The organism is Bradyrhizobium algeriense (assembly GCF_003062295.1).
GTDB lineage: Bacteria > Pseudomonadota > Alphaproteobacteria > Rhizobiales > Xanthobacteraceae > Bradyrhizobium > Bradyrhizobium algeriense.
The window spans coordinates 338,859-396,529 of record NZ_PYCN01000002.1 but is presented as its reverse complement, the minus strand read 5'-3'; the positions used below and the strand labels follow the sequence as shown (position 1 = coordinate 396,529).

Below are 57,671 nucleotides of genomic sequence, written 5' to 3'. Positions count from 1 at the left end.
TCTCGACCCAGGCTTTCTGAATAGCGTAGGCATCTTCGATCGTTATGCCGGGATATTCGAGCGAAAGCTGCCGGATCTGCTGGCGGCTCTTCTCGGCGCGATCGAGCCGCTCGGCGGCATTTCGGATTTCGTCGCTGGAAAGGGCCATCTGCGTCCGGCCTGGCGTTCGGTAAAAAGAGGGTGCTGAAATATGTTTAACATGTTAAGTTATATCCGGCAAACTGATTTGATGCTTGTTGCAGCGCAAAACTTTATCCTTCTCTCGATCAACGATTTCTGATGGCGGACGATTAGAGATGGCAGGCAAGAAATCGCCGAATGGATCGCGTTCGGACCCGGACGGAACGTCGGAGCCCCGCCGCGCGCCGATGCGTGAATTCTCTCGTTCGCTGCCGATGTCGTTGTTGCGCGCCCGTGAAGCGGTCATGCGCCAGTTCCGTCCCTCCTTGCGCAACCACGGTTTGACCGAACAGCAATGGCGCATCCTGCGCGCGCTGACGGCGGTCGACACCATCGAGGTGACCGAACTGGCGCGCGTCGCCTTTTTGCTGGGGCCGAGCCTGTCGCGAATCCTGCGCGACCTCGAGGCGCGCGACCTGATCGAGCGGCGGACCGCCAAGGCCGATCTGCGCCGCGGAGAGGTGTCGATCTCGTCCAAGGGGTTGAAGCTGATCGAGGCCGTCGCGCCGACGTCGGAAGCAATCTACGCCGAGATCACCAATCGCTATGGTGCGCGCAAGCTCGCTGAACTGCAGGACATGCTCGGCGAATTGGAGCGCAGCCTCGCCGCGATGGAAGTGGCCGGCGAGGGCGACGCCGGGCCCGACGAGTAAGCGCAAATTTGCATGATGCTAGTGGCCCGGTGCATAGCGGGCCGGCAAATGATTGCAATCATTTGGCTAATGGTAGACACGCGCGCGGTTTTTCGATCAAGTGCCGGCCAAGCCGGTCATGAAAACCGGTGCAGGAGTTCTCGGGTTTAGCCGCCGACATGCAGGCTTCCCGATGCAAGGACAGGGCTGAAATCCGGATATGGTCACAATAAAAGTCAACAATCTGATCGATTTCGTTGCAGAGGTTTTTTCCCATTCGGAATCCTCGCCCGAGGAAGCCAGGCGCATCGCGACCTACCTCACGACGGCCAATCTCACCGGACATGACAGCCACGGCGTGATCCGGGTTCCGGTCTACATTCGCTGGAAAAAGACCGGCAACGTCGTTCCCAACCAGACCCCCGAGATTGTCGTCGATACGCCGTCGCTCGCCGTGGTCGATGGCAAGTTCGGCTATGGCCAGACCGTGACGCCGTTCGCCGTGCGGACCGGGATCGAGAAGTGCAAGAAGGCGGGGCTGTCAGCGGTTGCGCTGCGCAATGCCGGGCATATCGGTCGCGTCGGCGACTGGGCCGAAATGGCCGCTGCCGAAGGGCTGGTGTCGGTTCATTTCGTCAACGCCGCGGGCTCGCTGCTGGTGGCGCCATTCGGCGGGGTCCAGAAGCGGCTATCGACTGCGCCCTATTGCGTCGGCATTCCGCGCCGGGGGCAGGACCCGATCGTGCTCGATTTCGCAACCTCCATCGTCGCCGAAGGCAAGGTGCTGGTGGCAAGCCGCGGCGGCAAGAAGCTGCCGACCGGCGCGCTGGTCGATTCCGACGGCACGCTGAGCGAGGACCCGTCCGTGCTCTATGGTCCCTACACCCCGGACGGGCCGCGCGACCATACCAAGGGGACGGGCGCGATCCGCGCGTTCGGCGAACACAAGGGCTCGGGTCTCGCCTTCATCTGCGAGCTGCTCGGCGGCGCTCTGACCGGCACCGGCGCCACCTCGGGCGGCCGCCAGTTCGCCAATGGCATGCTCGCCTTCTATGTCGACCCCAAAGTGATCGACACCAGCAATTACTTTGACGACGAAATCTCGCGCTATACCGACTTCATCCGGGAGACCAAGCCGATCGCAGGCGTCGATACCGTGCTGGTCCCGGGCGACCCCGAACGCAAGATGCGCGCCGAGCGCACCAGGAACGGCGTACCGCTGCCGGATGATACCTGGGCTGCGATCGTCAACACGGCCCGCGAGGTCGGCGTCAGCGAGGCCAGCATCCAGCGCGCCGCCAGCTAATCAACTCCGCGAACTCCAACTATCGTAACGATCACAAAGGGAAAGCGATCAATGGCAACCAACAACGTCAAGAAAGTATGGGCCTCGGGCAAAGCCGTGGTGAACGCGTGGCTCGCGATTCCGTCCGGCTTCTCGGCCGAAGTGATCGCGCAATGCGGCTTCGACAGCGTCACCGTCGACATGCAGCACGGCGTGCAGGATTACCTCTCGATGGTGCAATGCTTCCAGTCGATGCACGCCCATCCCGTAACCCCGATGGTCCGCGTGCCCTGGAACGAGCCCGGCATCATCGGCAAGGTGCTCGATGGCGGCGCCTATGGCGTGATCTGCCCGATGATCAACACTCCGCAGGAAGCCAGGAACCTCGTTCAGTACGCAAAATACCCGCCGAAGGGCACGCGCTCCAACGGCCCGATCCGCTCGGGCATGTACGGCTCGGCCGGCTCCTACCAGCAGACGGCCAACGACGAGATCGTGCTGCTGCCGATGATGGAGACCAGGACCGCGGTCGAGAACATGGAATCGATCCTCGACGTCGAGGGCATCGACGGCGTCTATATCGGCCCGTCCGACCTCGGCTTCTCCTATGGCCTGGTGCCGAAGCTCGACCGCGACGAGCCGGAGATCCTCAAGATCTACGAGAAGATCGCCAAGGAATGCGGCACGCGTGGCCTCAACCCCGGCATCCACTGCTCCGGCGCCGAAGGCGCGGTGCGCGCCATCAACATGGGCTTCAAGCTCGTGACGCTGTCGAACGAAGTTGGGCTGATGTCGACCTACGCCAGGATGCAGGTGAACCAGACTCGCAAGGATTCGGCCGGGAAGGCGTAAGCGGCGAAGGCACGAAATAGGGAGTGGCGAGGCGCGGATTGTTCAATTCGCCACTCGCTACTCGCCAACCCTGAGGAGGTACCCCAATGACCCCGGCACCCGTCATTCGCCTGCATCCTGACGACGGCGTCCTGATCGCGCGCTCGAGCCTGCCGCCCGGCATGGTGGTGGCCGATGGCGTCACCACGGTCGAGCGGATTCCGGCGGGCCACAAGGTGGCGATCAAGCCGATCGCCGTGGGCGAGCCGGTACGCCGCTACGGTCAGATCATCGGCTTTGCCACCGTGCCGATTGCACCGGGCCAGCATGTGCATACTCAAAACTGCGGCATGGGCGATTTCGCCAAGGACTATGCCTATGGCGTCGACGTCAAGCCGGTGCCGAACTTCGATCTGCCCGCGACCTTCGACGGCATTCGCCGCGCAGACGGACGGGTGGCAACGCGCAATTATATCGGCATTCTCACCTCGGTGAACTGCAGCGCCCATGTCGCCGGCATCGTCGCCGACATGTTCAAGAAGAATCCATTTACCGGCGATAACCCGCTGGCCGATTTCCCGAATGTCGACGGCGTGGTGGCGCTGACCCACAAGACCGGCTGCGGCATGACGCAGGACGAACCGCTGGCGCTGCTCCGCCGGACGCTGGGTGGCTACGCGCGGCATGTGAACTTTTCTGCCGTCGTGGTGCTGGGGCTGGGCTGCGAGGTCAACCAGATCGGCGGCCTGATGCAGGAACAGAAACTGGCCGGCCGGCTGCGCGCGATGGACATCCAGGAAGTCGGCGGCACCCGCAAGACGGTGGAAGCCGGCATCGCTTTCGTGAAGGAAGCGCTGACCGACGCCAATAAAGTGAAGCGCGAGCCGGTGCCGGCCAGCGAATTGACGGTAGCGCTGCAATGCGGCGGCTCCGATGGTTACTCCGGCGTGTCGGCCAATCCGGCACTGGGGGCGGCGAGCGATCTCCTGGTTGCCCACGGCGGCACGGTGATCCTGTCCGAGACGCCGGAAACCTACGGCGCCGAGCATCTCCTGACCCGCCGCGCGGTCAGCCGCGAAGTCGGCGAAAAGCTTGTCGGCCTGATGCGCTGGTGGGAGGAATACACCAAACGCGAAGGCGCCGAGATGAACGCCAATCCGAGCCCCGGCAACAAGACCGGCGGCCTCACCACGATCCTGGAAAAATCATTGGGCGCAATGGCGAAGGCCGGTAGCACCAATCTGGTCGACGTGCTGAACTACGCCGAGCCGATCACCAAGAAGGGCTTTGTCTTCATGGACACGCCCGGCTACGATCCGGTCGCCGCGACCGGGCAGGTGGCCGGCGGCGCCAACATGGTCTGCTTCACCACGGGGCGCGGCAGCGTGTTCGGCTGCAAGCCCGCCCCCTCGATCAAGCTCGCGACCAACACGCCGATGTACAAGCGGATGGAAGATGACATGGACGTCAATTGCGGCACCATCCTCGACGGCGAGGAAAGTGTGCAGCAATGCGGCCAGCGCATTTTCGAGCTGATGCTGAAAACGGCATCCGGCCAGCCGACCAAGAGCGAGAGCTTTGACTTCGGCGGTGCGGAGTTCGCGCCGTGGGTGCTTGGCGCGACGATGTGAGTGATTGATCCGTCGTTCCGGGGCGATGCGAAGCATCGAACCTCAGATGCGCAATTGCGCATCGGGGAACCTCGAGATTCCCCGATGCGCAATTGCGCATCTGAGGTCTGGTCCTTCGGACCATCCCGGAATGACAGCGTCAAATGTTCCGCACTTCCCGTAGGCACCACGTGCCCGTTGTTAATGCTTGATCCTACCCGGAACCAGTGTTCTGCTTAAAAAAGCCGCTGGAGTCTCCGGTCCGTGTCGATCTTCGTCGCACTACACCACGTCACGCACTACAAATACGACCGACCGATCGATCTCGGCCCGCAAACCGTTCGCCTGCGCCCGGCGCCGCATACGCGCACGCCGATCCTGAGCTATTCGCTCAAGGTCACGCCGACAAATCATTTCGTGAACTGGCAGCAGGATCCGCAAGGCAACTGGCTGGCGCGATTCGTGTTTCCGGAAAAGGCGTCCGAGCTGAAGATCGAAGTCGACTTCACCGCGCAGATGACGGTCGTCAATCCCTTCGACTTCTTTGTCGAGGGTTACGCCACCTCTTTTCCGTTTCAGTACACCAACGATCTGAAGACCGAGCTTGCGCCGTATCTCGCGACGTCAGAGCAGGGGCCGCTGTTCGCGGCGTACTTGAAGGAGATTCCGCGCGAGGCCGACAGCACCGTCAATTTCCTGGTCGAACTCAACGCGCAACTGCAGAAAAAGATCAGCTATGTCATCCGGATGGAGCCGGGCATTCAGACGCCGGAAGAGACGCTGGCTTCCGGCTCCGGGTCGTGCCGCGACTCGGCGTGGCTGTTGATCCATATCTTCCGCCATCTCGGCCTCGCGGCGCGCTTTGTCTCCGGCTATCTCATGCAGTTGCGTCCCGACATTGATCCGGTCGAGGGCCCGCGCGAGGTCGAAAGCGATTTTACCGATCTGCACGCCTGGGCCGAAGTCTATCTGCCGGGCGCCGGCTGGATCGGGTTCGACGTCACCTCCGGCATGCTGACGGGCGAGGGGCACATCCCCGTCGCCGCCACGCCGCACTACCGATCGGCAGCGCCGATCTCGGGCAGCGCCGGCTTTGCCAATGTCGATTTCGGCTTCGAGATGAGCGTCCGGCGCATCCGCGAGGCGCCGCGGATCACGCGCCCGTTCTCCGACGAATCCTGGGCCCGTCTCGATGCGCTCGGCGAGCAAGTCGACGCCGATCTCAACCGCGACGACGTGCGGCTGACCATGGGCGGCGAGCCGACCTTCGTTTCGGTCGACGATCTGGAATCACCGGAATGGAACATTGCCGCCATCGGCCCGACCAAGCAGGCGCTGGCGGACGAACTGATCCGCAAGCTGCAGGCCCGCTTTGCGCCGGGCGGGCTGCTGCATTACGGGCAGGGCAAATGGTATCCGGGCGAAAGCCTGCCGCGCTGGGCCTTCGGCCTCTATTGGCGCAAGGACGGCGTGCCGATCTGGAAGAACGCCGAGCTGATCGCGAAGATCGACAGCCCGCGCAAGGCCGGTATCGCGGACGCTCAAAAACTGATGGAAGGCATCGCCAGGCGGCTCGGCCTCGAACTTGATTACGTGATGCCGGCGTATGAGGACCCCGTGCATTGGCTGCAAAGCGAAGCGGCCTTGCCGGTGAATGTCGATCCCAGCGACTCCAAGCTGGCCGACGCGGAAGAGCGCTCGCGCATGGCGCGGGTGTTCGATGAGGGGCTCAACAAGCCCAAGGGCTTCGTGCTGCCGGTTCAGCACGCGGGCGCTGACGGTTCTGGCTGGATGAGCGAGTGCTGGCAGCTTCGGCGCGGCCATCTGTTTCTGATACCGGGCGACTCTCCGCTCGGTCTGCGGCTGCCGATGGCATCGTTGCCGCATGTCCCGCCGGAAGAATACCCTTATGTCGTCGAGCAGGATCCGATGGAGCCGCGGCTCGAATTGGCCGTCGAAGACAAGGACGCTGCGGCAGAAGACGTGCCGTCAAAATTGGCGCCGAAGCCGAAGCCGAAGCCGAAGCCGAAGCCGAAACCGAAGCCCAAGCCGGTGCGTACGGCGACGTCGGTCGAAGTCCGCGATGGCGTTTTGTGCGTATTCATGCCGCCGGTCGAAAAGGTTGAAGACTATTTCGAACTGATTACGGCGGTGGAAGCGACTGCCGAGGAACTGCAAATCCCGGTTCATGTCGAGGGCTATGGTCCGCCCTACGATCCGCGCGTCGAAGTAATCAAGGTGACGCCCGATCCCGGCGTCATCGAGATCAACGTCCAGCCGGCGCAAAACTGGCGCGAGGCGGTCGATATCACCTTCGGCCTGTATGATGACGCCGCAAAAGTCCGGCTCGGCGCCAACCGTTTTCTGGTCGATGGCCGCCACACCGGCACCGGCGGCGGCAATCACGTCGTGGTCGGCGGCTCGACGCCGCAGGATTCGCCGTTCCTGCGGCGCCCTGATTTGCTGAAGAGCCTCGTTCTGTACTGGCAGCGCCATCCGTCGCTGTCCTATCTGTTCTCCGGCATGTTCATCGGCCCGACCAGCCAGGCCCCGCGCATCGACGAGGCCCGGCACGACGGACTCTACGAACTGGAAGTCGCGCTGGCGCATGTGCCGCCGGCCGATATCGAGGCCCCGCTGTGGCTGGTCGACCGGCTGTTCCGGCACATCCTCGTCGACATAACAGGCAATACCCATCGCGCCGAAATCTGCATCGACAAGCTCTATTCGCCGGATGGGCCGACCGGCCGCCTCGGGCTGGTCGAATTCCGCGCGCTCGAAATGCCTCCCGATCCCAGGATGTCGCTGGCGCAGCAATTATTGATCCGCGCGCTGATCGCAAAGCTCTGGCGCGAACCCCAACAAGGCAAGTTCGTGCGCTGGGGTACGGCGCTGCACGATCGCTTCATGCTGCCGCATTTCCTCTGGGAGGATTTTCTCGGCGTGCTCGATGAGCTCCGGCAATCCGGCTACGAGTTCTCGCCGGAATGGTACTCCGCCCAGCTCGAGTTTCGTTTTCCGGCGTTCGGCCGCGTCCATCATGGCGGCGTCGCGCTCGAATTGCGGCAGGCGCTGGAGCCATGGCACGTGCTCGGCGAAGAGGGCTCGGCCGGCGGCACCGTGCGGTATGTCGATTCTTCCGTGGAGCGGCTGCAGGTCAAGGCGACCGGCTTCGTCGAAGGCCGCCATGTCGTGACCTGCAACGGCCGGCGGATGCCGATGACGCCGACGGGACGTTCCGGCGAGGCCGTTGCCGCCGTCCGTTTCAAGGCCTGGCAGCCGGCCTCGGGGCTGCATCCGACCATTCCGGTTCACGCCCCGCTGACATTTGACTTGATTGACACCTGGAACGGCCGCTCGCTCGGCGGCTGCGTCTACCACGTCGCCCATCCCGGCGGGCGCAGCTATGATACCAAGCCGGTCAATTCCTATGAGGCGGAAGCCCGGCGGTTGGCCCGGTTTCAGGATCACGGCCACACTCCGGGCAAGATCGACCCGCCGCCCGAGGAACGCACAAATGAATTCCCTTTGACGCTCGACTTGAGGACGCCGCTCCTGATCTAATCGGGAGCGACGCTCTCGGGGAATCGGAATGGCAGGCCAAGGCGGCAGTCAAGGCAGCAGTCAGGAAAGCAAGGTCCGTCCGGGCCAGCGCCGGATCGCGCAATGGACGCGCGACTATGCGCGGCTGCCCGGCATCCCCGACGAATATATCGGACCGGACGGCGCGCCCCGCGCGGCGTGGACCCGATTCTTCGATGCCTTCGCCGCATTGTCGCCAGCCGATATCGAGCGCCGCTTTGCCTCCGCCGACCGGCATCTGCGCGAGGCCGGCGTCACCTATCGCGCGCCCGGCGAGACCGCCGACCGGCTGTGGCCGCTCAGCCATCTGCCGCTCATCATCGACGAGGCCGATTGGCAGCAACTGACCGCGGGCATCGCCCAGCGGGCCCAATTGTTCGAAATGGTGCTGCGCGATCTCTATGGCGAGGGCCGGCTGGTCACCGATGGTGCGGTGCCCGCGGCCGCGATCGCCGGCAGCAACGAATATCTGCGCGCGGTTAGTGGCGTCAAACCGCCCGGTGGCCGCCATCTTCAGCTCTATGCGGCCGATGTCGGCCGCGGCCCCGATGGACGCTGGTGGGTGTTGAACGACCGCACGCAGGCGCCGTCCGGCGCCGGCTACGCGCTGGAAAATCGCCTGGTGCTGTCGCGCGCCTTTTCCAACCTCTACAAGTCGATGAATGTCGAGCGCGTGGCGCCGTTCTTCGAGGCATTCCGCGATTCGCTGCGCGCCAGTGCCGACCGCGACGAGCCGCGGATCGGGTTGCTGACGCCGGGCGCCTTCAGCGAAACCTATTTCGAACATGCGACGCTGGCGCGCTATCTCGGCTTCCTCCTGGTCGAGGGCGACGATCTCGCCGTCAGCGGCGACCGCATCTATATCCGCACCGTCGCCGGCCTGAAGCGCCTCGACGTGCTGCTGCGCCGGGTCGATTCGAATTTTCTCGATCCGCTCGAACTCGATGCGTCGTCACATCTCGGCGTGCCCGGCCTCATCGACGTGCTGCGCAAGAACGGCGTCGTCGTCGCCAACATGCCGGGCTCCGGCGTATTGGAGGCGAGGGCGCTGCTCGGGTTTCTGCCGAGCCTGTGCCGGCGGCTGCTTGGCGAGAATCCGATCATGCCGCACATCGCGACATGGTGGTGCGGGCAGAAAGCCGCACGCGAGGAAGTGCTGTCGCGGCTCGAGGATTTTGCGATCGAGGGCGCCTACGGCCGGGCCGTTCCCGGCTTTTCCAGCCATGGGCCGGTGCTTGCCGGCGAGCTGCCGCCTGCGGAGCGCGACCGGCTCCGGCAGGCGATCACCGATCGCGGCATCGATTATGTCGGCCAGGAACTGGTGCGGCTGTCGACGACGCCGGTGTGGGAGCAGGGCCGGATCACGCCGCGCCCGTTCGTATTGCGGGTGTTCGCCGCGGCAACGCCCCAGGGCTGGACCATTCTGCCTGGCGGTTTCTGCCGGATCGCCGAACAGGCGGATGCGCGCGCGGTGTCGATGGGTGACGGGGCCCGCTCGGCGGACGTCTGGGTGGTGTCCGACAAGGCGGTATCGGCTTCGACGCTGTTGCCGGGTGCCGACACCGTGCGCATCAGGCGGATCGCGGGCGTCGTGCCCAGCCGCGCCGCGGACAATCTGTTTTGGCTCGGCCGCTATCTCGAGCGCGCCGAGGCGACGCTGCGGCTGATCCGCGCGCTCGGCGCGCCGATGCGCGACCCCGTCAAGGGATCGTCGACCACGTCGCCCTCGGTCGAGCGCATCCAGCGGCTTCTGGTGACCTGGGGCGCGACCTCGCAGGCGACGCGGACCAACCCCGCGAGGGTCATCGCCGAAGCGCTGCAAAGCGAGGAGAAATTTGGCTCGGCGTTTTCGCTGGTGCGGTCGGTGCAACGAACTGCGACCTCCCTCCGCGAGCGGCTTTCGCCCGACGCCTGGCAGATCATCACCGAGATGGTCGACCGCCTCGCCTTGCAGGTCGACGACGACGACAGCATCGTCAGCGCCGCCGAACTGACGTTGCAGGAACTGGCAAGCCTTGCAGGTTTGGCGCAGGAAAACATGAATCGCGCCGCCGGCTGGCGCTTCCTCGACATGGGCCGCCGCGCCGAGCGCGCCATCAACACTGCGCGGTTCGCGCGGCAGTTCGCCTATGACGAAGCCGGCGAGGAAGACCTCGATGTGCTGCTGACGCTGGTGGATTGCCAGATCACCTATCGTTCGCGTTACCTGGTCGGCCCGGCGCTGGCGCCGGTGCGCGATCTCGCGGTGCTCGATCCGTATAACCCGCGCTCGGTCGCGTTTCAGGTGGCGACGCTGAATGATCACATCGCCGCACTCCCGAGCCTGAAGGAGCATGGCCTGATCGAGCGGCCGCAGCGGCTGGCGGTAGCCTTGCAGGCGACGCTGACGACGGCCGAGGCCGCAGCGCTTGACGTCAAAACCCTGTTCGCGCTGGAGCAGGATCTGCTCAATCTCGCCGACGCCATCGGCCTGCATTACTTTCCGCACGGGCCCAATGCGAGCCGGCCGGAGAAGCTGACGGGCCTCGCGTGATCTACGACATCCGTCACGTCACCACATACGCTTACGAAAGCCCGGTGAGTTTTGCGCGGTGCTCGCTGCGGCTGGAGCCGAAGTCGGGCGACGGGCAGCAATTGATTTCCCATTCGGTCGAGATCCGGCCGCGGCCTGCGGACCGCACCGTGCGGCGCGATTTTTTCGGCACCCATACCGAGAGCATCCTGATCGAAACCGCGCATCGCAATTTGCGGATCGATTCCCGCTCGCGCGTTTCGGTGTCGCGCAAGGCGCTCGACCGCGCCGCGGCGAGCCCGTCATGGGATGATATCCGCGACGTGGCGTTCGAGGCCTCCAGTCTCGGCCCCGTTTCGCCGGTCGGCTATGTCTTTGCCAGCGCGCTGGTGCCGGTGCTGGCGCCGGTCACTGCCTATGCCGTGGCGAGTTTCCCGCCGAGCGGTGGCATTCTTTCAGGTGCCGCCGACTTGATGCGCCGCATCCGCAACGATTTCAGGTACGACCCGAAGGCCACGGTGATCTCGACGCCGCTCCGGGAGGTGTTCGAGAAGCGGCACGGCGTGTGCCAGGATTTTGCCCATGTGATGATTGCGGGTTTGCGTGGGCTGGGCCTGCCCGCGGCCTATGTCAGCGGCTACTTGCGCACCATTCCGCCGCCCGGGAAGCCGCGCCTGCAGGGCGCTGACGCCACCCATGCCTGGGTGTCGGTGTGGTGCGGCGCCGAGCTCGGCTGGCTCGGGTTCGATCCGACCAACGACATCATGATCGAGAACGATCACATCGTTCTGGCAATAGGGCGCGACTTCTCCGACGTCTCGCCGGTCGACGGCATCATTGTCGGCTCGCGCAAGCAGAAGCTTGGCGTGGCCGTGGACGTGATCCCGGTGGAGTGAGGCGGATGCTGCCCGGTCTTGCCGGGTCCTTCTCACGAGGTGGCTGGCGCTCCGTCGCATGCGCGCCGCTCAAGCGATGGCGTTTTGCACGAGAGTACATGACCGCCTCAAACAAATCAGCAGGGACGTTGGTGGCGTCCCTGCCGACGGGAGTTTTAGTCACTGCGTTTTCTGTCGGGGGTCGTCTTTGGGATTTACGTAATTGATACCCCACGGCCCAGTGCTGTTGATCTGAACGACGGTTTCTTCATCCGTGAAGGCATAGTGCTCCATGCCAGGCGCGAACGCGAAGAAGCTTCCAGCCGGCAGCGGTTTGGCGCTGCTTTTATCCGCAACCTTGCCCATGCCGAGCGTAAACGTGCCAGAGATAACGGTCACGATTTCAGGCTTGGGGTGGGAGTGCGGGGGAACGGCATAACCCTTGGGGAGCTTGAGCCGAAGCACGAACAAGCCGTCTTTCCCGGGGTCGCCGTAGAGTACGCTCGCTTCAGCCCCCGGCGGAATAGATGGCGGCGCCTTCGACCATTTTACATCCTGCGGCCCAAGCATCGTATCATCCATGCCTTGGGCTGACGTGGGACCGGCCAAGGCGATCAAGCCAGAGACGATGGCAACTTGAAGCATTTTCATGCGATCCTCCCATGTCTGAGACCAAACCCAACTTATGAAAGTACTACCGAATTCTACCCCCAAAACTCGCGCCGCGCTCCCCCTCACAAATCGTCACGGCGTGCTCCAATGTCGCAGTCGGGCCACGGCTTTTCGGTCACACTCTGGCGCGAACCGGAGATGCTGTTCGCTTACGTGCCGGTCTTGCGCGGCTGCTCCGACGCATCGGCGCGCAGATTGCGGAAGAACTTCTCGACTTCGCGGGAGAGCGTCTCGGCGGTGGCCGTCAGTTCGCTGGATGCGGTGAGGACGGAGGCCGCCGCCGTGCTGGTCGTGCCGATGGCGTCGCTCAGCGAACCGATATTGACGACGAGCGTACCGTTACCCTGCGCCGCGAGCTGCGCGTTCTGCGATATTTCGCGGGTCGCCGCGTCCTGCTGCTCGATGGCGCCGGCGATGATCGATGTCACATCGTTGATCTCGCGCACGGCGTTGCCGATTTCGCGGACCGCTTCGACCGAATTCCTGGTCGACGTCTGGATCAGGCTGACGTTCTGGCTGATCTCCGCGGTCGCTTTGGCGGTCTGCTCGGCGAGTGCCTTGACCTCATGTGCGACGACCGCAAAACCGCGGCCGGCGTCGCCGGCGCGCGCGGCCTCGATCGTCGCGTTGAGCGCCAGAAGATTGGTTTGCTCGGCGATCGCCTGGATCAGGGTGAGCACGCCGTCGATGCGCTGGGTCGCAGCCGCGAGCCCCTCGATCTCGGAGACCGATTTCTCGGTGCGCTGGCCCGCCTGTTCGACGGCGCTGGCCGATTGGCGCACCTGGCGGCCGATTTCCTCGACCGAAGCCGAGAGCTCCTCGGCCGCGCTGGCGACGGCGGAAACGTTGCTGGAAGCCTGCTCGGTCGCGCCGGAAGCCGCCACGGCGCGTCCGTTGGCGTCCGACGAGACGCTGGCGATGGTCTGGGCGGTGCTGCGCATTGAGGCCGCATTGTCGGTGACCGCGCGCAGCACGCCACTGATTGCTTCGCGGAAGGCGTCGACCGAGGCTTCGATGTGACGGGTGCGCTCGTCGCGCGCTTTCGAATCGTCCAGCACCTGCGAATTGAGGTTGCGGTTTCCGTCCATCGCTTCCTGGAAGATCTTGATCGCCCGGGCCAGCGCGCCGATCTCGTCGGCGCGGCCGGTATGCGGCACCTCGACGCCCTCGGCGCCGTCGGCGACCTGCTTGATGGTTGCGGTGATGACCGAAAGCGGGCGGGCGATGGAACGGGCGATGATCAGCACGCCGATGACGACCACCACCAGCGCCATGACGCCGAGGCAGGTCAGCACAAAGGCCATCGTGTGGTTGGTATCGGTCTGTTGCGCCAGTCTCTTGCTGCGTTCGGCATAGACCTTGGACAGGGCTTCCAGATCCTTGTTCAGCGCCGTGCGCACTTGGCGGTTGGCGTCGTTGTCACCCCATTCGCGGCCTGCCGCCGCATTGATCTCGACACCGCGGCGAACCAGTTCCTTGCGGAAGTCGACAAACTGTTCGATGCGCTTCCTGAAGGTGGCGAACTGCTGGGCGTCATCAGCCTGGACCAGCGTCTCCCAATTCTTGACGACCTCAAGAATGCGTTCGTTGAACTTGAGCAAGCCGTCGCCGTATTTTTTCACCACCGCCGGATCAGTCGACATGTAGACGCCGCGCGATTCCATCACGACGGCATAGACCAGCGAATTGATGCGCTCGACGTTGAGCGCGGCACGGCTGGCGGTCGAGACCGCTTCGGTAAGTTGGGCATTCTGGCGCGTGTTGTAGTCGGACAAGGCGGTGATGGCGGCGACGAGCAACGCGAACAGCGCGAAGATCGAATACAACTTGGCTGCGAGCGAAAACCGGGATGCCATGGCGTCACCAAAACGAATATGGATTTGACAATTCAGCCGTGCCGGCAGGCCGGAATGGTTTCCAGCGTATGCCGTCGGCATAAGCAATTGTGCTGAATTTTGATGGAGATTGTCTTAACGCGCGAAAATCTCGCAACTGCAACCAAATAAAATAACCAAGTAATTTCAAATGATTAAGGCGCTCGGGCAAGCTGCATTATCGGGAAAATTCGGAAGCCCATGCGACTGTAACGGGTTCTGGTATCTCAGTGCAATTGGAGGTCGCCACTCTGGCGGCCGACGCGGGAGGCGGCGTGAGCCTTCTTCCGAAGGGCGGCCATGGTTGGCGAAACAATTGTGATCGAATCAAGCTAGACAGCGAGCACGAGGACGGAACGTGTCGATTTCGTCTTGCCGGGGCGGCAAGCGCGCAATCCTAAAGGCCATCGCCGGAATCGTCGCGGGGCGCCTGTTGAAGGCGCCACGATGCTTCGATGATGCCTGAGAATGGGGACTTAATGGCTCAAAGTGCTGCCTTTCCGGCCAACATCGATCTCTATCTTCACGTGCGAGTGCTGATCGGCATCATCCTCGGGCTTAGCGTCACGCGGTTGGTCAGCGGCATCGCGGCATTGGTCGCGCATCCCGGTCGCTACCGGATCTGGCCCGTTCATCTGGGTTGGGTCGCCTGGGCGCTCGTGAACGTGGTCACATTCTGGTGGTGGGAATTTCGGCTGAGCCTGATCCCACACTGGACGTTTGGCCTCTATTTCTTCGTTTGCGTGTACGCATCGATGTACTACTTCCTGAGCGTCCTGCTTTTCCCCCAGGATCTGGAGGAATATTCGGGTTATCAAGACTACTTTCTCTCGCGTCGCCGCTGGTTCTTTGGGTTTGCGGCTCTTACTGAAGCGCTCGATGTGGTCGACAGTTTGATAAAGGGCGAAGACCACCTGCGATCGCTGGGACTGGAGTATCTCCTGGCGAACGCCGCATTCATACTGGTATGCGGCGTAGCCGCGACAACGCGCAATTTGAGATTCCATATGCTGTTTGCGTTCGGCGCGGCCATCTATGAGATAAGTTTCTTCGCCCGCTATTACGCTACGCTGAACTAGCCCAATTGAAGCCGGGATTACCTCGATAATCTCGGCTGTGGCGTTGGCTATCCGCCCGGCATAAGGTAGCTCCGCAATGGAGCGCGGGTAGGGGCTGAAGGAAAGTCAGCATGGTCTATCGCCAGATCATCGGTGCCACCTCCTATGTCTTCGGCGATTTGCGCGAACTGCTCGCCAAGGCGACGCCGCCGCGGTCCGGCGATCGTCTTGCCGGCGTCGCGGCCGAAAGCGCGGAACAAATGATCGCGGCACGGATGGCACTCGCCGACGTGCCGCTCAAGCAATTCCTCAACGAGGCCGTGATCCCCTACGAGGACGACGAGGTCACCCGGCTGATCCTCGATAGCCATGCGGCGCAGGCTTTTGCGCCCATTTCCGCGCTGACAGTCGGCGGCTTCCGCGACTGGCTGTTGTCCGATGCCGCAACCAGCGAAACGCTGGCGAAGGTCTCGCGCGGGATCACGCCGGAAATGGCCGCGGGCGTCTCGAAGCTGATGCGTAACCAGGATCTGATCCTGGTCGCGAAGAAATGCGCCGTGACGTCGGCGTTCCGTAACACCATCGGCCTGAAGGGCCGGATGAGCGTGCGGCTGCAGCCCAACCATCCCTTCGACGACGCCAAGGGCATTACCGCTTCGATTCTCGACGGCATCCTCTTGGGGTCGGGCGATGCCTGCATCGGCATCAATCCGGCCAGCGACGATCCGGCCGTGATCGGCGAACTGCTGCGGCTGCTCGACGGCATCATCATGCGGCTGCAGATTCCGACGCAGGCCTGCGTGCTTACCCACGTGACCACGACGCTCGGATTGATCGGGCAGGGCGCGCCGGTCGATCTGGTGTTCCAGTCGATCGCGGGAACGGAGGCTGCCAACCGCAGCTTTGGCGTCGATCTGGCACTGTTACGCGAGGCGCGTGAGGCCGGGCTGTCGCTCCGCCGCGGCACGGTGGGCGACAACGTAATGTATTTCGAGACCGGGCAGGGCTCGGCGCTGTCGGCCAATGCCAATCACAACGTCGATCAGCAGACCTGCGAGGCGCGGGCCTATGCGGTGGCGCGCGCGTTCGATCCACTTCTCGTCAACAGCGTGGTCGGCTTCATCGGTCCGGAATATTTGTATGACGGCAAGGAAATCATCCGCGCCGGCCTCGAGGATCATTTCTGCGGCAAGCTGCTCGGCCTGCCGCTCGGCGTCGACGTCTGCTACACCAACCATGCCGAAGCCGACCAGGACGACATGGACAATCTCTTGACGCTGCTGGCCGCCGCCGGCGTCACCTTCATCATGGGCGTACCTGGCGCCGACGACGTCATGCTGAACTACCAGTCGACCTCGTTCCACGACGCGCTGTATATCCGCGACCTCTTCGGATTGAAGCGGGCGCCGGAGTTCGACGATTGGCTGGTTCGCTCAGGCCTCGCGGACGGCCATTTCCGGCTTGCGGGCGACACGGGTCTGCTGCCAGAATTTGCAGCGCGGCTGATCGCCTGAGCGCCAGCCCCAGCCCGCGGCTTGCAGATTTTCATGCAACCAATTGAACCCACAGCGAGTTAGGACCCACAACGAGTTAGGATTGACTGTCACAATGTTGAAGAATTTCTGGCCCAGCTTTCAATGTCGTGCTTAAATTCATGTCAGCCTTGAGGAATTTTGATGAGAGCTGAAGGCATCGGAACGGTACGGCGTATCCTGTGCGTCTTCCCGCGCTATACCTCCTCTTTTGGTACATTCGAATACGCCTATCCCCTGACCGATGGCGTCCAGGCGTTCATGCCACCGCAGGGCCTGTTGCTGATCGCGGCCTATCTCCCGGAGAACTGGCCGGTCCGCTTCATCGACGAGAACATTCGCCCCGCCACCCAAGAAGACTTCGAATGGGCCGAGGCGGTGTTCGTCAGCGGCATGCACATCCAGCGCCAGCAGATGAACGACATCTGCCGACGCGCGCATGCCTTCGATCTCGCGGTCGCGATCGGCGGGCCGTCGGTGAGCGCGTGCCCGGATTACTATTCCTCGTTCGACTATCTCCATGTCGGCGAACTCGGTGACGCCACCAATGAACTCATTGCCCGGCTGGCGCGCGACCCGTCGCGCCCCGCGCAGCAGGTGGTGTTGACGACCAAGGATCGCCTGGCGATGACCGAGTTTCCGATTCCGGCCTACGAGCTGGCGGAAGTGAAGAAATATCTGCTCGGCAGCATCCAGTATTCGAGCGGTTGCCCCTATCAGTGCGAATTCTGCGACATCCCCGGCCTTTACGGCCGCAACCCGCGCCTGAAAACGCCTCAGCAGATCATTGCCGAACTGGACAGGCTGCGCGAATGCGGCATGACCGACACGGTTTATTTCGTCGACGACAACTTCATCGGCAACCGCAAGGCCACGCTGGATCTGCTGCCGCATCTGATCGAATGGCAGAAGAGGACGGGCTATGTCGTACGGCTCGCCTGCGAGGCGACGCTGAACATCGCTAAGCGGCCCGAGATCCTGGAGAAGATGCGCGAAGCGATGTTCGTCACCGTATTCTGCGGCATCGAGACACCCGATCCCGACGCGCTGCACGCGATGCACAAGGACCACAACATGATGGTCCCGATCCAGGAAGGCATCCACACCATCAATTCCTACGGCATGGAAGTCGTTTCCGGTATCATCATGGGGCTTGATACCGACAAGCCCGGCACCGCCGATGCGCTGCTCAACTTCGTCGACGAATCGCGGATACCCTTGCTGACGATCAACCTGCTGCAGGCGCTGCCGAAGACGCCGTTGTGGGACCGGCTGGAGCGCGAAGGCCGACTCAATGACGACGACAGCCGCGACTCCAATGTCGAGTTCCTGATGCCCTACGATCAGGTGATCGATTCCTGGCGCAGGTGCATGGAAGTCGCCTACCAGCCGGAGAAGCTGTACGCGCGCTACCAGTATCAATGCGATTACACCTATGCGCAGCGCATCAAGGTGCCGGTGGCGCCCGAGCAGAAGAGCTGGGCCAATATCAGGCGCGCCCTGATTATGCTGCGGAACATCTTCTGGCAGGTCGGCGTACTCAGCGACTACAGAAAAGTGTTCTGGAAGTTCGCGCTGGGACGGCTCCGCTGCGGTGATATCGAGGGCTTGATTGGCTCGGCGACGATTGCGCATCACCTGATCGAATTTGCGCGCGCTGCCACCAGTGGCCGGCAGAACGCGTCGAATTATTCGGTCCGGCTGCGCGAGGCCTCGGTTCCTGCCGAGTAAAAGCCCATGAAAACGCCGGCGCCGCCGTCCCGCCCGCTCGAAGCCTTGCGGGAGCTGACGCCGGCGCGCGTCGGGCTTGGCCGCTCCGGCGCAAGCATGCCGACCGATGCACTGCTTGCCTTCACGCTCGACCACGCGCGTGCGCGCGATGCTGTTCACACAGCTTTCGATGCGCCGCATCTGGTGGCTGGATTGGCCGGCCTCGGCCTGCAGGTCGGCGAGGTTTCCAGCCAGGCGCGTAACCGGCGCGACTATCTGCGCCGTCCCGATCTCGGGCGCATGCTCGACCCCGATTCACGGCGCGCGCTGGAAAAGCAAAGCGGCAGCGCAAGCGAGATTGTGATCGTGATCGGCGACGGGCTGTCGCCGGCGGCCGTCAATGTCCACGCGGTCGAACTGGTTCGCCATCTCGCGGCGCGCCTGACCGAGGCGGGAATCTCGTTGGGCCATGTCGTGGTCGCGTCGGGCGCACGGGTGGCGCTAGGCGACGAGATCGGCGCCGTGCTCGGCGCGCGGATGGTGGTGATGCTGATCGGCGAGCGGCCCGGCCTGTCGGCGCCCGACAGCCTCGGCGCGTATCTCACCTTTGCCCCGCGCATCGGCCTCACCGATGAGAAGCGCAATTGCGTGTCCAACATCCACGGTGCAGGGCTGAGCTACGACGAGGCCGCGTTCAAGATCGCCTGGCTGGTACGTGAAGGAATCGCGCGGCAGGTCACCGGCGTGGCGCTGAAGGACGAAAGCGGAACCGGATCGCACCTCGGATTACCGGCAAGGGGTCCATGAGCCCCATTTAACGGGTGTGGCAAATCAGAGACTTAACGCGCATTTTCGTCATCTTCGTGCCGATTTGCCCCGCCGCGCGCGCTTGCCGGATGGGGTCCGGCCCTGTAAAACGGCGCCGGTTAATTTACCGCGTGATTTCAATGGCTAGCGCCGATCGGATGGGGGCTGGCAAAGCCGCATTCGCGCCACCAAGCTGCATAAAACCAAGCTGCACAAACAGGCCGACGTGAGAACTGGACAGGGTATGCTCGACAAGAACTCCGAAAGTCACGTCCACGTCGAAGCTATCGAGGAGCCGCCGCCGGGCAAGAGCATCGCCTTCGGGCTCGAGCGCATGGGGCTGATTGCGGTCAAGGCGCCGATCCTGTCGATGGTCATTCTCGCCGCGCTGATCGTGGCGGCGCTCTTCGGCATCCAGCGGATCAAGATCGACGACTCCCTGAGCCAGTTGTTCCGCTCCGATTCTAAGGACTACAAGCAATACGAGGCCGTGACCAAGCGCTTCCCGGCGACCGAATTCGACGTGCTGGTCGTGGTCGAGGGCAAGACGCTGATGGCCCGCGAGAACCTCGAAAAGATCCGCGACATGGTCACCGACCTGCAACTGGTCGAGGGCGTGCGCGGTCTGGTTTCGCTGTTTTCGGCGCGGCAGGCACCGGAGCGCGGCAAGCTGCCGGCCGCGCTGTTCCCGCCCGAACTGCCGCAGGGCGCCGCCTACGACAAGTTCGTCGAGACCGTCAAAGCCAACGAGATCATCCGCGGCAAGCTGTTGTCGGAGGACGGCACGCTGGCGCTGATCGTATTGTCGCTGGAGCCGAACGTCGTTTCCTCAAACGATCTCGGCAAGGTGGTCGGCGAAATGCGGAAGATCATGGCCGAAGATCTCGCCGGCAGCGGCCTCAACGCCCAGCTATCCGGCGTTCCCGTGATGCAGCTGGAGATCCGCAACGCTGTCAAGCGCGACGGGCTGACCTACAACATTCTCGGCATTCTGGCCGGCTGCATCATCGCGATCATCTTCTTCCGCAAGATATCGTTCATGGTGGTCGCGGCATTTCCGCCGATCATCGCGATCCTGCTCGCGCTCGGCAGCCTCGGCTGGGCCGGTTTCAATCTCAACATGTTTCTGAACGTGATGACGCCGCTCATCATGGTGATCAGTTTTTCCGACTCGATGCAGCTCACCTTCGCAGCGCGCGACCGCCTGATTGCGGGCCAGGACAAACTGACCGCCTTCACCAACGCCGTGCTGGTGGTGGGCCCGGCTTGCGTGCTGACCCACGGTACCGCCGGCATCTCGTTCATCGCCCTGCAATTCTCCGATTCCGAACTGATCCGAAAATTCGGCGAGGCCGGATTGGCCGCCACCATCATCGCGCTGATCGCGGTGCTTTCGCTGGTGCCGGTGTTCGGCATATTGTTCGTTCGTAACGAGAAGATTTTCGCGGTAAAATTCCAGAGCGCGGATGCCGGCGTGCAGGCGCTGCGCAATTTCTGCTACTGGATCGCGGTGCGCATGGTCGGCCGTCCCGGGCTGTTCAGCCTGCTCGCGTTGCTGCTCGTCGCCGGCCTCGGCTTCATCTACGCCACGCTGGAGCCGCGCTATCGCCTCGCCGATCAGGTGCCGGACAAGCGGCAGGCGGTGGCGGCTTCGAGCCGTCTTGACGCCAAGCTCACCGGCGCCAATCCGATCGACGTGCTGATCGAATTCCCCAAGGGCGCCTCGCTCTACGCGCCGGATACGTTGAAGACGATTTCCGAAGTTCACGCGATGGTCGAGAAATCGGCCGGCGTCGGCAACGTCTGGTCGCTCGAAACCCTGCGCCGCTGGCTCGCCGAAAAGGCTGGCAGCAGCGACGTCGCGACGCTAAAGGAATATGTCAGCGTTATTCCGGAACATCTGGTCCGTCGCTTCATCTCGGCCGATCAGGATGCGGTGGTGGTTTCGGGGCGGGTTCCCGACCTCGATTCCAGCGAAATCCTTCCCGTGATCGACAAGCTCGACAAGTCGCTCGACAAGGTGCGCGCCGAGCATCCCGGCTTCGAAATCGCGGTCACCGGCCTGTCGGCGATTGCAGCGCGCAACAGTGCCAACATGATCTCGAAACTCAATCACGGCCTGACGATCGAGTTCCTCATAGTTGCGATCTTCATCGGATTGGCGTTCCGATCGGTGGTGGTGATGTTCTCCTGCATCCTGCCCGGCATTTTCCCGGTCGTGGCATCGGGCACGGTGCTGTGGATCATGGGCGAGGGGCTGCAATTCGCCAGCGTGGTCGCCCTGACGGTGTCGTTTGGCCTGGGGCTTAGCGCCACTATTCACTTCCTCAACCGGCTGCGGCTGGAGAGCAAGCCCGGCGTCGGTTCGGCGCTGGCGGTCGAGCGCGCCACCGTGCTGGTCGGCCCGGCGCTGATCCTGACCACGGTGGTGCTGGCCTGCGGCCTCGTCGTCACGGTGTTTTCCGACCTGCCGTCGCTGCGGCTGTTCGGCTGGCTCAGCGCGTTCTCGATGATCGCAGCCCTGGTCGCGGATCTCTTCATCCTGCGGCCGACCTCGATGTTCCTGATCAATTTGTCGGAAAAGATTCGCGGCGTCAGTCACGCCAAGCCCACGGAATAGCGGCTTGCCGAACAACAGCCGCTGCTGAACGACAAAAGGCTGCCGGCTAACGGCAGCCGCGGAGAGGTTGAGGAATGACGTCTGCAGGATTAGCCGCGCGCCCTGCGGCCGATGCCGCCGCCTACCGCGCGGTCGAACACATCTATCATTCCTATCTCACCGGGCTGATCCTGATGCTGGCCTCGCGGGCGGGTGCACCGCGCGCGGCCGAGGTGGTGTTTCGAACCTTTCGGCGGCAGCAACTGGCGCGCTTCCTTCCCGGATTGAAGAAGCTCGGCCTCGACCAGCTTCCACATGCGGTGGCGTGCGCCCAATATCATTATCTGTCGAACCAGGTCGGCGGCGTGAAGGTCGAGTATGTCTACGAGAGCGACACCAAGGCCTGGGTGCGCTATCCGCCGCCGCGCTGGATCTGGTCCGGCACCGCGATCTGCGGCATCCCCTCGGAAGTGTCGCGGGCGATGCTGCGCGGATGGCACGCCAACAACGGCGTCGTGCTCGGCAATCCCAGGCTCGGCTTCGTCTGCACCGGGCAGACCGTCGATGGCCAGCCGGGGCTGGAGGGCTACTACAAGGAGTGGGATCACGAACTTGCGCCCGAGGAGCGGCTGCAGTTTTCGCCCGGCGAGCGCTGTCCGCCGTTCCGGGCCGATCTGGCGCCGCGCCTTCCTGCGAACACATGGCCGGAGGAGCGGCTGCAGAAGGTGCTTCGCAATTATGCGATGGAGTACGTCACCTCGATCGTGCCGGAGACGATCCGGGTGCTCGGCCCGGAAGAGGGCGGCCATCTCGCCGGCGCCGCGGCGCGGCTCGTCGGGATGCACACCTTCGACGAGGTAGCTCGGCTGTTGGGCGGCGTGGATTCCGGCGCGGCGGGTTTCGCCAAGGCCTTTGCCCGGCTTGCCCGCGGGCAGGACGACGACGCGGAATTGCAGGTGGAAGGCTCAGCCGCGACCGTGCGCCAGACGTCGTGGCGCCTGATGGCGGAACGTGAGGCGCTGTCGCCTCAAGTGTTCGATGCCTGGAACGAATTGTGGGTGGGGGCAGCGCTTGCGCATGACCGTTTCATGCGGGTCGAAGTGGCGGAACGTCGCGACCGCGGCGATGCGCACTGGAGCTGGAAATTCGGCTGATCAAAATGAAAAGGCAGCGCCGCGGCGCTGCCATTCACACTGTTTCAAAGGGCTGCGTCAGGTCCTCGTCATCGTGATCTTGACGCCGCGGATTTCGCCCTTGGAGTCGATCTGCACGGACTGCTTGTTGCCGGTGGTCTTCAAATTCAGGTTGGCTGCAAATCCGGAAGCCTCGACGAATACTTCGATCTGGCCGCCGCCTGCGGTGCCCTGCAGATTGCCGAAGATATTGCGGCTCTTCTCGCTCCAATTGCCCGAGATGCGCTCACCCTGGCTGGTGACGTCGCTCGACAGGTCGAACTTGTAGCTGTCGCTGGCGCAGTGCAGATTCTGCTTCAGGCCAAGCCCGCTGGCGTTGACCTTGTAGTCGGCCTTGCAGCGGATGTTCTCGGTGGTGCCGTTGGAGAGCGCGACGGTGCCGGTGCCGCTCCAGTTTCCGTCAAAACCGGCGAACGGGCCTCCCGCCTGGGCATGGCTTGCGGTGACCGACAACATGAGCGCGGCGCCGACCCCAGCAGCTGCGAGAGCCTGACCGAACAAGCTGGAACCAAACAGTTTCATCGTAGTTTTCCCATCAAATAGACGTTCTTTGCAAAGATACGTCTCGCCGCATCGAAGATTTAGTGTTCCCGCAGTATCTTAGGTTCAAATGACGGAGCGTTGTTTCCGGCGCTTTCGGCACGAAAAAGTGCGCAATCGGCCGAGTGGAATCCAAACATTCACACCGACTTCGTCAGCGCAGCATCTAGCTTTGCACCGCATTGTCTGCAACAACCAATTGCCGGGAAAGTGTGGCGGAAATACACTTTAGATATCAGTTGGTTATTAAAGGTGCTTAGGTCGCCGTCAAGGTCGCCGTAAATTTGTCCGCATTTACCATGCTTGTCACCTGTTCGTCGCTGCGTTACGCGGCGCGCCTGCCATCCAAACAAAATCCGTTCCGGCGATGCCTCATCGCGAATCGGGGAACAGGATTCTTGCTGCCGAAATGAAGGAATACGATGCGTAAATCTCTCCTAGCCCTCACCTTGTTGTCGATCTCGGTCTCATCGCATGCGGCATTCGCGCAGCAACAGCGCGGAACGGCGGAAGAACAGAAGGCCTGTACCCGCGACGCGCAGAAGTTCTGCCGTCCGGTACTCGATCAGGGCGATTTCACCGTCCTGGCGTGTCTGAAGGAACATCGTTCCAAGATCAGCGCCGCCTGCGACCAGGTCCTCAAGAGCAACGGCCAATAGGCCGCGTTCGCGCCCGTTAACCCTCGCGGAAAAGCCTCTTTCGGCTCTATGACGCGCGTCACGGGCGGGGCTAATCAGCCCATATAGCATTGGTTTTGGCGACGTATTCCCCTATATGGGGCACGCGATCTCCCGGCATGCGCCTGTTATCGGCGCATGCCGCCAATTCCGATTGATGTAGCCAGTTCTAGATGACCAGCGCGAGCGACCTGCGATCCGGAAAGACCCACCGCGACGAGAATTTTCCTGTCGCGTCGTGGATCATTCATCCGCGTCACCGGGCACTGATCCTCGCATTCTACAATTTCGTCAGGACGGCCGACGACATCGCCGATCACGCGACGCTCGGCGCCGATGAGAAGCTGCGCTATCTCGACCTGCTCGAAGCCGAGTTGCTGGGCAAGGGCGACACGCAACCGGAGGCGGTCAGCCTGCGCCGCGCTTTTGCAGAGCGTGCGATGGCGCCGCGCCACGCGCTCGACGTGCTGGTCGCGTTCCGGATGGACGTCACCAAGCTGCGCTACGAGAACTGGGACGACGTCATTCACTATTGCCGCTATTCCGCGATGCCGGTAGGGCGCTTCATGCTCGACGTTCATGGCGAGAGCACCTCGACCTGGGCCGCGTCGGACGCGCTGTGCGCGGGGTTGCAGATCAATAACCATCTGCAGGACTGCGCCAAGGACTACAAAAACCTCAACCGCGTCTACCTGCCGCGCGATGCGCTGGCCGCAAGCGGCGCCACCGTTGAGATGCTGGGCGAGGCGAAGTCGCAGCCGGCGCTGCTGCACTGCCTCCATGCGCTCGCGGTGCGGACCGAAGCCCTGCTCAATGAAAGCAGGTCGCTCAGCGCCGAGGTAAAGGATTTCCGGCTCGGGCTCGAAATTGCCGTGATCCAGGCCTTTGCCGACAGGATCGTCGGCATGCTGAAGGTGCGCGACCCGCTCAGCGAGCGCGTGCATTTGAGCAAGCCCGAATTGCTCGTGCAGAGCATCGGCGCCATCACGAGCGAAATGATCAGGCGCGCCGCGGGGCGTCGCCCCCAGACAAAACCGGTGGCCGGCGCATGACGTTGCAGACGGCGGCGGCCAACGCAGATTACGGCACCACTGCGTCGGGCAGTTCGTTCTATGCCGCGATGCGCATCCTGCCGCGCGACCAGCGCGAGGCGATGTTCCAGATCTACAGCTTCTGTCGGCAGGTCGACGACATCGCCGATTCCGATGGGCCGCGGCCCGAGCGGCTGGCAGCGCTGCAGCAATGGCGCGAGGACATCGATGCGCTATATCACAGTCATCCGCCGCCGCGCCTGCAAGATTACGCCGCCTCGGTGAAAACCTTCGGCCTCAAGCGCGAGGATTTTCTCGCTGTGGTCGACGGCATGGAGATGGACGTGCCACAGGACATTCGTGCGCCGGATCTTGCCACGCTCGATCTCTATTGCGATCGCGTTGCCAGCGCCGTCGGGCGTCTGTCGGTGCGGGTGTTCGGCCTGCCCGAGGATGACGGAATCCAGCTCGCCCATCATCTCGGCCGCGCGCTGCAATTGACCAACATCCTGCGCGACATCGATGAGGATGCGGGGCTCGGCCGGCTGTATCTGCCGCGCGAAAGCCTGCTGCTTGCCGGCATCACCACCGACGACCCCAATCGGGTGATCGTCGATCGCGCGCTGCCGAAAGTATGCCTGCCGCTGGCCGAGCGCGCGAAAAAGCATTTCGAGAAGGCCGACGAGATCATGAAACGCAATTCGCGCCGCGTGGTGCGCGCGCCGCGGATCATGTCGAAATATTACCGCGCGATCCTGGACCTGTTGCTGGCCCGGGGCTTTGCCGCGCCGCGCGAGCCGGTGCGCGTCCACAAATGGGCGAAGATTGCCATCCTTCTCCGTTACGCGATCATCTGATGCAGAAAAACGCTCATATCATCGGCGCCGGCGTTTCCGGCCTCTCGGCCGCCGTACGGCTCGCCAACGCCAATTACCGGGTGCATGTCCACGAGGCCACGCAGCAGGCCGGCGGCCGCTGCCGGTCCTATTTCGACGCGGCCACCAATCTCACCATCGACAACGGCAATCATCTCCTGCTGTCCGGCAACCGCCATGCGCTGGCCTACGCCAGATCGATCGGCACCGAGGCTGGGCTGGTCGGGCCGAAGCTTGCGCAGTTTCCCTTTGTCGACATCATGACCGGCCAGCGCTGGCAGCTCGACCTCGGCGACGGCAAATTGCCGCTATGGGTGTTCGACGAGGCACGCCGCGTCCCCGATACCAAGCTGTTCGATTATCTCGCATTGGCGCCGTTGATCTGGGCAGGCACTGGAAAGCTGGTCGGCGACACGATCCCCTGCAAAGGCACGCTGTACCAGCGGCTGGTGCAGCCGCTGCTGTTGGCCGCGCTCAATGTCGATCCGCCCGAGGGTTCGGCGGGGCTGGCCGGCGCGATCGTGCGGGAAACGCTGCTGGCGGGCGGACAGGCCTGCCGGCCGCTGATCGCACGCGATGGCCTGAGCGCGGTTCTGGTCGAGCCGGCGATCAAGCTGTTGCAGGACAAGGGCGCCTCGATCCAGTTCGGCCATGAGCTGCGCGAATTCGCGATGACGGGCGGCAATGTCAGCGAACTGAAATTCGGCAGCGACGCGATTGCGCTCGGCGCCGACGACGTCGTGGTGCTCGCGGTGCCGCCGCGCCCGGCGGCGGCGCTGCTGCCGGGCCTGAAGACGCCGTCGAAATTCCGCGCCATCGTCAATGCACATTTTCGCTTCGATCCGCCCCGCGATGCCGTGCCCATCCTCGGCGTCGTCAGTGGCCTCGTGGAGTGGCTGTTCGCATTCCCGCAGCGGCTGTCGGTCACCATCAGCAATGGCGACCGCCTCGTCGACATGCCGCGCGAAGAACTCGCGCTGGCGATCTGGCGGGATGTCTGCAAGGCTGCGGGGCTGCCGGGCGACCTGCCGTTGCCGCCCTGGCAGATCGTGCGCGAGCGTCGCGCGACTTTCGAGGCCACACCGGAGCAGAACGCGCTGCGGCCGGGGGCGGTGACATCATTCAAAAACCTGTTTCTCGCCGGCGACTGGACTGATACGGGATTGCCGGCAACCATCGAAGGATCGGTGCGGTCGGGCGACCGTGCCGCCGATCTGATCCTGGCGAGGCGTTAAAAGCCCGACGGACGTTGCGTGACCGGGTTCACAGAACCCGGTCACGAATAGAGGGATGTCTAGCGAATGCTTTCCGTAGACAAAAAAATTGCAGTCGATTCCGTCGCGACAGTCGACGTCGCGACCGTCGATCCGGTCGCGCTGGAGAAGAGCATCTCGTCAGCGACCGAAGCGCTGCTCGGCTATCGGCAATCCGACGGACATTTTGTGTTCGAGCTGGAAGCCGACAGCACCATTCCTTCCGAATATATCCTGCTGCGTCACTATCTCGCTGAGCCCGTCGACAGCGCGCTGGAAGCCAAGATCGCGAACTACCTGCGCCGCACGCAAGGCAGTCATGGCGGCTGGCCCTTGGTGCAGGACGGTCCGTTCGACATGAGCGCGAGCGTCAAATCCTATTTCGCGCTGAAGATGATCGGCGATTCCGTCGATGCGCCGCACATGGTGCGCGCGCGCGAGGCGATCCGCAGCCACGGCGGCGCGGCCCGCGTCAACGTCTTCACGCGGTTCCTGCTGGCTTTCTACGGCGTGCTGAGCTGGCGCGCGGTGCCGGTGTTGCCGATCGAGATCATGCTGCTGCCGATGTGGTCGCCGTTCCATATCAACAAGATTTCCTACTGGGCGCGCACCACGATCGTGCCGCTGATGGTGATGGCGGCGTTGAAGCCCTTGGCGAAAAATCCCAAGGGCGTCGGCGTCGACGAGTTGTTCCTGCAGGATCCCAAGTCGGTCGGAATGACGCCGAAGGCGCCGCATCAAAGCTGGGGCTGGTTCACGCTGTTCAGCACGCTCGACAAGATCCTGCGCGTCGTCGAACCGCTGTTTCCGAAGAAGCTGCGCCAGCGCGCGATCGATGCGGCGCTCGCTTTCATCGAGGAGCGGCTGAACGGCGAGGACGGCATGGGCGCGATCTATCCGCCGATGGCCAACATCGTCATGATGTATGAGGCGCTCGGCAAGGGACCGGATTTTCCGCCGCGCGCGGTCACCCGCAAGGGCATCGACAAGCTGCTCGTGATCGGTGAGCACGAGGCCTATTGCCAGCCCTGCGTCTCGCCGGTGTGGGACACCGCGCTGACCTGCCACGCGCTGGCGGAGGCGGGCGGCGAAGATACGATCAGAAAGATGGAGCAGGGCCTCGACTGGCTGAAGCCGAGGCAGGTGCTCGACCTCAAGGGCGACTGGGCGGCGAAGGCGCCTGATGTGCGTCCGGGCGGCTGGGCGTTCCAGTACAACAATGACTATTATCCCGATCTCGACGACACCGCTGTCGTCGTGATGGCGATGGACCGCGCGCGGCGGGCGTCGGGCAGCAAGGAATACGACGAAGCGATCTCGCGCGGCCGCGAGTGGATCGAGGGCCTGCAGAGTCGCGACGGCGGCTGGGCCGCCTTTGACGTCAACAACCTCGAATATTACCTCAACAACATCCCGTTCTCGGACCATGGCGCGCTGCTCGATCCGCCGACCGAGGACGTCACCGCGCGCTGCATCTCGATGCTGGCGCAGCTCGGCGAGACCGCGCAGACCAGCAAGGCGGTGGCGGACGGGATCGACTATCTGCGCCGCACGCAGCTCCCGGAGGGGTCGTGGTACGGCCGCTGGGGTCTGAATTATGTCTACGGAACCTGGTCGGTGCTGTGTGCGCTCAATGCCGCAGGGGTGAGCCACCAGGACCCGATGATTCGCAAGGCGGCGGATTGGCTGCTTTCGATCCAGAACAGCGACGGCGGCTGGGGCGAGGATGCGGTCAGCTACCGACTCGATTACAAGGGATTTGAGGGCGCGCCGTCGACCTCCTCGCAAACGGCATGGGCCTTGCTTGGACTGATGGCGGCCGGAGAGGTCGAAAATCCGGCCATCGTGCGGGGTGTGGAGTACCTAAAAGCCACACAGACCGAGAAAGGGCTGTGGGACGAGGCGCGTTACACGGCTACAGGCTTTCCGCGGGTGTTTTATTTGCGTTATCATGGCTACTCGAAGTTCTTTCCGCTCTGGGCGCTGGCGCGGTATCGGAATTTGAGAAGCACCAACAGCAGGGTGGTAGGGGTCGGGATGTGACTTTGGGGGTGGGGGCCGCCGCGATCGTGGACAATTCGGTTGATCGCAATTCGAATGATCCGCGGCCAGTTTTGATCGTAACAGGATTGGTGCAGGAGGCCCGCATCGCGGCCGGGCCCGGCATGATCGTCATCTGCAGTTCCAGCGACCCGCAGCAATTGCGCGCTTTGCTGGCAACGCTGGATTCCACCACTTTCAGGGGTGTCATCTCGTTCGGCGTCGCCGGCGGGTTGGATCCGTCGCTGAAATCGGGCGACGTGGTGGTGGCGACCGAGGTTCTGGCGGGCGATACCCGTTTTCTGGCAGGTCTGGCGCTAAACGAGGAAATGATCGCCAGTGCGGCATTGCGTCGCCGCCGCGTGGTCCGTGGTGGCCTGGCCGGCGTGGAACAGGTGATTGCGGCGACCGCCTGCAAGGCCGCGCTGCATTCGGAGACGGGCGCGGCAGCGGTCGATATGGAAAGCCATATTGCCGCAGCCTATGCGGCTAAGGCCGGCTTGCCGTTCGCGGCGCTGCGGGTCATCTCCGATCCCGCCAGCCGGGCGCTTCCAGCGCTCGCCATGAGCGCTATCAAGCCGAACGGCGACATCGACCTCCGCAAGGTGCTGCGCGGGGTGGCGCGCAATCCCACCTCGCTGCGCGCGCTGGTCTCCACGGGAATCGATTTCAACCGCGCGCTGCGCTCCCTGCGTGGTTGCCGCGGCTTCCTGCACGGCGAAGAGGGGCTCGCCACCGCGGCGGTCTGATCCACGTCGGGCGATAGCCAGCTTCAAGATTTTCCAGCTTCAAGATTTTCGAAGGGCGTCAACCGGGCCCGGTTCTCTGAACCGGGGCCCGGTCAATGCTTGACAAGCGCCGTCATTCGCTCAAGGATGAATTATGATCCTGTATTCATGAATTAAGGTTCATGATGGCAATTGCTGCAGTTCGCCTCAATCAACTCGTTGAAACCAAAGCGCGCATTCTGGATGCCGCACGCGATGCCGTGGCGCTGAGCGGGTGGAGGGATGCCCAGATCGCGCTGATCGCCGCACGGGCGGGGGTGGCTACCGGCAGCGTGTACCGCTACTTCGACTCGAAGGCGGACCTCTACGCGCAAGTGCTCGGGCTGGTTTCCGAGCGCGAGGTGGCCGTGGTCGCCGCGATCGTCGAGGCGGAGGGATCTGCGTCCCAGTGTCTGGTGGACGCGATTTACACCTTCTCGATACGCGCGATGCGCGGCCGCCGTCTGGCCTACGCGCTGATCGCCGAACCATGCGAGCCGGAGATCGACGCGGCGCGCCTGAAATACCGGGCGGCGCTGGCCGATCAGATCGCCAGGCTTGTCCGGCGCGGCATCGCCAGCGGCGAATTCATCCAGATCGACGCGAACGTCGCGGCATCGTGCGTGACCGGCGCTTTCATGGAGGCCCTGGTCGGTCCCCTGGCGCCGGAAGCGGCTCCCGATTCCGAAGCGGCAAAGTCGATCGCACAAGCCATCGCGGGGCTTTCCGCGCGCATGCTGTTTCGGCACGCCACGCCTGAATTGACCCTGGTATCGAAAGTCTCGGCATGAATGCGCGCGTCCAGCCGGTTGCCGTCGCGGAAGCGAAAACCAGTCCGTTTGCGACCCACGAAGTCCGCAATCAGGCGCGGCCAGCCCTCGGTTTCAACGCGTTCGATGACGATCGGGCGCTGAGCGGCCTGATCGCAAGGATCGTGCCGTGGGCAAGGGAAAAACTTTCTGCGCTCGGCGCCCATGCCGGCTGCGATTCCGTGCAGGAGGCCGCGCGACTTGCCAACGAGCACGAACCGAAACTGCTGACCCATGACCGGTATGGCAACCGGAATGACTGGGTCGAGTTTCATCCGGCCTGGCATCAATTGATGGCGCTGGCGTTCCAAAGCGAGGTCCATAGTCTGGCCTGGTCGACGAGCGAACCGAATGGACATTTGGCGCGTGCGGCGCTGAGTTACCTCTGGAATCAGATCGAGAACGGCGTCGGCTGCCCTACCGGGATGGCTTACGCCGCGATCGCAGGGTTTTCCGGCAAACCGCAATTTGCGACGTGGCGGGAGCGAACGCTGGTGGCGGACTACGACCCACGGCGGCTTCCCATCGAAGCCAAGCGTGCGGCGGTCATCGGCTATGCGATGACCGAGAAGCAGGGAGGCTCCGATCTGCGCGAAACCCAGACCACCGCACGATTCATCGAACGCGGTGCGCATGGCGAGATCTATTCGATCACTGGCCACAAATGGTTTTTCTCGGTGCCGGTGGCCGACGGGTTCTACACGCTGGCCCGGACCGAATCCGGCGTAAGTTGTCTGTTCGTGCCGCGCCTGCTGCCCGACGGCAGCGCCAACCGCATCTTCATTCAGCGTTTGAAGGACAAGTGCGGCAACCGTTCAAACGCTTCGAGCGAAATCGAATACCACGACACGTGGTCGATCCTTGTCGGCGAAGAAGGGCGCGGCATCAGGGAAATCCTTTCGCATGCTCATCTGACTCGACTGGATTTTGCGGCAGGATCCGCCGGGCTGATGCGGCAGGCCTTGAGCCTGGCATTGAACCACGCGCAAACGCGAACGGCGTTTGGCAAGCCCATGTCCGAGCTTCCCATGCAGCGCAATGTGCTCGCCGACCTCGCACTTGAGAGCGAGGCGGCGATGCTTGGCGCACTCCGGGTCGCGCGCGCGACCGACGGCCTGCAGACCAGCGAACACGAACGGCTGCTGGCGCGGGTTGCTACGCCCGTGGTGAAATTCTGGAATTGTCAGCGCGCCCCGGCCTTCAGCTACGAGTGCTTGCAGGTGCACGGCGGCAACGGCTTCATCATGGAGAATGCGATGGCGCGCCTTTACCGTGAGGCGCCGCTGAATTCGATCTGGGAGGGCACCTCGAACATGATGTGCATGGACGTGCTGCGGGCGATGCAACGCGATGCACGCTGCCGGGACGCCTTTGTCGACGAACTGCGTGCGAGCAGGGGCCTCAACCGGATCTACGACAGCAGCACGGAAGATCTCGCCGACCGATTGCGTGCACGATACCCGGATGACGGGCATGCGAGGGCCCTGGTCACCCGGATGGCGCATGGGTTGCAGGCTGCCGAGATGTTGCAGCATGGCGATGCCGATGCTGCCGATCTCTTCGTGAAATCCAGGCTGGGCATGGATGGGATGCACGTATTCGGCGCTCTTCCATCGTCGGAAGGCCTTGCCCGGATCGTGGAGCGTGCCTCCGTCATCCGCCACTAGAGCTTCGGTTCCGATTGAAGCAGAACCGAAGCTCTAGATTCTTGTTTTGACGCGTTTTCTTCACGCGAACCGGTATCCACTTCGCTCGAAAACGCTATTAAAGGGGACCGCGGTTGCGGGCCAGGTAACATGCGTCAAACCGAAGTTCGCTCTATCAACGATATCCGGGCCACCGTGGAGGAAGAGGAGTGGGCGGCGCGGGTTGATCTCGCGGCGTGCTATCGTCTGGTGGCGCTCTATGGAATGACCGACCTGATCTACAACCACATCAGTGCACAGGTCCCGGGGCACGACGACCAATATCTGATCAATCCGTACGGCATGCTGTACGAGGAAATCACCGCGTCGAGCCTCGTCAAGATCGATATCGAGGGGCAAACTCTGCTGCAGCCCGATCACGGCTACAACGTCAACGTCGCCGGATTCTATCTGCATGCCCCGATCCACCGGGCGCGGCCCGACGTGAAGTGCGTTCTCCATACCCACACCAGGGCCGGCACGGCGGTCAGCACGCTCGCCGAAGGGCTGCTTCCGCTGTCCCAGACAGCGATGCGGTTTCACGGGCGGATCGGCTATCACGACTTCGAGGGACCGGCGATCGATCGGGACGAATGCGACCGGGTCGTCGCCGATCTCGGCCGAAACAACGTACTGGTTCTGCGCAATCACGGACTGCTGGTTTGCGGCAATACGATTCCGCAGGCGTTCAATGCGATCTATTGGCTGGAGCAGGCTTGCCGGATACAAATAGACGCGCTCGGTTGCGGTCGGCCGCTTCACGCGCCGACAGAAATGGCGATCGGCAACACGGTGACCTGCTTCGCGGGCACCGAGATCACGCTGGACAATGAGCGCGACACCAATCCGGTACTGAATGAGGCGGCGCAAAATCTGCAAGCCGGTTACGGGCTGCTGGAATGGCCGGCGCTGCTGCGAAAGCTCGACCGCATCGACGGGAGCTACGCTCAATGAGCATTGAGCTCGCGGCGTTGCGAATCGGCTTCATCGGCGCCGGCCGTATTGCGCAAACGCTCGCGCCGGCGTTTGACCGCGCGAACCTGAACGTCGCGGCCTTCTACAACCGTGGCTCCGATGCGGCGCAGCGCCTGGGATTCCGGGTACCGTCAGCACGGCCGATGCCGCACGCGCAGCATGTCGTGGACGATTGTGATGTGCTCTTCCTGACGGTAAGCGACGACGCGATCCTGCCGGTCTGCCGCGCTTTGCGCTGGGAGCCACGTCACCGCGTCGTCCATTGCAGCGGAGCAACCGAATTGACCGCGCTGGATCATGCGAAATCCGGCGGTGCCGTAACCGGCGGATTTCATCCGATGCAGATGTTTGCAAATCCCGACGTCGCGCTCGAGGGACTGCGCGGATGTACGGTCGGCATCGAAGCAGACCCCGATTTCAGGCGTGACCTGGAACGGCTCGCCACCAGCATCGGGTGCGAACCGCTGGCGCTGCCGGCCGGCGTGCGGGCGCTTTATCACGCCTCGGCCTACTATGTCGGTCCTTTCCTGATCGCATTGCTCAAGGAAGGCGTCGAACTCTGGAAGAGTTTTGGCGCCAGCGAGGCCGACGCACTGCGTGCCATGATGCCGCTGCTGAGGGGAACGGTCGCGGCCGTTCTTGACGGCGGACTGGCCAACGGCATGGGCGGCTGCGTGGCGCGCGGGGACGTCGGAACGATCCTCAAGCACCTCGAAGCATTGGACGAGCGCTTTCCTTCCTCCGGCGCGTTGTACCGCGAACTGGCCCTCCGCAATGTACCGCTCGGGATCGAGCGTGGCACACTCAGTGCCGGGCGCGCGGCAGAGATCGAGAATCTGCTGCTGCGGACCCGGACGAAGTAGCGGTCGTTCCGTGACAGTCTGAGAGACACGCAAAAAGGAAAGCGCCCCGGTTCGCCTGAACCGGGGCCCAAAAATCTTTTGCTATCCCGCTCAGGCGGCGGTGGATGCCTTCTGTTGCTGCTTGGCGGCTGCCGCAGCGGCTTCGTCCTTGCGGATCTCGGACAGGCGCTTCTGCACCTCGGCCGAGAAGATGTATTGCGCCGGACGTTGGTTGGAGAGGTCGATCTCGGGCGCCATCGGGCCCGTGGTGCGGACGCCGCGCAGCGCGACCCACATCGCCTTCAGCGGATTGACCAGGGCTGCGTTGGCAGCCGTCGGCTCGTAGCCGCAATGCGCCATGCAGTCGGCGCACTTCTCGTACTTGCCGGTGCCGTAGGTGTCCCAGTCCGTCGTCTCCATCAGCTCCTTGAAGGTCTTGGTGTAGCCTTCGCCGAGCAAATAGCAGGGCTTCTGCCAGCCGAAGATGTTGCGGGCCGGCATGCCCCAGGGCGTGCATTCGTAGCTCTGGTTACCTGCGAGGAAGTCCAGGAACAGGCCGGAATGCATGAAGTTCCACTTCTTGCCCTTGCCGAGCGCGAACACGTCGCGGAACAGCTTCTTGGTTTTGGTGCGGTTGAGGAAGTGCTCCTGGTCCGGGGCGCGCTCATAGGCGTAGCCCGGCGACATCGAGACGCCGACGCCGAGTTCGGTCGTGAGGTCGAGGAATTTTGCGATTTCTTCCGCCGGATGGCCGTCGAAGATCGTGGCGTTGACGTTGACGGTAAAGCCGCGCGCCTTCGCGGCCTTGATCGCGGAAACCGCGCGGTCGAACACGCCCTTCTGCGACACCGCCTTGTCGTGGTGCTCCTTCAACCCGTCGAGATGCACCGAGAAGAACAAATAGGGCGAGGGCTCGAACAGATCGAGCTTCTTCTCCAGCAGCAGCGCGTTGGTGCACAGCGAGACGAACTTCTTGCGCGCCACGAGGCCGCGCACGATCTCGCCGATCTCCTTGTGGATCAGCGGTTCGCCGCCGGGGATCGCCACCATCGGCGCGCCGCATTCGTCGGCCGCATCCCAGCATTCCTGCGCCGACATGCGACGGTTGAGGATCGCGTCGGGATAGTCGATCTTGCCGCAGCCGACACAAGCGAGGTTGCAGCGGAACAACGGCTCCAGCATCAGCACGAGCGGATAGCGCTTCCGGCCAAGCAGCTTCTGCTTGATCAGATAGCCACCGATACGCATTTCCTTGAAAAACGGTATTGCCATTGAGAGATTTCTTTCTGGACTTGAGTCTGGGCCTGGAGCCCAGACTTGGAACTCTTGAAGTGGATCAACCCGCAGTCAGTTCGGCCGGAAGACGGAACTCGATATTTTCTTCCCGGCCGGGAAGTACCGACACCTTGACGGGTCCGATACGCCTCAAAGCCTCGATCACGTCGTCGACCAAAACTTCGGGCGCCGAGGCGCCCGCCGTAATGCCGACGGCTTTCGCATCCTTCAGCCAATCGGGGTTCAACTCGCTCCCGTCGGCAATGAGATAACTCGCGACCCCGACCTCGGTGCCGATTTCGCGAAGCCTGTTTGAGTTGGAGCTATTGGCGGCCCCCACCACCAAAATGACGTCCACCAGCTTACTTAGGTCCCTTACCGCAGATTGGCGGTTCTGTGTCGCATAGCAGATATCCCGGATGTCGGGGCCTTGAATATCTGTAAATTTGGCCTGAAGGGCGGCAATTATGTCCTTTGTGTCGTCCACGCTGAGGGTGGTCTGGGTGATATAGGCCAGCGGGGCGTCGGTCGGCAGCGTCAGCGCCGCCACCTCGTCGACGTTCTGGACCAGCAGAACCGGCCCCGGAACCTGACCCATGGTGCCCTCGACCTCGGGATGGCCGGCATGCCCGATCAGTACCAGGGTACGGCCCTTGGACATATACCGCTTGCCCTGATTATGGACCTTGGTGACCAGCGGGCAGGTGGCATTAAGGACGGGCAGGCCGCGGGCGGCGGCCTCCTCCTCAACGCTGCGGGCCACGCCGTGGGCGCTGAAGACGGTAACCGCCAGCGGCGGAACCTCCGACAGGTCCTCGACGAAGATCGCGCCCTTGGCTTTAAGGCTTTCGACCACGTATTTGTTATGCACGATCTCGTGCCGAACATAGACCGGCGGACCGTACTTCTCGAGCGCGCGCTCAACGATTTCGATGGCACGCACGACGCCCGCACAAAATCCGCGGGGCTGCGCTAGATACACTTCCATGGGATGTCCATTACGCTGTTGCACCAGGTACTGAATTCGCAAATTCACCCGAAGGTCTCCGTGCAGCCGGTCACATCCGGATCTGCAATATCCGCACCATGACCGGAACCCGCAGGTAATCGCCACCCAAGTAGATGGAAGCGCAGGACTATGTGTCAAAAATTGTGCGGCTGGAAAAGGTGCATCGCGCAATGGTTACCAAACTGTAGGTAATTAGATACCTAAAAGGGGTTTATGGGAACCGTTGTTCCTCACCGGTTCGTCACTTTATCGCCCTTTCGGACGGGCTATACCCGCCCCCCGAACACCCGTCCGGTCGGTTTTGGCGGCTTCGCTTGAACCCTCGGGCAAGTAACCAAAACAACATTAGATCGGCTTCGGGAACTCCGCTAGACAGCGGGCGTTTTCGCCCAGCTCTCCTTGAGATTTAGAAAGAAACGAAGTGCTGACCAGTATTGTCGTCGCCATTGTCAGAACCTGTACGCGGTTTGCCACTCTCGTCGTCATCGTCTCGCTGCTTCTGGCGGTCGGGGCGAGCTACTATGCGGCCCGGCATTTCGCCATCAACACCGACATCAACACGCTGATTTCGCCCGACCTCGACTGGCGCAAGCGCGACAACCAGTTCGAGCAGGCCTTCGACCGCGAAAAACTGATTCTCGCCGTGGTCGAGGCGCCGACGCCCGAGCTCGCCAGTGCCGCGAGCAAGGCGCTTTTCACAAAGCTCTCCGGGGACACCAAGCATTTCGAATCGGTGCAGCCGCTGGGGTCGGGCGAGTTCTTCGAAAAGAACGGGCTGTTGTTCCTGCCGGTGGAGGAGGTCGGCAAGGTCGCCGGCCAGCTCGAAGCCGCCGCGCCCCTGATCGAGATCATGGCCGGCGATCCCTCGATCCGCGGCCTGACCGGCGCGCTGGAGACCGGGCTTGCCGGCGTCAAGCGCGGACAGGTCAAGCTCGACAATACCGAACGGCCCTTCAACCTGATCAGCCAGACGGTCGAGGACATCCTGAACAAGGGGACGGCGACGTTCTCCTGGCGCGAACTTACCAGCGATAAGCCTTTAACCGATGCCGATCGCCGCGCCTTCATCGAGTTCAAGCCGAAGCTCGACTACAGCGAACTGGAACCCGGCAAGGATGCGACCGACGCGATCCGGCAGGCCGCGACCGATCTCAATTTTGCAGGCCAGTACAGCGCGCGGGTGCGGCTGACCGGCCCGGTTCCGATCGCGAATGAGGAATATTCGACCGTGCAGGACGGCGCGATCGTCAACGGTGTCGCAACCGTCCTCATCGTCCTCGTGATTCTCTGGATGGCGCTGCACTCCTCGAAGATCATCTTCGCGGTGTTCGTGAACCTGTTCATCGGCCTTTCGCTGACGACCGCGGTCGGCCTGATGATGGTGGGGTCGCTGAACCTGCTGTCGATCGCCTTTGCCGTGCTGTTCGTCGGCCTCGGCGTCGATTTCGGCATTCAGTTCAGCGTCCGTTATCGTTCCGAGCGTTTCAAGAACGAAGATCTGGCGCTGGCGCTGGAGAGCGCGGCGAGACGCTGCGCGGTGCCGCTTTCGCTCGCCGCGATGGCGACCGCCGCCGGCTTCCTGTGTTTCCTGCCGACCGACTACAAGGGCATTTCCGAACTCGGCAAGATTGCCGGCGCCGGCATGCTGATCGCGTTCATCACCAGCATCACGTCCCTGCCTGCCATGCTGAAGCTGCTTCACCCGCCCGGCGAAAGCGAGCCGGTCGGTTACGCGTTTCTGGCGCCGGTGGACGAATTCCTCGAAAGGCATCGCGTCATCATCGTCGTTGGTACGCTGCTCCTCGTCGTGGCCGGCCTGCCGCTGCTCTATTTCATGAAGTTCGACTTTAACCCGATCAACCTGCGCAATCCGAAGGCTGAATCGATCGCGACCTTCCTCGACCTGCGCAAGGACCCCAACACCGGCGCCAACGCCATCAACGTGCTGACCACCTCGGAAGCGGAAGCGAAGAAGATCGAGGCGCGGCTGGAAAAGCTGCCGGAAGTCCTGCGCGTGATGTCAATCGACAGTTTCGTGCCTGAGGATCAGCCGGCAAAGCTGCAGTTGATCGCGAAGGCGGCGAGGGTGGTGGGGCCCGCGCTCAATCCCGATTCTGTCGATGCGGCGCCCACCGATCAGGAGAACGTGGAGGCGCTAAAGAGTTCGGTCGACAGCCTGCGCAGGACCGCCGGCGACGGCAAGGGTCCGGGCGCGGTTGCCTCGCGGCGGCTGGCGGACGCGCTGTCGAAACTTGCCGGCAGCAATCAGGCGACGCGCGACAAGGCGCAGGGCATTTTCGTCACCCCGCTCAAGATCGTATTCGATCAGCTCAAGAACACGATGCAGGCCGGCCCCGTCTCGCTCAAGACGCTGCCGCCGGAACTGCTGAACAGCTGGAAATCCAAGGATGGGTTGATTCGCGTCGAGGCGTTGCCGAAGGGCGATCCCAACGACAACGACAATTTGCGCCGCTTTGCCGATTCGGTTTTGGCGGCCGAGCCGAATGCGATCGGCGGGCCGGTGTCAATCCTCAAATCCGGCGACACCATCGTGAAGGCGTTCATCCATGCCGGCATCTGGGCGCTGCTGGTGATCAGCCTGTTGCTTTACCTGGCGCTGCGGCGGATCACCGACGTGCTGATGACGATGGTGCCGCTGCTGGTGGCCGGCGCGGTGACGCTGGAGCTCTGTGTGCTGATCGAGCTGCCGCTCAACTTCGCCAACATCGTCGCATTGCCGCTGCTGCTCGGCGTCGGCGTCGCCTTCAAGATCTATTATGTCACGGCCTGGCGCGAGGGCAGAACGAACCTGCTGCAGTCGAGCCTCACGCGCGCGATCTTTTTCTCGGCGCTGACGACCGCGACTGCATTCGGAAGCCTGTGGCTATCCAGTCATCCCGGCACCGCCAGCATGGGCAAATTGCTGGCGCTGTCGTTCGTCATCACGCTGGCCGCGGTGCTGCTGTTCCAGCCGGCGCTAATGGGCAAACCGCGCGATGTCGGGGAGTAGGCAGATATCGCCGATATCGGCGGGCTGGGCGGCCGTGGCCGCCGCCTGCTTCTGAGCGGGCGCAGCCTTCGGCGCGGGCGCAGGATTCGCCGCAGCGGGTGCCGGATTTACCGCACCCGTGGTCTTCGGCGCCGTCGGCGCAGGTGCTGCGGTTTTGGGCGGAGCGCCGGCTGGTCCCTTCGGCGCACCCTTGGCCATGCTGTTGGCAGGGCTCGAGGGAATCGGCGGTCCGACACGGGTCCAGGTTTCACCGCCGCACAGGAAGCCGAGCACGCAGCCCTGAATCTCGAGCTGGTCGGTGCCGACAGGCTTGATCGTCGAGCTGTAGAGCTGTCCGTCCTTGGCGTTGTAGACTTGGCCTTCCCAGGCATCGACGCCGGGCTTCTTCTTCATCTCGATCAGGATCGGCATCCCCAAGGTCGGCCGGCTCTGCTTTGCGGTATCCGGATTATTACTGTCTTTGCCGCCCGGGGTCTTTTCCCAGGCGACGACGCCCCACATGTTGCCGCTACATTGGGCGACACGAATGTTGGCCACGCCATCGGCGACTTTCCAGTCACCGGTGGGATCGGCGGCTAGCGCAACGGTAAGACCTGTGGCCAAAAAAACTCCCGAATAAACTATTGTACGCACGATGGTTCTTGGGCAGTGCAACATGGTTCAGACCTGTGTTTAAGTAAGTTGATCCAATGCGGGGGTCAAAACGCCGCATTGAGTGTTTTCAGTTGACGAAACGGCCATCAACCGACGTATGTAGCGAATGCCAAGTTCATATCTAGACGTTTCCGGGCTGTTTGAAGAGCGGCAGGCGCAGCGCAGTTCCATGCATGCGCGCCACCTGAATGAGCAGCTCGTGCGGGTGCTGAAGACCATCGGCTACGATGTGGGCTTTCAGAAGGGTCAAGGTCAATACCTGTTCGATCGGGACGGCGCCCGCTATCTCGATCTACTGAGCGGATTTGGCGTTTTTGCGATTGGCCGCAATCATCCGGCGTTGCGTCTGGCGCTGAAAAGCGTGCTCGACAGCGATTTTCCCAATCTGGTTCAACTTGATGTGTCCACGCTCGCGGGCGTGCTGGCGGAACGCCTGCTCGAACATGTGCCATATCTGGACAAGGTGTTCTTCGCCAATTCCGGTGCCGAGACCGTCGAGGCCGCGATCAAGTTCGCGCGCGGCGCGACCGGCCGCCCGGGCATCGTCTCCTGCTCGCATTCCTTCCACGGCCTGTCCTACGGCGCGCTGTCGCTGATGGACGACGCCAACTTCCGCAGCGGATTCGAGCCGCTGCTGCCGGGATGCACGCAGATTCCTTTCAACGATCTTGCAGCGCTGGAGCAGGCGTTGTCGTCACGTCAGGTCGCAGCCTTCATCGTCGAGCCGATCCAGGGCAAGGGCGTCAACCTGCCCACGGACGAGTTCCTGCCGGGCGCCGCCGCGCTCTGCAAGAAATACGGCACGATATTCATAGCCGACGAAATCCAGACCGGTGTCGGCCGCACCGGAAAATTCCTCGCGGTCGAGCACTGGAATGTCGAGCCGGACATGGTGCTGCTGGCGAAGGCGCTGTCGGGCGGCCATGTCCCGGTCGGCGCGCTGCTGACGCGCAAGAGTATCTTCGACAAGATCTTCAACCAAATGGACCGCGCGGTCGTGCACGGCTCGACTTTTGCGAAGAACGATCTGGCGATGGCCGCCGGCATTGCGACGCTCGACGTGATCAAGCACGAAAAACTGGTCGAGCAGGCCGCCAAGCGCGGCGCCGAACTTCGCCTCGCGCTGACGCGGATGGTGCCCGGCTATGAATTGCTGAAGGAAGTGCGTGGCAAGGGATTGATGATCGGCATCGAGTTCGGTCCGCCGAAATCGCTGCGGCTGAAGGCATCCTGGAATCTGCTGGAGACCGCCAACAAGGGCCTGTTCTGCCAGCTCATCACCGTGCCGCTGTTCAAGGATCACAAGATCCTGACGCAAGTCTCCGGCCACGGCAGCCACACCATCAAGCTGCTGCCGCCGCTCGTGATCACGGAAGAAGACTGCAGCTGGATCGAAAAGTCTTTCGACGACGTCATCGCCGCCAGCCACAAGGTCCCCGGCGCGATCTGGTCGCTCGGCAAGACGCTGGTCGACAACGCGGTGCGGAAGTCGGCGTAAGCACAGGCCCCGTAGCCCCGTAGCCCGGATGGAGCGCAGCGCAATCCGGGGTGTCTCGCCGGCCGACAGATTTTTTCCTGGATTGCGCTGCGCTTCATCCGGGCTACATGCTCCAGAGCTCCTGTCTTCGGAGAACGAACATGGTCAACATCACCGGCGGCTGTCATTGCGGCGCGATCCGCTATCAGGTCGAGGGCGAACCGATCGTTCATGCGCTGTGTCACTGCGCGGATTGCCGGCGCCACGCCGGCGCGCCGATGGTCGGCTGGTCGATGTATGCGGAGGACGCGCTCAAGGTGACGAAGGGGACACCCAAGGTCTACGAATCCTCCGAACATGGCCGGCGGCAATTCTGCGCGAACTGCGGCACGGGTCTCTTCTACACCAATGCGAATGTGTTGCCCGGCATCGTCGATATCCAGAGCGCGACCTACGACGATCCCGACGCCGTTCCGGCCATGGTGCACATCCAGACCGCAGAGCGCATTCGCTGGATGGAGCGCGCGCACGAACTGCCCACCTTCGAGCGCTATCCGCCGCAGGCGTAGCGGCTTGAAGCAAGCCCAGATGCCGTAGCCCGGATGGAGCGCAGCGCAATCCGGGGTGTCTCGCCGGCCGACAGATTTTTCCCCGGATTACGCTGCGCTCCATCCGGGCTACATCTCCTCAATAGCGAAAAGCGCTGCTGCCGATCGTTTCATTTGTGGACGAATATTCTGCGCATTTTGCGGCCGAGGATATTCCGCACGTTCACGCTGTCGGGCATATTCAAACACGGTTTTTCAAATCGCGGTGAGGGCCGTCGCGCGGCTATCCGCTTTTGCGTTGCGATACCCAATTGGGCGGAGTGACTTCATGACAAAGAGGATCTCCGATGACCAAGTCGATCCCAACACTCGCCGCCGCGCTTCTGATGACCGCGATCGCAACGCCCGTGTTCGCGCAGGCCGCGATTCAGGAGCCGGGCGCTTTTGCGTTCTATCATCCCAACGCCGACGTGCTCGGGGGCAGGCCAACCTATCGACCGTTCGATCGATCCAATGCCTATTACGATTCCAACGCCTATTACGGCGAGGCTGTGCCCGCGCCGCAACTGCGGCAGAGGCCGGTCGCACCGCGCCATTATCGCAGGGGGCAATAACGCGAGCGTGTCGTTCGCTCTGTTCAATGAAGCGGGCTACCTCGCAGAACTGGATGGAGCGCGCGTGCGAACTCCCAACATTCGACTGCTATCCGCCGCAAACATAGCGCGCTGCCGCTTTCCTTCTGTATGGGAGTCGGCGTAAATCAAGAGCGATCCGACGGCGGAGCGGAGACATATGCCACCCATAGCCTATTGCGACGACTCGATGATGGCCTATCGGTCGGCGCGAAAGACATTCCAGCCTGGCGAACATGTCGTCTTCGACGAGGGATACAGGCTTGCGCATCTTCCGCTTGTCAATGCCGGACATCCTGCCGTCATCAGCGAGGTCGACGGGCGCGATTATCGAAACGGTACCTATGAGAAGACGCGCCATGCGCTGGTGATGCCAATTTCCGCGGACGCCTTTCTCGAATCCGACCAGGTTCAGGCGCTTGAGCTGGCCATGAAGTCGTCGCGCTTCGCGCCAAAGATTGCGTGGGAAATCTGCGAACGCCGCCGGTTACAGTTACATGCAACGCTTGCCAGCGGCATTCCGGAGACCGATCTCGATCGCTATGCTGCGGTGGTCCAGGATCTGCTGGATCAAATCGGCCCGATATCCGTTTGCTTGAAAGGGCCGTTTCTGGGCACCAGGAATACCGGTCGTATCTATTTTCCGGTCTACCCGCAGAAGATCGGGGGCGACGATGCGTTTGCGCTGGTGCAAAAGAGTATCGGCGTGTCGCCGACGAAACTCTACCTTGTCGGATACTATCATATGCGCCAAGAACTCGATCCGCTGGAAACAAGGGAGCTGGCCGAACTGATCGATCAGTGGCGGGATCGGATTGTCGTCAGGACGACCATTCCTTTCCTGGAATTGTACGCCACCAACGATGATCTTGCGCTTTCAGCGCGCGTGCACGCAAAAATTGGGGCCAAGGATGCGAAGAGGTAATTCCGCAAGGTGCTACCTCGCATCCTCCAGAATCATCTCGGCGCCTTTCTCCGCGATCATCGCCGTCGGCGTATTCGTATTGCCCGACGTAATGGTCGGCATCACCGACGCATCGGCGACGCGCAACCCGGCAATCCCATAGAACCGCAACCGCTCGTCAACCACCGCCATCGAGTCGCTCGCCGTGCCCATCTTCGCCGTCCCCACCGGATGAAAGATCGTGGTGCCGATATCGCCGGCGGCTTTCGCCAGCGAGGCGTCGTCGTCGCCCACGCTGGGACCGGGCAGATATTCCTGCGGATGATATCGTTCGAGCCGCTTCTGCTTCATCAGCCGTCGCGTGGTGCGGATGGCATCGGCCGCGACCTGGCGGTCGTCGTCGGTTGAGAGATAATTCGGCGCGATCGATGGCGTCTCGTCAGGTTTCGCCGAGCGGATGCGCACGGTGCCGCGCGAGGTCGGCTGCAGGTTGCAGGCGCTGACGGTGATCGCGGGAAAGCGATGCAGGGGATCGCCGAACTTGTCGAGCGACAGCGGCTGCACGTGAAACTGGATATTGGCGCGCTCGCGGCGTGGATCGGAGCGCGTGAAGATGCCGAGCTGCGACGGCGCCATTGTCAGCGGCCCGCGGCGGCGGAAGGCATAATCGAGCCCCATCATGCCGCGCCGGATCAGATTGTAATAGGTCTCGTTCAGCGTGCGCACGCCAAAAACCTTGTAGATCGCGCGCTGCTGCAGATGGTCCTGCAGATTGCGCCCGACACCCTGCTTGTCGAGCGCGACATCGATGCCGAGCGGCGACAGCCAGTCGGCCGGCCCGATGCCGGACCGGTGCAGCACCTGCGTCGATCCGATCGATCCCGCACACAAAACGACTTCGCCTTTGGTGCGCGCCTCGACCACTTCATTGCCCTGGATGAAGCACACGCCGACGGTGCGGCCATTCTCGATGATGAGCCGGTCGACCAGCACATGCTTTTCCAGTCGCAGGTTGCCGCGGTTCAGCACCGGCTTGAGGAAGCCGCGCGCAGAAGACCAGCGCCGGCCGCGCTTCTGGTTGACGTGGAAATAGCTGATGCCTTCATTGTCGCCGGTGTTGAAATCGGCAATGCGCTTGATGCCCATTTCCTCGGCGGCGTCGCCGACCGCGTCGAGAACCTCCCAGGACAGCCGCGGCGCTTCGATCCGCCAGCCGCCGCCGGTGCCGTGATGTTCGCTCTCGCCCAGGAAATGATCCTCTAGCCGCTTGAACAGCGGCAGCACGTCGTCATAGCCCCAGCCGGTCATGCCGAGCTGCCGCCAGTGATCGTAATCGGCGGCCTGTCCACGCATCGAGATCATGGCGTTGATGGCGGAAGAGCCGCCGATCACCTTGCCGCGTGGATAGGCAAGTGCCCTTCCGTTGAGCCCGGGCTCCGGTTCGGTCTTGAACATCCAGTCCGAACGGGGATTGCCGATCGCAAAGAGATAGCCGACCGGGATGTGAAACCAGATCCAGTTGTCGTTGCCGCCGGCTTCCAGCAGCAGCACGCGGTTTTTCGGATCGGCCGACAGGCGGTTGGCCATGATGCAGCCGGCTGTTCCCGCGCCAACCACGATATAGTCGAAATCGCCTTCAAGCCGTTTCGGCATTTCTCAGTTTCCACCCGTTGACGCCGTCATGCCCGGACAAAAGCGCGAAGCGCGTCTTCGCGCCAGATGTTCCGGGCATCCACGTCTTTTCCTGGTCGTTTATTAGTCAGACGTGGATGGCCGGGACAAGCCCGGCCATGACTGCGAGGCGGGAGGGTGTGCCGTCAGGGTGCGTTGGTTGGACCGCCCCTTGCATGCTACAGGGACAGAAGCGTTCAAATCCGGAAAGCCTGTTATCTCCATGCCCATCGTCAACCGCGTCGCCGAGTTTCAACCCGACATCCAGGCCTGGCGCCGGGATATTCATGAACACCCGGAACTGCTCTACGACGTGCACCGCACTGCGGCATTGGTCGCGGACCGTTTGCGGGAATTCGGCTGCGACGAGGTTATTACCGGTATGGGCCGCACCGGCGTCGTCGGCGTCATCAAGGGCAACCGGCCCGTCGGCAACGGCGACGTGAAGGTCATCGGGCTGCGGGCGGATATGGACGCGCTGCCGATCGAGGAGGCGACCGATCTGCCTTACGCTTCCAAAACGAAGGGCCTGATGCACGCCTGCGGCCATGACGGTCACACCGCCATGCTGTTGGGGGCGGCGCGCTATCTCGCCGAGACCCGCAATTTCGCAGGCGATGCGGTCGTGATCTTCCAGCCGGCCGAAGAGGGCGGCGCGGGCGCGGTTGCGATGATCAAGGACGGGCTGATGGACCGTTTCGGCATCGAGCAGGTCTACGGCATGCATAACGGCCCGGGCATTCCGGTCGGCTCGTTCGCGCTGCGGCCCGGTCCGATCATGGCCGGAGGCGATGCCGTCGTCATCAAGATCGAGGGGCGGGGCGGGCACGCCGCGCATCCGAACAAATGCATCGATTCCGTCCTTGTGGGCGCGCAGTTGATCACGGCGCTGCAGTCGATCGTGTCGCGCAGCGTCGATCCGCTGGAATCGGCTGTCATTTCGATGTGCCAGTTTCACGCCGGCCACGCCCGCAATGTGATCCCGCACACCGCCGAGCTGGCGGGCACCGTCCGTACCCTGAACGGCGACGTGCGGAAGATGGTGGAACGGCGGGTCCGCGAGGTCGTCGCCGGCGTGGCGCAGGTCACCGGCGCCAGGATCGATCTGACCTACGATCGCGGCTATCCGGTAACGGTCAATCATGTCCAGCAGACGGATGTCGCGACGCGGGCAGCCCGCGAAATCGCCGGCGATGCCAATGTGCAGGTGATGCCGCCGCTGATGGCGGGCGAAGATTTCGCCTTCATGCTGGAGCAGCGGCCGGGTGCGCTGATCTTCTGCGGCAACGGCGACAGCGCAGGGCTGCATCACCCCGCCTATAATTTCAACGACGAGGCGATCGTGTTCGGCACCTCTTACTGGATCAAGCTGGTCGAGAACACGCTGGCCGCGTGAGGCCGCCCAAGGCTTCGCTGGGCTGAAGGCTTCGCTGGGCAAGGGCTTCGCCGGGCTTTCCAGCCCTGGTCGGTCAAGCTGCCGGATGGATGGGGGCTCTGCGGCAGCGTGCTGGGTGGACCGTCGCTTGCATGCTACAGAGGCGTTACTGTTCCAACCTGAGGTTCGAGAAAGTCCCATGCCCATCGTCAACCGCGTCGCCGATCTGCAACCCGATATCCAGGCTTGGCGCCGCGATATCCATGAAAATCCCGAATTGCTGTATGAAGTCCACCGCACTGCAGCATTCGTAGCAGACCGCTTGCGCGAATTCGGCTGCGACGAGGTGACTACGGGCCTCGGCCGCACCGGTGTCGTCGGCGTCATCAAGGGCAAGCAGCCCGGCAAGGGCGAGATCAAGGTGATCGGGCTTCGCGCCGACATGGACGCGTTGCCGATCGAGGAAGCGACCAACCTTCCCCATGCCTCCAAGACGCCGGGCCTGATGCATGCCTGCGGCCATGACGGCCACACCGCGATGCTTTTGGGTGCCGCGCGCTATCTCGCCGAGACCAGGAATTTCGCCGGCGACGCGGTCGTGATCTTCCAGCCGGCCGAGGAGGGCGGTGCGGGCGCCGCCGCCATGATCAAGGACGGTCTGATGGACCGTTTTGGCATCGAGCAGGTCTACGGCATGCATAATGGCCCGGGGATTCCGGTCGGCTCCTTTGCCATCCGCCCCGGTCCTGTCATGGCCGCGACCGACTCGATCGACATCAAGATCGAAGGGCTCGGCGGCCACGCCGCGCGCCCGAACAAGTGCATCGATTCCGTGCTGGTCGGTTCGCAGTTGATCACCGCCCTGCAATCGATCGTGGCGCGGACCATCGATCCGCTGGACTCGGCCGTGATCTCGATCTGCGAGTTCCATGCCGGCAACGCGCGCAACGTGATCCCGCAGACCGCCGAGCTGCGCGGCACCGTGCGGACGCTGACGCCGGAAGTGCGCGAAACGGTCGAGCGGCGCGTCCGCGAGGTGTGCGAGGGCGTAGCCAAAATGACCGGCGCCAAGGTCGATCTCGTCTACGAGCGCGGCTATCCCGTCACCAAAAACCACGCCGAGCAGACCGACTTCGCTACGCAGGTGGCCAAGGAAGTGGCCGGCGCCCAGAACGTTCACGAGATGCCGCCGCTGATGGGCGCGGAAGATTTTTCCTATATGCTGGAGGCGCGGCCGGGCGCCTTCATCTTCTGCGGCAATGGCGACAGCGCAGGACTCCATCACCCCGCCTATGATTTCAACGACGAGGCGATCGTGTACGGCACCTCGTATTGGATCAAGCTGGTCGAGAACAAGCTGGCCGCGGCGTAGCGCCCTTGCTTCTCTCTTGAACTTCCATCGCATGTGAAGTTCGAATGCACATCAACGAAGGCCTGTATCCCCAGTACAGGCCTTCTTTATTTGCCGCTAAGCCGTGACTTGAGATGCCGATAGGACGCCTCAGGCGGCACCGTCTACGGTTCGGCGGCGGTCAGTAGCGCGCCGGCACGTACATTTCGGGCGGAATCGGCCCGCGGCTATATTCCGGGTTGCGAACCCGCGGCGGCAGCACCACCGGCTCGCGCTTGATTTCCTGGTAGGGAATTTGTTCGAGCAGATGCGCGATGCAGTTCAGTCGTGCCTTCTTCTTGTCGTCAGCCTCGACCAGATACCAGGGAGCTTCCGGAATGTGGGTACGCTCCAGCATCGCTTCCTTGGCCTTGGTGTATTGCTCCCAGCGGCTGCGCGATTCCACATCCATCGGGCTGAGCTTCCACTGCTTGAGCGGATCGCGGATCCGCATCATGAAGCGCAGATACTGCTCTTCATCGGTGATGGAAAACCAGTACTTGATGAGGATGATTCCGGAGCGCACCAGCATGCGCTCGAATTCCGGTACCGACCGGAAGAATTCTTCGACGTCGTCTTCGGTGCAGAAGCCCATCACGCGCTCGACGCCGGCGCGGTTGTACCAGCTACGGTCGAACAGCACGATCTCGCCGCCGGCCGGCAAATGCGAAACGTAACGCTGGAAATACCACTGCGTACGTTCGCGCTCGTTCGGCGCCGGAAGCGCCGCGACACGGCAGACCCGGGGATTGAGCCTCTGGGTGATGCGCTTGATGACGCCGCCCTTGCCGGCGGAATCGCGGCCCTCGAAAATCACGACCACCTTGAGCCGTTGGTCCTGCACCCAGGTCTGCAGTTTCACCAGTTCGCCCTGCAGGCGGAATAATTCCTTGAAATAGATGCGCCGATCGATCGTCTCTTCTGCCGTATGGTCGGCAAATTCATTAGTCAGCGCATCGAGACGATCGTCGTCGATTTCGAGTTCCAGTTCTTCATCGAAACCGTCCAGCATTTCCGCCTGAATGCGGTCGTGGATGGTGCCATTCGGGGGCCTTTTGGTCATGGCGGGCTCCAGCTGCAGAACTGTTGGGTTCGCATGGTGTGTGAACGTCGATGTCCTGCCGTATCATCGGTCAGGGCACTTTGCGGAAAGCAAAAGGCCGGAGTTTGGTTCCGGCCTTCCGCTACCTGTCGAGGCTGCCCGCATGGCAGCGACCCGATCGCACCGCCGATACTCAGAACAGATTCGAGAACAGCACGTAGAGGCCTGCCGACAGGCAGATCGCGGCCGGCAGCGTCAGCACCCATGCCATCAGCAGGTTGCGGATGGTCGCCATCTGCAGGCCGGAACCGTTGGCTGCCATGGTGCCGGCGACGCCGGATGACAGCACGTGGGTGGTGGAAACCGGCAGGCCGAACACGTCGGCGACGCCGATCGTCGAGGCGGCAACCAGTTCGGCGGACGCGCCTTGCGCATAGGTCAGATGCGATTTGCCGATCTTCTCGCCGACGGTGATGACGATGCGCTTCCAGCCGATCATGGTGCCCAGCCCGAGCGCGATCGCCACCGCGATCTTGACCCAGATCGGGATGAACTTGGTGGCTGAGTCGAGCGAGCCCTTGTAGGCCTTGAGGATGTCGACCTCTTGCTTGTTCAGGTCGTTTTCCTTGTCTTTCATCAGGAAGCGGATCGCTTCCGAAGTCAGGTACATGTCGTTACGGGTGTTGCCGACGGCTTCCGCCGGCACCTTGTTCAGCGAGCCGTACTTCTGGACCTGGTCGCCGACGTCCTTCACCAGCACGGCCAGCGAGGGATAGGTGCCTTCGCTGATCTTGCGGGCGGCGACGTATTGCGTCACCGCGGGCCGCGGGTCGCCGATGATGCTATGGCCGGCGCCCTTGGCGGCGATCATCCTGGAGGCGGCTTCCGAGGTCTTCTGGAACTGCACCACCTGGGATTCCGGCAGGGCACGGTTCAGAGCGTAGGCGGTCGGCACCGTGCCGATCAGGATCAGCATGATCAGGCCCATGCCCTTCTGGCCGTCGTTGGAGCCGTGCGCGAAGCTGACGCCGGTGCAGGTCGCGATCAGGACGCCGCGGATCCACAGCGGCGGCGGCTTGTCGCCTTCGGGTGCGGCATACAGCGCCGGATTGCGGACGACGAACTTCAGCACCAGCAGCAGGATCGCTGCCATGCAGAAGCCGAACAGCGGCGAGAGCAGCAGCGCGTAACCGATCTCGGTCGCCTTGGTCCAGTCGACACCCGAGGTGCCGTCGCGGCCGCGCATCAGCGCGTTGGCAATGCCGACGCCGATGATCGAGCCGATCAGCGTGTGCGAGGAAGATGCCGGCAGGCCGAAATACCAGGTGCCGAGGTTCCAGACGATGGCGGCAATCAGCAGCGCGAACACCATCGCGAAGCCGGCGCTGCTTCCGACCTGGAGGATCAATTCCACCGGCAGCAGCGAGACGATGCCGAAGGCGACCGCGCCGGAGGAGAGCAGCACGCCGAGGAAATTGAAGAAGCCCGACCACATCACGGCGAATTCCGCCGGCAGCGAATGGGTGTAGATCACGGTCGCGACCGCGTTGGCGGTGTCGTGGAAGCCGTTGACGAATTCGAAGCCGAGCGCGATCAGGAGCGCCACGAACAGCAGGATATAGGGCAGGTAGGCGGTGACTCGCATGCCGGTCGCGTCGATGTCGGCGTAGATGCTGTAGGCGACGTACAGCAGCCCGGCGGCGAGGATGCCGCAGAACAGGATCATGGTCAGCGGATTGAAACCCTTGTCGAGGTTCGGCCGCGAGTCCGGCTGGACGGGCGCCGTGTCGCCCATCGATGAATTGAGAGCAACATCGGTCATTCTGACACCCCGCCGAAATAAACTGACTGAGGGAGCATTTTTGACTGAGGGACTTGAAGGTTGGATGACAGGCAGCGATTGGCTCGGCCTGGGGGCAGACGATGCAAGGCGCGTCGGCGCGGGCGAATGCCTTGGCGCCGGATGCTTCTCCTTGGAATCGTTGGGCCATTGGCGAGGCGGTGCCGCGCGATGACGCAGTTCCCGTCCTTATCAATGCGGGTTGAATCAATGCGGATTGAACTATTCCGGTCGCGTGCGGCCGAGGGATTGCGCGCCGCTACCTCTCACCGTTTCCTCTATGCCGTCGCCTCTCGTATGGTCGGCTTCGCGGCGGAAGAGTGGGTCGCGCGCTGCACGGCGCCGGGGCTGAAGTGGACCGCGCAGCGCGTCGACCGTATGGGAGCGTCATGGCGTGACCAGACGTCCCACATTCCCTTGAGAATGCGATTGTGTCTTCTATCAATTAATGGTTGCAGATGGAATTGTCAATTTTTCCCGTTATATTTCACCAGTAATTGCGGCTGCCGGATTGGCGGAATTCAGGCCGCATGTGCTGATTTTCGCAGCACGTCGGCGGCTATTTTGAGGTCCTGGACGAAGCGCCGGTATTCCCGCGCCTTGGCCTCGGCGTCCGGCAATCGCAACAGATAGGACGGGTGCACCGTCACCAGCGCCCTGGTGCCGTCGTCGAGATCGATCGGGCGGCCGCGGTTCTTGTTGATCGGGGTAATTTTCCCGAACACACTTTGCGCTGCGGTAGCGCCCATTGCCACCACCAACTCGGGTTTGATCGCGGCCAGTTCCCGTTCGTACCATTGCCGGCACGCCTTGATCTCCGGCGTATTCGGCTTCTGGTGCAGTCGGATCTTTCCGCGCGGCACGAACTTGAAATGCTTGACCGCATTGGTGACGTAGACCGTGCGGCGGTCGATCCCGGCCTCTTCCAGCGCGCGGTCGAGCATTTGTCCCGCGGGCCCGACGAACGGTTTTCCGGCGAGGTCTTCCTTGTCGCCGGGCTGCTCGCCGACCAGCATGATCCGCGCTGTTTGCCGGCCTTCGCCGAACACGGTCTGCGTCGCATCCTTGTAGAGATGACAGGCGCGGCAATCGGCGGCTTCCTCGCGCAGCATCTCAATATCGTCAGCCTGTTTGCGGGCCATTTCGCTCGCCGTGTCGTTTGCTTTGGGTGGTTTCAGGGAGTTAATCAACGAGGCCTCCGGCAGGTTCCGCCAGCATTTCCGTGGCGTCTCCTTACCCATCGCCTGCACTTTCGGCCGGGCCGGATTGAAAATGCTGGCGTAATAACTCCGCCAGGTTTCCTCCAGCCGATCCGCGGTCGGAGCTTCGCTCTTGGCGACGCCGGGTGTGATCGAGACGGCATGGCCGTCCCAATGCGCGCAGACGTCAGGCGTCAGGATCGACCAGGGCATGTCGGCGAAGCGCCGCGCGAAGAACGGCGCGGCCAGTTCGACGATATGATGCTCCGGCTCGAACCAGGCGACGAAGTGCGATTTGTGCTCGCGGCCGATTTCGCGGAAGCGGACAAAGGCGTGCATCTTGTGCTCGTCGCGGCGCACGGCCTTTGCCATCGCGGCGACCTCGGCCACGTCAAGATCGGTTGCGAGTTCAAGCAGGTCATGATGAATTCGCAACCGACACAGCAGACGGTAGAGCAGGGCAAACCGCTCAGGGTTGCGGTGCAGGACCGCGACTTCAGCCAGTTCAACGAATTTGGCAGGTACGTTGAACGTGCCATGTGGCGGCTCGAGCGGCGCCGCCGCCGGCTCGAACGGTTCGGGCGCATCGCCCGCCACGCGCCAGCTCACATCGGAGGGTTTTACATCGCCCAGTGCCAGTGCGCGGGCGGCTTTCCGCCAGCCATCGAAATCGGTTTCGCTGTCGAGGGTGATGTGGTGCATTTGCTTACTCCACGTACTCAGCTTGGCCGCGTTCCTGTCATCCTTCGAGGCTCGCAAGTGCTCGGCAGCGCCTTTCTTCTCGGGATGCCGCGTGCGGGGTTGGCATCCGCCAGGATTTCCAGCTTACGTTGCACGGCCATCGTTGAATCCCTTTGATTCCATTCATGAATCGCCAAGGCGTCGATCCCGATTGACTCTGCCGGGCTGGTTAGCTTTATATTAGAACATATCATGAACAAATGAGCCAGCCGCGGGTTCACTAGGAAAAAGCGGTAAGGCCAAAATTTCTGAGGAGCGGCGCATGAGCACCGCACGCACAAGCACGCTTGCGAATTTGCGCGGGAGCATCGAGCGGATCGAGACGCATGGCGATGCGCATGACCTCAACAAGGTCGCGCTTGGCCATGCGGCCGCGGATACGACGCTGTGCGGCGGTCTTGCAGTCGCAGCGGTGCATGAAGTGTTCGCCGAGGGCCATCAGAGCGCGGCGGCCACGGGGTTCATCGCTGGCCTCGCGGGAAGAGTGTCGCCGCGCCGGCCGCTGGTCTGGGTGCGGCAGGATTTTTCGGAAATTGAATCCGGCGCGCTGTCGATGAACGGGCTTCGCGAGTTGGGTCTCGATCCGCGGCTGCTCGTGACCGTGCGCGCGCCGGACACCGACGCCGCGTTGCGGACCGCCGCCGACGCGCTGGCCTGCGATGCGCTCGGCGCCGTCGTGCTGGAAGTCTGGGGGCAGGCCCGCCAGCTCGATCTCGTCGCCAGCCGCAAACTCACACTGGCCGCGGCAGCCTCCGGCGTCACCGCATTGCTGCTGCGGATGGCGGCGGAGCCGCGGCCCTCGACGGCGGAGACCCGATGGATCGTGCGCGCGGCGCATTCGCCGCCTTTGGCTCCCTGGCACGCTTGGGGCGCGCCCGTCTTCGACGCGCAGCTGGTTCGTAACCGTCATGGCCCGGTCGGCCGCTGGATCATGGAATGGAAATGTGATGAGTGCCTTTTCAGAGAACCGGCGACGTATCCTCAGCCTGTGGCTGCCACGCCTGCCCATCGACCGCATCAAGCGCAAGCTTTCGGGCAGCGGCGACGCGCTGGATAAAACCCCCAGCGTCGTCGTTGCCAAGCAGCATAACGCCATTCTGATTTATGCGCTTGATGAGTTGGCCGTACACGCCGGCCTCTCGATCGGCCTGCCGCTCGCCAATGCCCGCGCGATCTGCCCTGAACTGACGGTGTTCGACGCCGACGAGGTCGCCGATCGCAAGACGCTCGAAGACATCGCCGACTGGTGCGACCGCTTCACTCCGCTGGTGGCGCTCGATCTGCCGCATGGGCTCTATCTCGACATCACCGGCTGCGCCCATCTGTTCGGCGGCGAGCGTGCGCTGCTGCAGATCGTATGCGGCGCGCTGAGCCGTCGCGGCTTTGCCGTCAGCGCCGCGATCGCGAACACCGCGATCTGCGCCCGGACGCTGACGCGCCAGACTTCCGGAAAGATCGTTGCCGATGGCGAGGAGGCCGAGGCCGTCGGCCCATTGCCGGTATCAGCGCTCGGCGCCGGTGACGCCATCACCGGCGGCCTGCGCCGCGCGGGCCTGAAGACCATCGGCGACGTCGCCTCGCGCGGGCGTCACGAGATCACGGCGCGCTTCGGCGCAGGTTTTACTACGCTGCTGGAACAGGCGCTGGGCGAGGGCGATGCGCCGATCAGTCCCCGCAAACCGCTGCCGGATTACATCGTCGAAAAACGCTTTCCCGAACCGGTCGCCACCGACACCGTGATCGCGATGAACCTGTCCGCGCTCGCTGCCATGCTGGTCACGGCGATGGACAAGCAGGGCAAGGGCGCGCGGCGACTGGAAGCAAGTTTTTTCCGCACCGACGGGGCGGTGCGCACGATCCCGGTCGATACCGGCCGTCCGGTGACAAAAGCTGATATGATCGACCGCCTGTTTCGCGAGCGGCTCGATGCGCTCAACGATCCCCTCGATCCCGGCTTCGGCTTCGATCTCATTCGCCTGTCCGCCAGCCGCACCGAAATCGTGGTGCAGCAGCAGCGCGACCTCGACGCCAACGTGCATGACAATGACGAGCTGGCCGCGCTGATCGACCGCATCGCTGCGCGCATCGGGGGCAAACGCGTGGTCGTGCATCTGCCGCAGGATACCCACATCCCAGAGCGCGCCGTGTTGGCCGTAACAGCGCAGCATCATCTGGCGACGGCTGCGCAGGCCGCCTGGCCCGAGCGCATCGAAAGCGAGCCGCCGCTGCGGCCGTTGCGGCTGTTCGACAGGCCGGAGCCCATCAACGTGCCGTTTGCAACCGTGCCGGACGGCCCGCCGCATCAGTTCACCTGGCGGCGCGTGACGCATGCGGTGGTGCGGGTGGAGGGGCCCGAACGCATCGCCATGGAATGGTGGAAGCAGAACGGCGATGGGCCGACGCGGGATTATTTCCGCATCGAGGATGAAGCGGGGCTTCGTTTCTGGATCTTTCGCGACGGGCTCTATGAAAGCGAACTGGAAGGCGAGCCCGCGCCGGTCAGGTGGTTCGTGCATGGGCTGTTCGCATGAAAAGCTCCTTCGACAATTATGCCGAAATCGGCATCACCACCAATTTCTCGTTCCTGCGCGGCGGCTCCGATCCGCGCGCCTATGTGCATCAGGCCAGCGAACTCGGCATTCCCGCGATCGGGATTGCCGACCACAACACGCTGGCCGGCGTGGTGCGCGCTTACAAGGAACTCGATAATCCCGAGGTCACGCACAAGCCAAAGCTCCTGATCGGCGCGCGCCTCGTCTTTATCGACGGCACGCCCGATATTCTGGTCTATCCGCGCGATCGCGCCGCCTATGGCCGGCTCTGCCAGTTGCTGACCCGCGGCAAGCGCGGCGACGACGTCACGCGGATCGAGAAGGGCGAGTGTCATCTGAGGTTCGATGACCTGCTGAAATTCGCCGAGGGCCAGCTTCTGGTGCTGGCGCTGCCGCACCGCTTCGACGCCGCGAACGCGCAAACAATTCTGGCGCGTCTGAAGAACAGCCGCGCCGACGGTGTCTGGCTTGCCGCGAGCCTGCTTTACCGCGGCGACGACAGGCGGCGTCTTGCGCAGCTACATCGGCTGGCGCTCGCCGCAAAAGTCCCGCTGCTGGCGACCAACGAGGTGCTGTACCACCATCCCGCCCGCCGTCGCTTACAGGACGTGCTCACCTGTATCAGAGAGAAGACCACCATCGACGCGATCGGCAGGCGGCTGGAAGCCAATGCCGAGCGATACCTGAAGCCTCCCTACGAAATGGCGCGGCTGTTTCGCGACCTGCCCGAGGCCATCGCGGAAACCATGCGCTTTGCCAAGCGCATTTCGTTTTCGCTCAACCAGCTCAAATACCAGTATCCGGACGAGCCGGTGCCGCCGGGCAAGACCGCGCAGCAGCATCTGGAGGACCTGACCTGGGCTGGTGTCGACAAATATTTCGGCGGTGAAATCTCCGCCACGCTGCGCGCCACCCTGCGGAAAGAACTCGCGCTGATCGCCGAGCTCAAATACGCGCATTATTTTCTCACCGTGCACGACATCGTCCATTATGCGCGCAGCCAGAACATCCTGTGCCAGGGCAGGGGCTCGGCGGCGAACTCCGCCGTCTGCTACGTGCTCGGCATCACCTCGGTCGATCCGACCAAGGTCGATCTGTTGTTCGAGCGCTTCATCTCCAAGGAGCGACTGGAACCGCCCGACATCGACGTCGATTTCGAACATTCGCGGCGCGAGGAGGTGATGCAATATGTCTACCGCCGCTACGGCCGCCACCGCGCCGCGATCATCGCCACCGTCATCCACTATCGTCCACGCAGCGCGATCCGCGACGTCGGCAAGGCGCTGGGGTTGACGGAGGATGTCACCGCGGCGCTTGCCGATACGGTGTGGGGAAGCTGGGGCAAGGGCCTCAACGAGATGCAGGTCCGCCAGGCCGGGCTGGACCCTGCCAATGCGATGGTCGAACTCGCGGTCGAACTCGCCACCGAGCTGATCGAGTTTCCCCGCCATCTGTCGCAGCATGTCGGCGGCTATGTGCTGACGCAGGACCGGCTCGATACCTATGTGCCGATCGGCAATGCCGCGATGGATGACCGCACCTTCATCGAATGGGACAAGGACGACGTCGACGCGCTCAGCATGATGAAGGTCGACGTGCTGGCGCTGGGCATGCTGACCTGCATCCGCAAATGTTTTGATCTGATTGCCGACCACAAGGGCCAGCGCTGGGAACTCGCGAGCGTCGAGCAGGACGACGAAAAGGTCTACGACATGCTGTGCCGCGGTGAATCGCTCGGCGTATTCCAGGTCGAGAGCCGCGCGCAGATGAACATGCTGCCGCGCCTGAAACCGCGCACTTTCTACGATCTCGTCATTGAAGTGGCGATCGTGCGCCCGGGGCCGATCCAGGGCGACATGGTGCATCCCTATCTGCGGCGGCGAAACGGCCAGGAAAAGGTGAGCTA

The 57,671-nt window shown here is 63.0% G+C and carries 44 protein-coding genes (2 of these 44 cut by a window edge); 33 read left to right on the top strand and 11 right to left on the bottom strand.

Features of this window, described 5'->3' with window-relative positions; translation table 11 throughout:
- Positions 1–148, bottom strand: partial view of a 2-oxo-hept-4-ene-1,7-dioate hydratase gene (gene hpaH, locus C7G61_RS05990; RefSeq protein ID WP_108513166.1) — the 5' portion only. 659 nt of this gene lie to the left of the window's left edge; the window shows 148 of its 807 coding nt (coding positions 1–148); the start codon lies at positions 146–148; its stop codon lies off the left edge, out of view.
- A gap of 220 nt (positions 149–368) precedes the next feature.
- On the opposite strand from hpaH, the gene hpaR reads away from it, so the two are divergent.
- From hpaR to C7G61_RS05950, 7 genes are all read left to right on the top strand, one after another.
- Positions 369–833: a homoprotocatechuate degradation operon regulator HpaR gene (hpaR, locus tag C7G61_RS05985; RefSeq protein ID WP_244608142.1), complete on the top strand. Its 465-nt coding sequence runs from the start codon at positions 369–371 to the stop codon at positions 831–833.
- A gap of 199 nt (positions 834–1,032) precedes the next feature.
- Positions 1,033–2,118 carry a malate/lactate/ureidoglycolate dehydrogenase gene (locus tag C7G61_RS05980; RefSeq protein WP_108513164.1) on the top strand — a complete coding sequence of 362 codons (1,086 nt, stop codon included), beginning with the start codon at positions 1,033–1,035 and terminating at the stop codon, positions 2,116–2,118.
- A gap of 51 nt (positions 2,119–2,169) precedes the next feature.
- Positions 2,170–2,949, top strand: coding sequence for an HpcH/HpaI aldolase family protein (locus C7G61_RS05975; RefSeq protein WP_108513163.1), 780 nt, complete (start codon positions 2,170–2,172; stop codon positions 2,947–2,949).
- Positions 2,950–3,035: 86 nt separating this feature from the next.
- Positions 3,036–4,559 carry a UxaA family hydrolase gene (locus C7G61_RS05970; protein WP_108513162.1) on the top strand — a complete coding sequence of 508 codons (1,524 nt, stop codon included), beginning with the start codon at positions 3,036–3,038 and terminating at the stop codon, positions 4,557–4,559.
- Positions 4,560–4,802: 243 nt separating this feature from the next.
- Positions 4,803–8,102, top strand: coding sequence for a transglutaminase family protein (locus C7G61_RS05960; protein ID WP_108513161.1), 3,300 nt, complete (start codon positions 4,803–4,805; stop codon positions 8,100–8,102).
- Positions 8,103–8,130: 28 nt separating this feature from the next.
- Complete coding sequence (locus tag C7G61_RS05955) at positions 8,131–10,653, top strand: circularly permuted type 2 ATP-grasp protein (protein ID WP_108513160.1); 2,523 nt, start codon at positions 8,131–8,133, stop codon at positions 10,651–10,653.
- Positions 10,650–11,528: a transglutaminase family protein gene (locus tag C7G61_RS05950; RefSeq protein ID WP_108513159.1), complete on the top strand. Its 879-nt coding sequence runs from the start codon at positions 10,650–10,652 to the stop codon at positions 11,526–11,528. The genes C7G61_RS05955 and C7G61_RS05950 overlap by 4 nt, the downstream gene beginning before the upstream one ends.
- Before the next feature lie 159 nt (positions 11,529–11,687).
- Here C7G61_RS05950 and C7G61_RS05945 read toward each other — a convergent pair whose 3' ends face one another.
- On the bottom strand, positions 11,688–12,158 hold the full coding sequence (locus C7G61_RS05945; protein WP_108513158.1) for a cupin domain-containing protein: 471 nt from the start codon (positions 12,156–12,158) through the stop codon (positions 11,688–11,690).
- 170 nt (positions 12,159–12,328) lie between these two features.
- Entirely contained in the window at positions 12,329–14,035 is a 1,707-nt protein-coding gene (locus C7G61_RS05940) for a methyl-accepting chemotaxis protein (protein ID WP_108513157.1), read from the bottom strand.
- Positions 14,036–14,508: 473 nt separating this feature from the next.
- Between C7G61_RS05940 and C7G61_RS05935 the strand changes: the two genes are divergently transcribed.
- The 6 genes from C7G61_RS05935 to C7G61_RS05910 all read left to right on the top strand — a co-directional run bounded on the left by C7G61_RS05935 (position 14,509) and on the right by C7G61_RS05910 (position 22,913).
- Complete coding sequence (locus tag C7G61_RS05935; protein ID WP_244608141.1) at positions 14,509–15,132, top strand: hypothetical protein; 624 nt, start codon at positions 14,509–14,511, stop codon at positions 15,130–15,132.
- Between the two features lie 110 nt (positions 15,133–15,242).
- Positions 15,243–16,625, top strand: a complete 1,383-nt coding sequence (locus C7G61_RS05930) for an ethanolamine ammonia-lyase subunit EutB (protein WP_108513155.1) — start codon at positions 15,243–15,245, stop codon at positions 16,623–16,625.
- Between the two features lie 162 nt (positions 16,626–16,787).
- Entirely contained in the window at positions 16,788–18,374 is a 1,587-nt protein-coding gene (locus C7G61_RS05925; protein ID WP_108513154.1) for a B12-binding domain-containing radical SAM protein, read from the top strand.
- Between the two features lie 6 nt (positions 18,375–18,380).
- A complete protein-coding gene (gene eutC / locus C7G61_RS05920; RefSeq protein WP_108513153.1) occupies positions 18,381–19,160 on the top strand; it encodes an ethanolamine ammonia-lyase subunit EutC in 780 nt (259 codons plus the stop codon).
- Between the two features lie 244 nt (positions 19,161–19,404).
- Positions 19,405–21,780 carry an efflux RND transporter permease subunit gene (locus tag C7G61_RS05915; protein ID WP_108513152.1) on the top strand — a complete coding sequence of 792 codons (2,376 nt, stop codon included), beginning with the start codon at positions 19,405–19,407 and terminating at the stop codon, positions 21,778–21,780.
- Between the two features lie 74 nt (positions 21,781–21,854).
- On the top strand, positions 21,855–22,913 hold the full coding sequence (locus C7G61_RS05910; RefSeq protein WP_108513151.1) for a hypothetical protein: 1,059 nt from the start codon (positions 21,855–21,857) through the stop codon (positions 22,911–22,913).
- A 57-nt stretch (positions 22,914–22,970) separates the two neighbouring features.
- Here C7G61_RS05910 and C7G61_RS05905 read toward each other — a convergent pair whose 3' ends face one another.
- Positions 22,971–23,474, bottom strand: a complete 504-nt coding sequence (locus C7G61_RS05905; protein ID WP_108513150.1) for a hypothetical protein — start codon at positions 23,472–23,474, stop codon at positions 22,971–22,973.
- Positions 23,475–23,914: 440 nt separating this feature from the next.
- Here C7G61_RS05905 and C7G61_RS05900 point away from each other — a divergent pair, with 440 nt between their 5' ends.
- The 10 genes from C7G61_RS05900 (at position 23,915) to C7G61_RS05855 (ending at position 34,467) form a co-directional block, all read left to right on the top strand.
- Positions 23,915–24,151: a hypothetical protein gene (locus C7G61_RS05900; protein WP_108513149.1), complete on the top strand. Its 237-nt coding sequence runs from the start codon at positions 23,915–23,917 to the stop codon at positions 24,149–24,151.
- 191 nt (positions 24,152–24,342) lie between these two features.
- Positions 24,343–25,221, top strand: a complete 879-nt coding sequence (hpnC, locus tag C7G61_RS05895; RefSeq protein WP_108513148.1) for a squalene synthase HpnC — start codon at positions 24,343–24,345, stop codon at positions 25,219–25,221.
- A complete protein-coding gene (gene hpnD, locus C7G61_RS05890; RefSeq protein ID WP_108513147.1) occupies positions 25,218–26,057 on the top strand; it encodes a presqualene diphosphate synthase HpnD in 840 nt (279 codons plus the stop codon). Before hpnC ends, hpnD begins: the two co-directional genes overlap by 4 nt.
- On the top strand, positions 26,057–27,310 hold the full coding sequence (gene hpnE, locus C7G61_RS05885) for a hydroxysqualene dehydroxylase HpnE (protein ID WP_108513146.1): 1,254 nt from the start codon (positions 26,057–26,059) through the stop codon (positions 27,308–27,310). The genes hpnD and hpnE overlap by 1 nt, the downstream gene beginning before the upstream one ends.
- Before the next feature lie 66 nt (positions 27,311–27,376).
- Positions 27,377–29,371: a squalene--hopene cyclase gene (gene shc, locus C7G61_RS05880; protein ID WP_108513145.1), complete on the top strand. Its 1,995-nt coding sequence runs from the start codon at positions 27,377–27,379 to the stop codon at positions 29,369–29,371.
- Positions 29,368–30,117: a phosphorylase gene (locus tag C7G61_RS05875; protein WP_417021170.1), complete on the top strand. Its 750-nt coding sequence runs from the start codon at positions 29,368–29,370 to the stop codon at positions 30,115–30,117. Before shc ends, C7G61_RS05875 begins: the two co-directional genes overlap by 4 nt.
- Before the next feature lie 161 nt (positions 30,118–30,278).
- A complete protein-coding gene (locus C7G61_RS05870) occupies positions 30,279–30,926 on the top strand; it encodes a TetR/AcrR family transcriptional regulator (protein ID WP_244608140.1) in 648 nt (215 codons plus the stop codon).
- On the top strand, positions 30,923–32,611 hold the full coding sequence (locus C7G61_RS05865) for an acyl-CoA dehydrogenase family protein (RefSeq protein ID WP_108513144.1): 1,689 nt from the start codon (positions 30,923–30,925) through the stop codon (positions 32,609–32,611). Before C7G61_RS05870 ends, C7G61_RS05865 begins: the two co-directional genes overlap by 4 nt.
- A gap of 129 nt (positions 32,612–32,740) precedes the next feature.
- A complete protein-coding gene (locus C7G61_RS05860) occupies positions 32,741–33,583 on the top strand; it encodes a class II aldolase/adducin family protein (protein ID WP_108513143.1) in 843 nt (280 codons plus the stop codon).
- Positions 33,529–34,467, top strand: a complete 939-nt coding sequence (locus tag C7G61_RS05855) for a Rossmann-like and DUF2520 domain-containing protein (protein WP_244608139.1) — start codon at positions 33,529–33,531, stop codon at positions 34,465–34,467. The genes C7G61_RS05860 and C7G61_RS05855 overlap by 55 nt, the downstream gene beginning before the upstream one ends.
- 90 nt (positions 34,468–34,557) lie before the next feature.
- Here C7G61_RS05855 and hpnH read toward each other — a convergent pair whose 3' ends face one another.
- On the bottom strand, positions 34,558–35,718 hold the full coding sequence (gene hpnH, locus C7G61_RS05850) for an adenosyl-hopene transferase HpnH (protein WP_108513141.1): 1,161 nt from the start codon (positions 35,716–35,718) through the stop codon (positions 34,558–34,560).
- Between the two features lie 64 nt (positions 35,719–35,782).
- Positions 35,783–36,709: a 4-hydroxy-3-methylbut-2-enyl diphosphate reductase gene (gene ispH, locus C7G61_RS05845; protein WP_108513140.1), complete on the bottom strand. Its 927-nt coding sequence runs from the start codon at positions 36,707–36,709 to the stop codon at positions 35,783–35,785.
- A gap of 442 nt (positions 36,710–37,151) precedes the next feature.
- Between ispH and hpnN the strand changes: the two genes are divergently transcribed.
- Positions 37,152–39,740, top strand: a complete 2,589-nt coding sequence (hpnN, locus tag C7G61_RS05840; RefSeq protein WP_108513139.1) for a hopanoid transporter HpnN — start codon at positions 37,152–37,154, stop codon at positions 39,738–39,740.
- Here hpnN and C7G61_RS05835 read toward each other — a convergent pair.
- Complete coding sequence (locus C7G61_RS05835; protein ID WP_190241682.1) at positions 39,708–40,373, bottom strand: DUF2147 domain-containing protein; 666 nt, start codon at positions 40,371–40,373, stop codon at positions 39,708–39,710. The genes hpnN and C7G61_RS05835 overlap by 33 nt on opposite strands.
- Before the next feature lie 127 nt (positions 40,374–40,500).
- Here C7G61_RS05835 and hpnO point away from each other — a divergent pair, with 127 nt between their 5' ends.
- The 4 genes from hpnO to C7G61_RS05815 all read left to right on the top strand — a co-directional run bounded on the left by hpnO (position 40,501) and on the right by C7G61_RS05815 (position 43,976).
- A complete protein-coding gene (gene hpnO, locus C7G61_RS05830; protein WP_108513137.1) occupies positions 40,501–41,892 on the top strand; it encodes an aminobacteriohopanetriol synthase HpnO in 1,392 nt (463 codons plus the stop codon).
- Between the two features lie 140 nt (positions 41,893–42,032).
- Positions 42,033–42,440, top strand: a complete 408-nt coding sequence (locus C7G61_RS05825) for a GFA family protein (RefSeq protein WP_108513136.1) — start codon at positions 42,033–42,035, stop codon at positions 42,438–42,440.
- 326 nt (positions 42,441–42,766) lie between these two features.
- Positions 42,767–43,033: a hypothetical protein gene (locus C7G61_RS05820; protein WP_108513135.1), complete on the top strand. Its 267-nt coding sequence runs from the start codon at positions 42,767–42,769 to the stop codon at positions 43,031–43,033.
- 388 nt (positions 43,034–43,421) lie between these two features.
- Positions 43,422–43,976, top strand: a complete 555-nt coding sequence (locus tag C7G61_RS05815) for a hypothetical protein (RefSeq protein ID WP_145963558.1) — start codon at positions 43,422–43,424, stop codon at positions 43,974–43,976.
- 12 nt (positions 43,977–43,988) lie between these two features.
- Here C7G61_RS05815 and C7G61_RS05810 read toward each other — a convergent pair whose 3' ends face one another.
- Positions 43,989–45,608 (bottom strand): GMC family oxidoreductase, encoded by a 1,620-nt coding sequence (locus C7G61_RS05810; RefSeq protein ID WP_108513133.1) that lies wholly within the window; start codon positions 45,606–45,608, stop codon positions 43,989–43,991.
- A 241-nt stretch (positions 45,609–45,849) separates the two neighbouring features.
- On the opposite strand from C7G61_RS05810, the gene C7G61_RS05805 reads away from it, so the two are divergent.
- Together C7G61_RS05805 and C7G61_RS05800 are read left to right on the top strand one after the other, a co-directional pair.
- On the top strand, positions 45,850–47,022 hold the full coding sequence (locus C7G61_RS05805; protein ID WP_108513132.1) for a M20 aminoacylase family protein: 1,173 nt from the start codon (positions 45,850–45,852) through the stop codon (positions 47,020–47,022).
- Positions 47,023–47,200: 178 nt separating this feature from the next.
- Entirely contained in the window at positions 47,201–48,373 is a 1,173-nt protein-coding gene (locus tag C7G61_RS05800; protein WP_108513131.1) for a M20 aminoacylase family protein, read from the top strand.
- A gap of 160 nt (positions 48,374–48,533) precedes the next feature.
- Here C7G61_RS05800 and ppk2 read toward each other — a convergent pair whose 3' ends face one another.
- From ppk2 to C7G61_RS05785, 3 genes are all read right to left on the bottom strand, one after another.
- Entirely contained in the window at positions 48,534–49,454 is a 921-nt protein-coding gene (ppk2, locus tag C7G61_RS05795; protein WP_108513130.1) for a polyphosphate kinase 2, read from the bottom strand.
- Between the two features lie 172 nt (positions 49,455–49,626).
- On the bottom strand, positions 49,627–51,255 hold the full coding sequence (locus tag C7G61_RS05790) for an inorganic phosphate transporter (protein ID WP_108513129.1): 1,629 nt from the start codon (positions 51,253–51,255) through the stop codon (positions 49,627–49,629).
- A gap of 539 nt (positions 51,256–51,794) precedes the next feature.
- On the bottom strand, positions 51,795–53,174 hold the full coding sequence (locus C7G61_RS05785) for a UdgX family uracil-DNA binding protein (RefSeq protein WP_108513128.1): 1,380 nt from the start codon (positions 53,172–53,174) through the stop codon (positions 51,795–51,797).
- 301 nt (positions 53,175–53,475) lie between these two features.
- On the opposite strand from C7G61_RS05785, the gene C7G61_RS05780 reads away from it, so the two are divergent.
- The 3 genes in view from C7G61_RS05780 to C7G61_RS05770 are tightly spaced (each overlapping or abutting the next) and all read left to right on the top strand, a layout consistent with a single transcriptional unit that may run on beyond the window.
- A complete protein-coding gene (locus C7G61_RS05780; protein ID WP_108513127.1) occupies positions 53,476–54,270 on the top strand; it encodes an ImuA family protein in 795 nt (264 codons plus the stop codon).
- A complete protein-coding gene (locus C7G61_RS05775; protein WP_108513126.1) occupies positions 54,161–55,744 on the top strand; it encodes a Y-family DNA polymerase in 1,584 nt (527 codons plus the stop codon). The genes C7G61_RS05780 and C7G61_RS05775 overlap by 110 nt, the downstream gene beginning before the upstream one ends.
- Positions 55,741–57,671, top strand: the 5' portion of a protein-coding gene (locus tag C7G61_RS05770) for an error-prone DNA polymerase (RefSeq protein ID WP_108513125.1). The gene runs 1,486 nt beyond the window's last position; 1,931 of the gene's 3,417 nt are visible here — the first part of the coding sequence; it begins with the start codon at positions 55,741–55,743; its stop codon lies off the right edge, out of view. Before C7G61_RS05775 ends, C7G61_RS05770 begins: the two co-directional genes overlap by 4 nt.

What these genes read in the sequence shown, in the direction of transcription:
- hpaR (WP_244608142.1), top strand. Translation starts at nt 369, where the DNA reads ATGCGTGAATTCTCTCGTTCGCTGCCGATGTCGTTGTTGCGCGCCCGT.
- C7G61_RS05955 (WP_108513160.1), top strand. Translation starts at nt 8,131, where the DNA reads ATGGCAGGCCAAGGCGGCAGTCAAGGCAGCAGTCAGGAAAGCAAGGTC.
- C7G61_RS05980 (WP_108513164.1), top strand. Translation starts at nt 1,033, where the DNA reads ATGGTCACAATAAAAGTCAACAATCTGATCGATTTCGTTGCAGAGGTT.
- C7G61_RS05790 (WP_108513129.1), bottom strand. Translation starts at nt 51,255, where the DNA reads ATGACCGATGTTGCTCTCAATTCATCGATGGGCGACACGGCGCCCGTC.
- C7G61_RS05910 (WP_108513151.1), top strand. Translation starts at nt 21,855, where the DNA reads ATGACGTCTGCAGGATTAGCCGCGCGCCCTGCGGCCGATGCCGCCGCC.
- C7G61_RS05865 (WP_108513144.1), top strand. Translation starts at nt 30,923, where the DNA reads ATGAATGCGCGCGTCCAGCCGGTTGCCGTCGCGGAAGCGAAAACCAGT.
- C7G61_RS05915 (WP_108513152.1), top strand. Translation starts at nt 19,405, where the DNA reads ATGCTCGACAAGAACTCCGAAAGTCACGTCCACGTCGAAGCTATCGAG.
- C7G61_RS05810 (WP_108513133.1), bottom strand. Translation starts at nt 45,608, where the DNA reads ATGCCGAAACGGCTTGAAGGCGATTTCGACTATATCGTGGTTGGCGCG.
- C7G61_RS05780 (WP_108513127.1), top strand. Translation starts at nt 53,476, where the DNA reads ATGAGCACCGCACGCACAAGCACGCTTGCGAATTTGCGCGGGAGCATC.
- C7G61_RS05825 (WP_108513136.1), top strand. Translation starts at nt 42,033, where the DNA reads ATGGTCAACATCACCGGCGGCTGTCATTGCGGCGCGATCCGCTATCAG.
- C7G61_RS05800 (WP_108513131.1), top strand. Translation starts at nt 47,201, where the DNA reads ATGCCCATCGTCAACCGCGTCGCCGATCTGCAACCCGATATCCAGGCT.
- hpnE (WP_108513146.1), top strand. Translation starts at nt 26,057, where the DNA reads ATGCAGAAAAACGCTCATATCATCGGCGCCGGCGTTTCCGGCCTCTCG.
- C7G61_RS05900 (WP_108513149.1), top strand. Translation starts at nt 23,915, where the DNA reads ATGCGTAAATCTCTCCTAGCCCTCACCTTGTTGTCGATCTCGGTCTCA.
- C7G61_RS05940 (WP_108513157.1), bottom strand. Translation starts at nt 14,035, where the DNA reads ATGGCATCCCGGTTTTCGCTCGCAGCCAAGTTGTATTCGATCTTCGCG.
- C7G61_RS05775 (WP_108513126.1), top strand. Translation starts at nt 54,161, where the DNA reads ATGAGTGCCTTTTCAGAGAACCGGCGACGTATCCTCAGCCTGTGGCTG.
- C7G61_RS05905 (WP_108513150.1), bottom strand. Translation starts at nt 23,474, where the DNA reads ATGAAACTGTTTGGTTCCAGCTTGTTCGGTCAGGCTCTCGCAGCTGCT.
- C7G61_RS05860 (WP_108513143.1), top strand. Translation starts at nt 32,741, where the DNA reads ATGCGTCAAACCGAAGTTCGCTCTATCAACGATATCCGGGCCACCGTG.
- hpnH (WP_108513141.1), bottom strand. Translation starts at nt 35,718, where the DNA reads ATGGCAATACCGTTTTTCAAGGAAATGCGTATCGGTGGCTATCTGATC.
- C7G61_RS05855 (WP_244608139.1), top strand. Translation starts at nt 33,529, where the DNA reads ATGGCCGGCGCTGCTGCGAAAGCTCGACCGCATCGACGGGAGCTACGC.
- C7G61_RS05820 (WP_108513135.1), top strand. Translation starts at nt 42,767, where the DNA reads ATGACCAAGTCGATCCCAACACTCGCCGCCGCGCTTCTGATGACCGCG.
- C7G61_RS05930 (WP_108513155.1), top strand. Translation starts at nt 15,243, where the DNA reads ATGGTCTATCGCCAGATCATCGGTGCCACCTCCTATGTCTTCGGCGAT.
- C7G61_RS05815 (WP_145963558.1), top strand. Translation starts at nt 43,422, where the DNA reads ATGCCAATTTCCGCGGACGCCTTTCTCGAATCCGACCAGGTTCAGGCG.
- hpnD (WP_108513147.1), top strand. Translation starts at nt 25,218, where the DNA reads ATGACGTTGCAGACGGCGGCGGCCAACGCAGATTACGGCACCACTGCG.
- C7G61_RS05945 (WP_108513158.1), bottom strand. Translation starts at nt 12,158, where the DNA reads ATGAAAATGCTTCAAGTTGCCATCGTCTCTGGCTTGATCGCCTTGGCC.
- ppk2 (WP_108513130.1), bottom strand. Translation starts at nt 49,454, where the DNA reads ATGACCAAAAGGCCCCCGAATGGCACCATCCACGACCGCATTCAGGCG.
- C7G61_RS05805 (WP_108513132.1), top strand. Translation starts at nt 45,850, where the DNA reads ATGCCCATCGTCAACCGCGTCGCCGAGTTTCAACCCGACATCCAGGCC.
- hpnC (WP_108513148.1), top strand. Translation starts at nt 24,343, where the DNA reads ATGACCAGCGCGAGCGACCTGCGATCCGGAAAGACCCACCGCGACGAG.
- C7G61_RS05975 (WP_108513163.1), top strand. Translation starts at nt 2,170, where the DNA reads ATGGCAACCAACAACGTCAAGAAAGTATGGGCCTCGGGCAAAGCCGTG.
- C7G61_RS05785 (WP_108513128.1), bottom strand. Translation starts at nt 53,174, where the DNA reads ATGCACCACATCACCCTCGACAGCGAAACCGATTTCGATGGCTGGCGG.
- hpnO (WP_108513137.1), top strand. Translation starts at nt 40,501, where the DNA reads ATGCCAAGTTCATATCTAGACGTTTCCGGGCTGTTTGAAGAGCGGCAG.
- C7G61_RS05925 (WP_108513154.1), top strand. Translation starts at nt 16,788, where the DNA reads ATGAGAGCTGAAGGCATCGGAACGGTACGGCGTATCCTGTGCGTCTTC.
- eutC (WP_108513153.1), top strand. Translation starts at nt 18,381, where the DNA reads ATGAAAACGCCGGCGCCGCCGTCCCGCCCGCTCGAAGCCTTGCGGGAG.
- C7G61_RS05970 (WP_108513162.1), top strand. Translation starts at nt 3,036, where the DNA reads ATGACCCCGGCACCCGTCATTCGCCTGCATCCTGACGACGGCGTCCTG.
- C7G61_RS05935 (WP_244608141.1), top strand. Translation starts at nt 14,509, where the DNA reads ATGATGCCTGAGAATGGGGACTTAATGGCTCAAAGTGCTGCCTTTCCG.
- C7G61_RS05870 (WP_244608140.1), top strand. Translation starts at nt 30,279, where the DNA reads ATGATGGCAATTGCTGCAGTTCGCCTCAATCAACTCGTTGAAACCAAA.
- shc (WP_108513145.1), top strand. Translation starts at nt 27,377, where the DNA reads ATGCTTTCCGTAGACAAAAAAATTGCAGTCGATTCCGTCGCGACAGTC.
- ispH (WP_108513140.1), bottom strand. Translation starts at nt 36,709, where the DNA reads ATGGAAGTGTATCTAGCGCAGCCCCGCGGATTTTGTGCGGGCGTCGTG.